Genomic DNA, 57,671 nt, shown 5'->3' on the forward strand with positions numbered 1-57,671 from the left:
CCCGGGCCATGCCGACGGTTCCACGGACGAAATGCGCCTTGTCGGTAAATTCCGCCGGCAGGTTCGGCAGGTCGGAGCCGCCAGCGCCGGTGCCGGTGGGATCGCCCGTTTGGGCCATGAAGCCGTCGATCACCCGGTGAAAGACGATGCCATTATAGAAGCCGCGCTTTGTCAGCGCCTCGATCTGCTCCACATGCTTCGGCGCAAGATCAGCCCGCAGCTTGATGGTGACGCGACCATCCTTGGTATCGAGCAGCACGGTGTGGGCGTCCTTCGCCGCATCCTGGCCGGCGGCTTTGGCAGCATCCTTGCCGCCCTGGGCGAAAGCGGGCGCCGCGAACAGGCCAAGCGAAAGGGAGGCGGCCAGCGCCAGTGCGATTGTGTGCTTCACGCTTTGCTCCTCATGCGACGCGCCGGAGCAGCGGATGCTCCGCTGTGGCTCCCCGCGCCGAAAAATACGTTTGATCCCAAAAGGCAAAACCCGGAAAGACGAAACCCGGACGTCAACCGCGCGCCGCCCGTTTTTCAGCCAGGCGCTTCGCCACGCCTTCCGGCACGAACAGGCCAACATTGCCGCCCATCGCCGCAATCTGGCGAACCAGCGTGGCCGTAATCGGGCGCGCCGCCGGGGACGCGGGCAGGAACACGGTCTGCACCTCAGGCGCCATCGCGCCGTTCATGCCGGCCATCTGCATTTCATAGTCCAGATCGGAACCATCGCGCAGGCCGCGAATGATGATGTTGGCTCCCACTTCCCGGGCGGTGTCCACGGCAAGGCCGCCGAATGTCACCACGTCAAGCCGGGTGTTGAAGCTGGCGGCAATGGCGCCGCACTCTTCCTGCAGCATCAGCTCGCGCTCCGCCACGGTAAACAGCGGCGTCTTGCCCGGATGGACGCCAATGGCGACGACCAGACGGTCGACCATGGCGCAGGCGGCGCGAATGACGTCAATGTGGCCGTTGGTGACCGGATCAAACGATCCCGTGTAAAGCGCTGTGCGGGTCATGCTTCACCGTAGCTGGAAGATGGGCGAACCACCGCCGGAGCCTGAAAAGCTGAATCCGTCGGCGGATGAAATGTGGCGCCCATCTTCTACGCCGCGCGCCGCAAGGCAAGCAGATGGTCGGCGCCAACGGGTATGGATTTCGCGCCTCCCATCGGCGTGGTGGGATTTAGATTATGAAAACAAATTTTATATCAATTGATTAAACTAAAATCCTCATAAGCGAACTTAGCAGAGCCATGCGCCAAAAGAGCCTCGCAAATCAGCCTCAGGCCGGCAAACCCTGTGCTGAAAGCCTGGTGAGCATGCCGCCGCTGACCTGCGGCGCCGCTGGCAAAGGCACACCATCGACTGGTTGCAAGGCGGAAGCGTCGCGAACCGGCTTCCCGGCCGGCGCCCATAGCGGGCCATCCGCTCCCCAGCGTCATGCCCGCATTTTTTTGCGGGCATCCACGTCTTTCCGCCCTCCCAATATACGTTAGGGAAAATCCCGACTATCCCGTGGATGGCCGGAACAAGTCCGGCCACGATGTTGGGCGTGAGTAAAATTCATAAATATACAAATTAAATCAATAAATTACAGGTTATTCCGAACTAATTGCGCCAGCGTCAGCTCATCATTTGCACGTCGACCACGCCCGAGATGGCGCGCAGGGCGCTGGCGACCTGGGGCGAGGCCAGATAGCGGCCCTTCAGCTTCACTTCGACCTCGCGCCCGGTTTCCTCAAGCATCAGGATCAGCGAGACCTCGCTCTCGCCGCGCTCGCGCAAACGCTGGGCGATGCTGGCCACGGGGCGTTCGTCGCGCAGGAAGATGCGCAGGCCCTTCTGGTGTTTGGCTACGGCGGCGTCGAGGGGCTCCACGCTCTGGATGCGGGCGCGAACCTCTTCGCCTTCCAGCGAAGCCTGCAGGATCAGCACTAGCGGCCGGCCCGGCTCCAGCAATTCCCGGAAATGGCTCAGGCCCTCGCTGAAGATGATGGCCTCGAATTGCCCCGACTGGTCGGAGAAATTGATGATGCCCATCTTCGAGCCGCTCTTGGTGCGGCGCTCCTGCCGGTCAAGCACCGTGGCGGCGACGCGGCCGACGCCGCTGCCAGCTTTTACCGACCGCACAAACTGCGTCCAGCGCTGCACGCGCAGCTTCTCCAGCAGGGCGCCATATTCATCCAGTGGATGACCCGTCAGGAAGAAGCCTATGGCGTCATATTCTTTTTGCAGGCGGAAGGCCGGCAGCCACGGTTCGTAATCCGGTATGCGCAGCGGCTCGGGCGTCGATCCAGCGCCGCCGAAAAAATCATTCTGGCCGACCGCCGCCGCCTCCTGGGTGCGGTTGGCCATGGCGATCATCGCCTCGATGGCCGCCGTGGCGCGGGCCCGATCCTTCTCCAGCTCATCAAATGCGCCGGCCGCGATCAGCGCTTCGATGGTGCGCTTGTTGACCAGTCGCGGCTGCAATCGGGAGGCGAAATCGGCCAGATCGCGGAAGGGCCGGTCGCCGCGCGCCGCGACGATGGCCTCCACCGCCTGGACGCCGACGCCCTTCACCGCCGCCAGGGCGTAGCGGATGATGCTGGCGTCTTCGCGGTGGTCCACCGCGAAGGTGACGCCGGAGCGGTTGATCGATGGCGGGTCGACTTTCGCGCCCAGCCGCTCGGCCTCGCGGCGGAATTCCGACAGCTTGTCCGTGTTGTCCATATCGAGCGCCATCAGCGCCGCCAGGAACTCCACCGGGTAATTGGCCTTCAGATAGGCGGTCTGGTAGGCGACGAGCGCATAGGCCGCCGCGTGGCTCTTGTTGAAGCCATAGTCGGCGAAGCGGGCCAGCAGGTCGAAAATCTCGTCGGCCAGCGCCTTGGGGATATCCGCCTCTTCCGCGCCGTCGACGAAGCGGACGCGCTGGGAGTCCATCTCCGCCTTGATCTTCTTGCCCATGGCGCGGCGCAGCAGGTCGGCTTCGCCCAGCGAATAGCCGGACAGCTCTTGCGCCACCTGCATCACCTGTTCCTGGTAGACGATAATGCCAAAGGTCTCGCGCAGGATCGGCGCCAGTTTGGGGTGCAGATACCACTGCGCCTCCGGCTCGCCCTGGCCGTGCTTGCGTTCGCAATACACCGGGATGTTGGCCATGGGGCCCGGGCGGTAGAGGGCGACGAGGGCGATCAGGTCCTCCAGCCGGTCGGCGCGCATGTCCACCAGCGCCTTGCGCATGCCGACTGATTCCACCTGGAACACGCCGACGGTTTCGCCCCGGCCCAGAAGCTCATAGGTCTTGCGGTCGTCCAGCGGGATGGCCGACAGGTCCACTTGGACGCCGCGCTGCGCCAGCAGATTGATGGCGGTGCGGAGCACGGTGAGGGTCTTGAGGCCGAGGAAGTCGAACTTCACCAGGCCAGCCTGCTCCACCCATTTCATATTGAACTGGGTGACCCGCATGCCGGATTTCGGATCCTTGTAGAGCGGAACCAGCTGCTCCAGCGGGCGGTCGCCAATGACGATGCCGGCGGCATGGGTCGAGGCGTGACGGTGCAGGCCTTCCAGCTTCTGCGCCACGGTCAGCATCTGGCCGACGACCGGATCTTCCTGTGCGGCTTCCGACAGGCGCGGCTCGTCGGCGATGGCCTGGGCCAGGGTCACCGGGTTGGCCGGGTTTTGCGGCACCAGCTTGGTCAGGCGGTCAACCTGACCATAGGGCATTTCGAACACCCGGCCGACGTCGCGCATCACGCCGCGCGCCTGCAGGGTGCCGAAGGTGATGATCTGGGCGACGCGTTCCTCACCATAACGGCGCTGCACGTAGGAAATCACCTCGTCGCGCCGGTCCTGGCAGAAGTCGATGTCGAAGTCCGGCATCGAGACGCGCTCGGGATTGAGGAAGCGCTCGAACAGCAGCTGGAAGCGCAGCGGATCAAGGTCGGTGATGGTCAGGGCATAGGCGACCAGCGAACCGGCGCCCGAGCCGCGCCCGGGCCCCACGGGGATATCCTGCGCCTTGGCCCACTGGATGAAGTCCGACACGATGAGGAAGTAGCCGGGAAACTTCATCCGCTCGATGATCGAGAGCTCATACTCCAGCCGCTTGTCATAATCGGCCAACGTCAGGCCCTCCGCCGGGCCATGGCCGTCGAGCCGGGCCTTGAGGCCGTTGACAGCGCGCTGGCGCAGGTCCTCCGCCTCGTCCATCTCCATGCTGAAGCGCGGCAGCATCGGGCTGGCGGTGCGGGCGCGCACCGAGCAGCGCATGGCGATCTCGACGGTGGATGTCAGCGCCTCGGGGATGTCGGCAAACAGCGCCTGCATCTCGGCGCGGGTGGCGAAATGGTGCCGCTCGGTCAGCCGGCGCCGGCGATCGTCCGACACCAGCCGGCCCTCGGCGATGGCCAGCAGGGCGTCGTGGGCTTCGTAGTCGCTGCCGGAGGAGAAATATGGTTCGTTGGCGGCGGCCAGCGGCAGGCCGCGCGCATGGGCGAGCCGGATCAGCTCCCGCTCCACCGACCGCTCCGCATCGACGCCGTGGCGCTGCAACTCCAGATAGAGCCGGCGGTCGAAGATGCCTGCGAGTTGCCCGAGCCGGCGCGCGGCGATGTCAGCCTGGCCATTGGCCAGCGCCATGTCGACAGGACCATTGGGGCCGCCGGTGAGCGCGATAAGCCCGGCGGCGTGGTCGGTGAGGAACGGCAGCCTGACGTGGACCGGTTCGCCCGGCTGGGCGTCCAGCCAGGCGCGGCTGGTGAGCTGCAGCAGGTTGCGATAGCCCTCCTCCGTCGCCGCCAGCAACACGATCGACGGCAGCCGGCGCTCCAGCGACGGCCGCGCATTGGGATCGTCCTCTTCCAGCGCCACGGAGAGTTGCAGGCCGGCGATGGGCTGGATGCCGGAGCCGGAAAACTTTTCGGAGAACTCCAGGGCGCCGAACAGGTTGTTGGTGTCGGTGAGCGCCATGGCCGGCTGGCGATCTTCCTTCGCCAGCTTCTCCAGCGTTGGAATGCGCATCGCTCCTTCCAGCAGGGAGTAGGACGAATGCACGTGCAGGTGCACGAATCCGACCTCGCGAAGGATCGATGACATGGGTCTGTCTCCTGCCGGACAACACGGCCCTGGCGATCAGTATGATCGCGCGTCGCCGTCCGCAAGGAATAGCCGTCCGGGCGATTCCGGCCAAGCCCTGGCGCCGGCGCCGGTGCGCCTGCAGGGCAAATATCGGCGCGCGCTGACTGGCTTATTCCGGCAGGATTCCCGCCCGGCATTCTGGCGCCGCGTTTCCGGATGCGGCTCCCGCCGCCAGCTGGATCGCGGGCGTTTTTCGCCGGAGATCGGCGAGCCATCCCTCGCCATGGCGTCCGCGCGTTCGATCACGCCGGGCTGAGGGATGCGCGGTGCTGGCGTCAGGCAAACGGCTCAGACGCCAGCGGCAATACCGGCCCAGATGCCGATCATGCTGACGAAGACGCAAAGAGCGACGAGTTCGGCGGCGCTGCGGAGAATGAGTGTGAACATGGGAACCTCCTTCTGTGCATAACCAGAGAGTGTTCCATGTTTGTTCTGTAGACAAGTCTGCTGCGTGTTTTTGCTTTGTTCTCATGGCTGCGTAGTAAACAGGGATGGTAAACATGCGCGTATTTCGTTGAACAAACAGAGAAATTTTCAAGGAAAGCCGCCTCTTCCCGGGAAATCGGGATCGGCATCCCGCGGTCCCGTGGCGGGTGTGGGGGAAACCGGCCGCTCGAAACCGGCCGCTCCCCGCATCCATGGCTGCGCCTGTCTTCGATCCAGGGCCGGATTACAGGCCGAAGCGCACGCGCCCTTCGGCGTCGATTGGCCAGGCCGGGTTCCAGGAAATTTCCCACGCATGGCCATCGGGGTCGGCCACATAGCCCCGATAACCGCCGTGGGGCGGCGCGTCTGGGGCGCGCAACATGACGCCGCCGGCGGCGATCAGGCGCTGCATCAAGGGCGCGACGTCTTCCATGTTCAGGACATTGTGGGCAAGCGACATAGCGGCGGCGGCGCCATCATTGGCGCGCCCCATATCCGCATCGAGCGCCGCCCGCTGGAACAGGCCCAGCATCAGGCCGTTCATCTGGAAAAAGATGATCTCATGGTTCTGGAAAACGGGCGTCCAGCCGAAACCGCGCGCGTAGAACCGCAGCGCCCGTTCAGGATCGGCGACGCCAAGGGTGATGACAGATATCTGTTGCATGTCCAGAAGCTCCTGTTCGCGTTCCCGGCGAGGGACGCGTTGAAGCCAGGGGACACGCCGCCGCGCCCTGTTTCTCCAGATGGCAGACGGAGCAGCGATATCAGGACCCACAGCGCCGGTTCTCGGGCGTTGCGAACGCCCCGAACCGGCAGCATGGGGGAGCCGGGCCAACCGTCCCGGCCTCTCCTTTTCAGGCGCGGCCAGCATGAGCCGGAACCGCTACATTCGCAAGTGATGCGGGATGCCGTTCCGGCGCCAGATCAGGGCTGGATGGCGGGCTCGGGCCCGTAGATGGTCCGGGCGCGCTGCTCGAAGGCTTCCGTGAACTTCTGGAACGCCCGCTCGAACATCTTGCCCATGAGGCCGGCCAGCAGGCGGCTGCGGAATTCATAGGTGATGAAGAACTGCACCTCGCAACCCGCGCCGCTGGGAACAAATGTCCAGCGGTTGGTCAGATGGCTGAAGGGGCCATCGACATATTCGACGACGATGCGGTTGCGCGCCGGATCGAGCGCGACGCGGGTGGCGAAGTCCTCGGCGATGTTCTTGTAGCCGACGCTCATGCGGGCGATCAGCACCTCATGGGCTTCATCGTCGGTTTCCCGCCGCAGCACGCGCAGGCCAGTGCACAGGGGCAGGAACTCGGGATAGCGCTCCACGTCGGCGACAAGGGCGAACATCTGTTCCGGCGTGTAGCCTACGGTGCGCGTGGTGGTGAAAGATGGCATCCGGCTGGGGTCCAGGATCGTGAGGAGTTACGTGGCGCAGACATAAGCCATCGGGCCGGAAAGTGGAAACCCGCCCGATGTCGCCGGCGTGAAACGTAAAATGGCGTCGGCAGGCCCCCCCTGATCTGCTCCTGCGCCTCCATGAGACATGTGGCTCCGGGGGGCGCTTACAGGGAGCATGCGCCTCTCAGCGCGTCGCCTGCCCGGCCCGCGCCGCCTTCAGCCGTTCGAAATCCTCGCCGGCGTGATGCGACGAGCGGGTTAGCGGCGTGGATGCGACCATGAGGAACCCCTTGGCGCGGGCGGTGGTCTCATAGGCGCGGAATTCGTCCGGCGTGACGAAACGGATCACCGGATGATGCTTGCGCGTCGGCTGCAGATATTGGCCGATGGTAATGAAATCGACCTCGGCGCTGCGCAGGTCGTCCATGAGTTGCAGGACCTCGTTCCGCTCCTCGCCAAGGCCGACCATGATGCCGGATTTGGTGAAGATCGCCGGGTCGAGTTCCTTCACCTGCTGCAACAGGCGCAGGGAGTGGAAGTAACGCGCGCCGGGCCGCACCTTCAGATATTTCGACGGCACGGTTTCCAGATTGTGGTTGAACACGTCCGGCTTCGCCGCCACCACCACTTCCAGCGCGCCTGGCTTGCGCAGGAAATCGGGGGTGAGAATTTCGATGGTCGTCGCTGGCGCGGCGGCGCGGATGGCGTTGATGACGTTGGCGAAATGCAGCGCGCCGCCGTCCTTCAGGTCGTCGCGGTCCACCGAGGTGATAACCACGTGCGACAGGCCGAGGCTGGCGACCGCGTCGGCGACGCGCGCCGGCTCATCCAGGTCAAGCGGCTGCGGCATGCCGGTTTTGACGTTGCAGAAGGCGCACGCGCGGGTGCAGGTGTCGCCCATGACCATGAAGGTGGCGTGCTTCTTCTCCCAGCATTCGCCGATATTTGGACAGCCCGCCTCCTCGCAGACGGTCACCAGGCGCTTGTCGCGGACGATGCGGTTGGTCGCCGCCCAGGCCGCCGAACCCGGCGCCTTGACGCGCAGCCACTCCGGCTTGCGCTGCTGCACCGGCTGGTCCGGGCGATGCGCTTTTTCCGGGTGGCGCGCCGCCGCTGGCGCATCGCCTTCGGCCTTCGGGCGGCGGTCCCTGTTCAGAAGATCGAGTACAACGGCCATAAACGGGCTCCGCGCCCCCGCATGGGGGCGACTTCCTGCCGATACACGCCCCCCTGCTGGAGGCGCGATGGATCTGGCTGACGCTTCGACCGGTTTAGCATCCCGGACGAAAATCGCCAAAGATTACGGACGTTTCCCCTGCCGCGCGACGTCCCTTTGCGGCGATCCGCTGGCGGCGCAAGCCGCCATCCCGGGCGCCAGCGGTTTCACGACGCGCATGGATTCACGCGTGGACGCTTTCATCTGGTCGTGGCGGCGGGGCTTTTCAACCGCGCGCCGCCAGGCCGGGTTTCTGTCAGGAGCGGGATGCGTTCATACAGAATCGCAGCTCGGCCCTATATACATGGTTTTGCGTGATTTTTGCGGACAAGCGGCCCCCGCCAGTCCGCATCATGCTCTAGGATCGCCCGCGAATGGCGCGGTAGACCCAGATGATGATCACCGCGCCAACGATGGCTGACACAAGGTTGGCCCAGAAGCCGTAGACCATCATGCCGAGCTGGCGCGCAAGGAAATTGCCGACCACGCCGCCGATGATGCCCATCAGGATGTTCGAGAAGAACCCCATGTTGGCGTTGGTGACTTTCTCGGCGATCCAGCCGGCGAGCCCGCCGACGACGATCGCCATGATGAAGCCAACGCCGGGTTGCCCGAGGGCGCCATAGACCTGTGTTTCCATGCTGCTCTCCTGTCCGGCCCCCTGTTGCTCCCAGGCCTGGCCCGGGAAAATCCCAGGCGGAATCGCCTGAATGGCGGACGATTCCAAGCAGACCCCCGACGAGGCCAGCGTTCAAGCCGCAAACCGGGCCTCGCGCGAGATTTGAACAGGCCGCGCCCGCCAGGCCACAGCAGGAGCCATCGGCGCCGCCAGGCGCCTCCGTCAGATATGGATCGCCCGCCCCCAGGCGTCGAGCACGCTTTCGTGGATGGTTTCGGACAGGGTCGGATGCGGGAACACCGAGGCGATCAGGTCCTCTTCCGTCGTCTCAAGGTTCATGGCGACGACAAAGCTGTGAATCAGCTCGGTGACCTCGGCGCCGACCATATGCGCGCCCAGCAGCTTGCCGGTGGATTTCTCGAAGATGGTTTTGACCAGGCCTTCCGGCTCGCCCAGCGCGATGGCCTTGCCATTGCCGATGAACGGGAAGCGGCCGACGCGGATGTCATGGCCCGCTTCCTTTGCCTTCGCCTCGGTGAGGCCGACTGAGGCGACCTGCGGATCGCAATAGGTGCAGCCCGGAATCCGGGTTTTCTCCATGGCGTGCACCGGCAGGCCCTTGATGGCCTCGACGCACAGCACGCCCTCATGCTCGGCCTTGTGCGCCAGCATTGGCGGGCCGGCGACATCGCCGATGGCATAGACGCCAGGCACATTGGTGCGGCCAAGCCCGTCTGTGACAACGCAGCCGCGATCGGTCTTCACGCCCAGTTTTTCAAGGCCAAGGTTCTCGATATTGCCGACGACCCCCACGGCGGTGAGCACGCGCGCCGCCTCGATTTTCTGTCGCGCCTTGCCATCATCAATGGTGGCGATGACGCTGTCCTTTTTGCGCTCAAGACCGGTGACTTTCGCCCCGGTGAGGAACTTCACGCCGCGCTTTTCCAGTCGCTTGCGCGCCAGCGCGGCGATCTCGGCGTCTTCCACCGGCAGGATCTGCGGCAGCACCTCGACGACGGTCACCTCAGTTCCGAAAGCGCGGTAGAACGAGGCGAATTCGATGCCGATGGCGCCGGAGCCAATCACCAGCAGCGATTTCGGCAACTCCTGTGGAACCATGGCCTCGAAATAGGTCCAGACCAGTTTGCCATCGGGTTCCTGGCCGGGCAGCACCCGCGGCCGCGCGCCGGTGGCGATGATGACGTGCTTCGCCTCATAGTCGCCTGCGCCGAGGACGCCTTTCGGCTCCGGCGGCTGCGGCTGCATGGCCTGTTTTTGCGTGGGCCTGACGGCAATCGCCGCCGGCCTGCCACTGGCGGCGCCGCGCGTCACCGTCGCCTCGCCCCAGATGACGTCGACCTTGTTTTTCTTCAGCAGGAAGCCGACGCCGGCGTTGAGCTGGCGCGAGACGCCGCGCGAGCGCGCGACGATCTTGCCCATGTCGAAACCAGGCTTGCCGACGCTCAAACCATAGTCGCCGGCCCGCTCCATGTAGTGGTGAATTTCAGCCGAGCGCAGCAATGCCTTGGTGGGAATGCAGCCCCAGTTCAGGCAGATGCCGCCCAGATGCTCGCGCTCGACAATGGCGGTGCGAAAGCCCAACTGCGCCGCCCGGATCGCCGTGACGTAGCCGCCCGGGCCAGAGCCGATGACGATGATGTCGTAAATGTCTGCCATGGTTTCGCTTTCACGCCACATGCATGCGCCCGCAGGCGGAAAGGCCGGGTAATGCCCCCGGCCCCGGCATCACGCCAGAATGGCCGCCGGCTTTTCGATCAGCGTCCGGAACGCCTGCAACAGTTGCGCGCCCAGCACGCCGTCGACGGCGCGATGATCCACCGACAGCGTCACCGTCATCATGGTGGCCACGGCGGGCTGGCCGTCACGGACAATCACCCGCTGCTGACCCTCGCCCACCGCCAGAATGGTGGCGTGCGGCGGGTTGATGACGGCGGCGAACTCGCGCACGCCATACATGCCAAGGTTCGACACGGCCGCCGCGCCGCCGGTGTATTCCTCCGGCTTCAGACGACGGTTCTGGGCCCGCGCCGCCAGATCGCGCACCTCCTGGGCAATCACGGAAATGCTCTTGGCGTCGGCGTTGCGGATGACCGGCGTCAGCAGCCCGCCCGGGATCGACACCGCCACGCCCACATCCACTGCCTTGTGACGCAGGATGGCGTCGCCGGCGAAGGAGACGTTGGCGTCGGGCGTGCGGCGCAGGGCGGCGGCGAAGGCCTTCACCACCAGATCGTTGACCGACACCTTCCAGGCCGGCTTGCCGTCTTCGCCGTTCGGAGCCGCGCCATTGATATCCGTGCGCAGGGCCAGCAGCGCGTCGATCTCGCAATCCACCGTCAGGTAGAAATGCGGCACCGTCTGCTTCGATTCCACCAGCCGGCGCGCGATGGTCTTGCGCATGCCGTCGAGGGGGATTTCCTCAAAACTGCCGGGGGCGAACATGGCCCGCACCGCCGCGCTGTCGGGGCCGCTGGCCAGGGCGGGAGCTGGAGCCAGCGCCGTGGCGGCGGCCAGGCGCGCCCCGCCCGAGGTCTTCGCCTCCAGCACGTCGCGTTCAATGATCCGGCCGCGCGGGCCAGAGCCCTTCAGGGCGGCAAGGTCGACGCCGGCTTCCTTCGCGATGCGGCGGGCCAGGGGCGAGGCGAACACGCGCCTGCCTCCGGTGGCGCCGGATTGCGCAGTTGGCTGTGAGGCCTGTTTCGCCATGATGGGCGTTCTGGCGGGAGTTGTGGCGGGTTTGCCCTGCGCCTCAGGCGCCGGGGCGGCCGCGGCCGGCTTCTCCTGTGCCGCCGCTTTGGGCTTTGCAGCGCCGGCGGCGGCCACGTCCTCGCCCTCTTCCGCGATAATGGCGATGATTTCGTTCACCGGCACGTCTTCCGTACCTTCAGCGACGAGGATTTTCGCCAGCACGCCTTCATCAACCGCCTCCACCTCCATGGTGGCCTTGTCGGTCTCGATCTCGGCGATGACGTCGCCGGATTTCACGGCGTCGCCTTCCTTCTTAAGCCAGCGGCCCAGCTTGCCTTTTTCCATCGTCGGCGAGAGCGCGGGCATCAGCACATTGATCGGCATGGCTTCCTCGAAACACGCATTCCGGCGGTCGCCAGAATAATTGCTGCCTGGAGCCGGCTGGGTCGACGCGGAATCAACGGGCCATTCCACGCAACGCCAACACGGTCTCCTGTCCAAGAGTCGCGCATGTTTCACCGTTCAAGCGGAACCCGCTCGGGCTCCGGATCAAGGGATAGACATGCCCCAGTCGCCTGGCGGCGAAGCTGGGTAAATTCCAGCCCCCAAGGAGCTGCCGGTGCGCCAGTGAGCGATACACGCCGCTGGCGCCCCTGTTCCGTTCGTGTCCCAGGTCAGCGGGAATAGGCGAAAACGCTGCAACGGATGCGACGCGGCCCAATTGCATCGCACTTCATGACCCGTGCGCCGGTGACCCGCCGCTCTGGCAGCGCGACAACGTAGTCAACGAGCTGAACGCCCCCCTGACACCTGACATTCCAGCTGCTGCTTCCGTTCGGCGAATATCCATCAAGTCGCGAGGCTGCGACCTGACACTCCGAGCGCCAGGTTTTCTGGATGAGCTGGCCCAGAATTTTGAACCGGGCGGTTTCGCCCAGCTCTTTGAACTCGATCGTTGACACGGGCGACGGCGCCACCGTGACCGCCTGGGCGGCTTCAAGAATACGCTCACGCGGCATTTTGCGAATTTCGGAGCCCGGGTGAGACGCGCAACCGGCAGCCAGCAATCCGATGGCGGCGGTTGAAACAAGAGAGCGCTTCATATCCGCCCCTCTCAGCGATAGCAGACGGCGCGGGCCGCTTCGACGACCTCCGCCGCTGACGGCAGGGCGAGCTTTTCCAGATTGGCGGCGTAGGGCATTGGCACGTCCTTGCCCGACACCCGCGCCACAGGGGCGTCAAGGTAATCGAACGCCTCTTCCATGATGCGGGCGGAAATTTCCGCGCCCATGCCGGCCTGGGGCCAGCCCTCTTCCACCACCACGCAGCGGCTGGTCTTGCGCACCGATTCCACGATGGTTTCGGTGTCGAGCGGCCGCAGGGTGCGCAGGTCGATCACTTCCGCCTCGATGCCGTCGGCGGCCAGGGTTTCCGCTGCCTCCAGCGCGTAAATCATGGCGTGCGACCAGGCGATGATGGTGACGTGTTCGCCCTGGCGGGCGATGCGCGCCTTGCCGATCGGCACGATCCAGTCCTCGACGTCTGGCACCGGGAACGACTGGCCGTAGAGAATCTCGTTCTCAAGGAACACAACCGGATTGGGGCTGCGGATCGCCGCCTTGAGCAGGCCCTTGGCGTCCGCGGCCGTGAAGGGCGCGATCACAGTCAGACCAGGCACGTGGCTGTACCAGGAGCTGTAATCCTGGCTGTGCTGGGCGGCGACGCGCGACGCCGCGCCATTGGGGCCGCGGAAAACGATCGGGCAGGAAATCTGGCCGCCGGACATATACAGCGTCTTGGCCGCCGAATTGATGATGTGGTCGATCGCCTGCATGGCGAAGTTGAAGGTCATGAACTCGACGATGGGGCGCAGGCCGGCGAAGGCGGCGCCGACGCCGAGGCCGGCGAAGCCATGCTCGGTGATGGGCGTATCGACCACGCGCCGCGCGCCGAATTCCTGCAGCAGACCCTGGGTCACCTTGTAGGCGCCCTGATACTCCGCCACCTCTTCGCCCATGACGAAGACGTTCCCGTTCCGCCGCATCTCCTCGGCCATGGCGTCGCGCAGGGCCTCGCGCACCGTGATCGTGACGGTTTTCACGCCTTCCGGCAGCGAGATTTCCGCCTGAACTGGCGCGGCCGGGCGTTGGGGCGCCACATCGTCCCGGGCGGGCGGGGCTTCGCCGGCGTCCGGTTTCGTCGCCGTTGCTGTTTCAGCTTTCGCCGCGCCGGCTTGCCGCGTCGCGGCCGATACATCCTCGCCCTCGGCGGCGATGATGGCGATGGGGGTATTGACCTTCACGCCCTCAGCCCCTTCCGGCACCAGGATGCTGGCCAGCACGCCCTCGTCGACCGCCTCCACTTCCATGGTGGCCTTGTCGGTCTCGATTTCAGCGATGACGTCGCCGGATCTGACGACGTCGCCTTCCTTCTTCAGCCAACGGCTCAGCTTGCCTTCTTCCATCGTGGGGGACAGCGCTGGCATCAATACGTCTGTGGGCATGTGTCTGGCTCGATCAAATGGGCTGCCGGGAGCCGCCCGCCGTGCGTCGGGGCGGCCGCTGCTCGTCTCAGGCGCGCGGGCCGTCGTGTGACAGGGTCACGTCGGTCCACAGTTCGGACGGATCCGGCTCCGGATCGTGGGTGGCGAAATCGGCGGCTTCGTTGACGATGCGCCGGATGTCGGCGTCGACTTTCTTCAGTTCGTCCTCGGAGAAGCGATGTTCGCCAAGCAGCCGATGGCGGGCCTGCTCGATGGCGTCATGCTCGGTCCGCATCTTCTCGACCTCGTCGCGCGTGCGGTACTTGGCCGGGTCGGACATGGAGTGGCCGCGATAGCGGTAGGTCTGCATTTCGAGGATGTACGGCCCCTTGCCGTCGCGGGCCCAGGCAATCGCCCGCTCGCCGGCTTCCTTCACGGCGCGGATGTCCATGCCATCGACCTGTTCGCCAGGAATGTTGAACGACACGCCGCGCTTTGAGAAATCGGTTTGGGCCGAGGCGCGGCTCACTGCGGTGCCCATGGCGTAACGGTTGTTCTCGATGATGAACACGACCGGGAGCTTCCATAGCTCCGCCATGTTGAAGGTCTCGTAGACCTGGCCCTGGTTGGCGGCGCCATCGCCGAAATAGGCGAGGCACACCGCGCCGTTGTTCTGGTAGCGGTTGGCGAAGGCGATGCCGGCGCCAATTGGAACCTGGGCGCCGACGATGCCGTGGCCGCCGTAAAACTTCTTTTCCGTTGAGAACATGTGCATGGAGCCGCCCTTCCCCCTGGAATAGCCGCCCCTGCGTCCCGTCAGCTCCGCCATCACCCCCTTGGGGTCCATGCCCATGACCAGCATGTGGCCGTGGTCGCGGTAGCCGGTAATGTTCTGGTCGCCCTCTTTCGTCGCCATGTGCATGCCCACGACGACAGCTTCCTGGCCGATATAGAGATGGCAGAAGCCGCCGATGAGGCCCATGCCGTACATCTGGCCCGCCTTTTCCTCGAAGCGGCGGATCAGCAGCATGACGCGATAGGCCTCAAGCTCCTCCTCACGGCTCAGGGCTGGGGGGCTGGCGGTCTTTGCGTCAGCCGCGACGTCAGATTCGGCGGTCTTGCGGGCTGTGGCGGGAGCCCGTCGTCCACCGCGGGTTCGGGCGGCTGACCGGGCGGCGGTCGCGTTTGCGGAAGAACTGGCGGAAGCGGGTTTCTTCGTCATTACGGCCTCTGGTTAACCGGCGACGCGCGGCCACCGTCCCCTGTCCGCTCCGGCGCGCCCTTTTCGGGGTTTGCGTCGCCGGGCCCAGGCATTGATCGGGGCGGCGTCTGGCTTCGTGAAGCCAAGCCCGGACCTCCATGTTCGCATTATACTAAAGTTCAATACGATGCGAGCGCAAGCCAGGGGACACGCCTCGGAGCCTGACGCAAATCCTCATTTGTGGGCGTGGGAGCAATGATCCACCGGGAAATGCCCGCGTGGATCGCTGACTCGCCGTCACGGCACGGTTCGCAGGTTCGACTGATCCGTAGCGGACGTCAATCCAGCAGCTTGACAGAGAATTCCTGTCCTGGCGGCGGCAACACGTAGCGCAGGGTGATGCTGGCGCCCGCGCCATCGCGGAAGGTCATCTCGCAGCGCGCCTCTCCGGCCGGGGTTATGCGCAGGTGCGCGCGCACGGGCTTGAGCGCGACGGCGCCGCCGCGCTGCTTCAGATACGTGGCCTGGACAGCCTCCAGCATACGGGAATCGGCGCAACGTCTGGCCAGTTCCATGGGCGAACCACCGCCGCCGCTACGCAGGCTGGCGGCGGCAAGCGCGGTCAGGGCGAAGGCGGCGCATGCGCCCAGGGTCCAGAAGATGGCGCCGGGCCAGGACACCCCGCCCGCCGAGGCCCTGTCCGCGTCATTGTCATGACGGTTGGCGATCTGTAGCGCGCGCCGCAGATAAATGGCGTTGGCGAAGAGCGCGAAACCGACCTGGGGCAACAGCCCAATGCCTGATGGCAGGCCAAGAAATGGACCCGCCAGCCCGAGCGCCAGCATGATGAGCACGCAGGCGGCGCCTGCGACGTACAGCTTGCGATAGAAAAACCACATGCTGCCCAGCAGCAGGGCCGGCCAGTTCAGGCTGGGGCGCCAGACGACCTGCCAGTGGGCGCAACCGGCGCGTTCGAGCATGCGGACCCAGCGCCGCATGAAGATATGGGCGTTGGGGCCAACCACGGAGCGGATGCGCCCGCCGTCATGGAGGCTGGCGGCTGGAGTTGTGCTGGCGGGCGATGCAGCCGCAATGGGCCCGGACGTTTCGGTCAAGCTGGATTCCTGATCAAACGGGGGTCTCGTGAAACTGGGGGCTCGGAAAACTGGGGCTTGGGCAGGCTGGAAGTTTCAGGAGGCGCGGCGACTCGCGCCTGGCGCGGGAAACTGACCAGGCCCAGCGGGTCGGCCGGCGCCGGGATCGGACCGTATCTCTCTGAATGGGAATATTTTTGTGGGCCACGCCGTTCGGCTCCGCAAGGACTGCTCCCGGGTGGATGCCCTGCCTCAGTTGTCGGCGTTGCGGCCGGTCATGATGACCAGATCGTCCGGATGGGTCATGCCGAGGCGGTTGCGGGCCAGATCCTCCAGCAGGTCGCGATCAACCGAGCCGTCGCGCATGCGGGAAATCCGGTCTTCCAGATGGGTGCGCTCCGCCTTCAGCGCGTTCAGTTCAGCTGTCAGCGTCAGGATCTGCCCCTTGATCTCGCGCTTGGCCTCGAGGCCGCGCTGACCGCTGTGGGCGTGCATCCAGAAATATCCGACCACTGCGCCGGACACGGCGTAGAGGGCGAGCGGCAGGAGAATGGCGCGGAATCGGCGGCGTATGACCATGACCCATCCTGCGCCAGGATTGGTAAACAGAGACTTGTCGGGCGTGTGTCCCGGCCAGGAAACGGCGCTGGTCATGGCAGGCGTCCGTCAGGCGGCGCGCGGCCCGAACAGGCCCCCCTGGCGAACCCGCCCTTGTAATCCCTTCGCGTCGGCGGCCAGGGGCCTGCCCGGCCCCTGACGCCTCGCGTCGCGGCGCGCGAGCCTCAACCGTCCGGCAGCAGCACGGCGGAGCCGGTGGTGGCGCGGCTTTCCAGCGCCCGGTGGGCGTCCGCGGCGCGCGACAATGGAAACCGGGCGCTGACCGGCGCGCGAATCGCGCCGCTCTCCAGGGCGTTGAACAGATTCTCCGCCATGGCCTCCAGCGTCGGCCGACGCGCGATGTGGCTGAACAGGGTCGGCCGGGTGGCGTAGAGCGAGCCGCGGTTGCCAAGGTCAACCATGGAGACATTCTCCACAGGGCCGGAGGCGTTGCCGAAGTTCACATACATGCCGAACGGCTGGAGGCAGTCGAGCGAGCCTGGAAACGTCGCCTTGCCAACGCCGTCGTAAACCACGGCGCATCTTTTGCCGCCGGTGATTTCCTTGACGCGCGTCACGAAATCCTCGCGCCGGTACTGGATGACCTCGTCGCAGCCATGGGCAAGGGCGAGCGGAATCTTGTCGTCGGAGCCGACCGTGCCAATGACCCGGGCGCCAAGATGACGGGCCCACTGGCAGGCGATCAGGCCAACGCCGCCAGCCGCCGCGTGAAACAGGATGGTCTGGCCGGCCTGGACCGGAAATGTCCGGTGCAGCAGGAACTCTGCGGTCAGCCCCTTCAGCATCACGGCAGCCGCCGTTTCAAAGTCGATGGCGCCGGGCAGCTTCACCACATGGGTGGCCGGCACGTTGCGCTCCTCCGCATAGGCGCCGAGCGGAAACACATACGCCACCCGGTCGCCGGGCGCGAAATCGCCGACCCCCTCGCCGGCAGCGACGATCTCGCCGGCGCCTTCGCCGCCAGGAATGAACGGCGTCTTTGCCGGGTAGAGCCCGCTGCGATAGTAGGTGTCGAGGAAGTTCAGGCCGATTGCCATCTGGCGGATGCGCACCTCGCCAGGGCCGGGAAGACCGGGATCGAAGTCTTCCAACTCCAGGACGTCCGGACCTCCGGTCCGGTGCACCACGATTGCCTTTGGCATGCCTTTTCCTCTCCTGTTTCTCTCTTCGCGTCGCCGCGCCCTGACGGGATGTGGTCCGGCAATGTGGCCGGAGCCGCGGCGCGGCGCCAGCCCTTTCGACAGGCAGCCTGAAGGTGGGCGCCCCCCCAAAAAAACAGCGCGCCAGCAATGGCTGGCGCGCGTCCAAGCGGGAGAACGGGCTGAAGCCGTTTCGCCTCAGTGGGATGGCCCGGACTGCGAGCCGGTTTCATCCGTCTGCGCATCTTCGCGCTTTTTCCCGTTGCGGCGCGACCAGACATTGATCGCCTCGACGATGGCGGCGAAGGCCATGGCCGAATAGATGTAGCCGCGCGGCAGGTGGAAGCCGCCGCCTTCCGCCACCAGCGACACGCCGATCAGCATCAGGAAGGCCAGGGCCAGCACCTTGGTGGTGGGGTTCTCGGCGATGAAGCGGGCCACCACCCCCGAGGCCAGATACATCACCGCCACGGCGATCATCACCGCGATGATCATGATCGACAGGTCGTCAGCCATGCCGATGGCGGTGACGATCGAGTCGATGGAGAACACAAGGTCAATCACCGCGATCTGGGCGACAGCAGTCAGAAAGGCGCGCGGCGCGGCGGCGCGGGCTTCATCATGGGCGTCGCCGCTGACTTCGCCATGAATTTCATGCACCGCCTTGTAGAGCAGGAACAGGCCGCCGACGATCAGGATGATGTCGCGCCACGACAGTTCCTCACCGAGGACAGTCAGCACCGGATAGGTGAGTTTCATGATGGCGGTGAGCGCGAACAGCAGCCCCACCCGGAATACCAGGGCCATGCCGAGGCCGAGGCGCCGCGCCCGCTCCGCCTGTTCGGCTGGCAATTTCGCCACCAGCACCGATATGAAGACAACATTGTCGATGCCAAGGACGATTTCCATCGCACTGAGCGTCAGCAGGGCCGCCCAGCCCTCCGGACTTGCCAACCAATCAAACACAGGGACCTCCGTATAGTTTGCTGCTGACATGGGAGATGAAGCGCGATCAGGAAAGGGGCATCCTGGCTTTTAATTCTTCACGAATGCGCATAGGTCTCGCTCATGTCCCATGCTGATCCGGATATCGCCGTTGTCGGCGCCGGCGCCGCCGGTCTTGCCGCCGCCCTGTGCCTGGCCCGCGAAGGCTTCCATACGCTGCTGGTTGGCGATCCCGCCATCGCCGCGCCCGGGCGCACCGTCGCCCTGTTTGGCGGCTCCGTCGCCTTCCTGCGGGCGCTGGGCGTCTGGGAGGCGGTCAGCGCCCGCGCGGCGCCCATGGACGCCATGCGGATCATAGACGACACCGGCAGCCTGTTCGCCCCGCCGCCGCTGAACTTCCGCTGCGCCGAGCTGGGATTGGACAGTTTTGGCTGCAATATTCCCAATGACGATCTGGTTGGCGTTCTCGCCGCCGCGGCGCGCGACACGCCCGGCCTGGAGCTGGCGCCGGACACCGTGACCGGCGCGTCGTTCAGCCCGGCCGGGCCGCAGCTGACGCTGGCCTCGGGGCGCGCCCTGCGGCCACAGCTGGTGGTCGGCGCCGATGGCGGCCGGTCGCTCGTCCGCGCCCGCGCGGGCGTTGGGGCGAGAACCTGGGACTATCCCCAGACGGCGCTGACCGGCGTGTTCAGCCATGCCCAGCCGCACCGCCATACGTCGACGGAATTTCATACCCGCCATGGCCCGTTCACGCTGGTGCCGCTGCCTGGCAGGCGCTCCAGCCTCGTCTGGGTAACGGAGCCCGGCAATGCCCGCCGGCTGGCGGCCCTGACGCCGGAGGCGCTGGCGCTGGAGGTGGAGCGGCAGGCCCGGTCGATGCTTGGCGCCATGCGCGTTGAAGGCCGCTGTGGCGTCATTCCCATGCGCGGCCTCACGGCGGAGCGTTTCGCCGGCCATGGCATGGCGCTGGTTGGCGAGGCGGCCCACATGTTTCCGCCTATCGGAGCCCAGGGGCTGAACCTCGGGCTGCGCGACGTGGCCGCCCTGCGCGACGCCCTGATTGCCGCCCGGGCGCGCGGCGCATCGTGCAGCGACGCCAGCGCCCTCGCCGCCTATGATCGCGGCCGCCGCCTTGACGTCGCCACCCGCACCCACGCCATTGACGCGCTGAACCGCTCGCTGTTGAGCCGCCTGCCCGGCGCCGACTTCCTGCGCGGCGCCGGCATGCTGGCGCTGGAGCATGTGCGGCCGTTGCGGCGGCTGGCGATGCGCGAGGGGCTGGCGCCGTTGCTGGGCCTGCCGGCGATGATGCGGGCTGATGCAGCGTTCCGGCCTGGCTGAGTGATGGCGGCGCCGGGCCGCGGGCACTGGACTGGAAGCGCCGTCTGACCTATCGCAGAACCTGACGCACGGATGTGCCGCTGCAAAACAATGACACCACACGACGATTGCATGGACAGGTCGCGTCCGTGGCCGCGACCTGGATGCATACGCCTGAGAATGGAGCGCCCCGATGAAGTTGCCCCGCCAGTTTTTCCGTCCCCTCGCCATCGGCGCGCCGACCCCATACCGGGAACTGCCGGTGCGGCTGGAGCGCATGATCCATTTCGTGCCGCCGCAGAACGAGAAGATGCGCTCCAAGGTGCCGGACCTGATTAACCAGGTGGACGTGGTGCTGGGCAACCTTGAGGACGCCATTCCGGCCGACGCAAAGGAAGCGGCGCGCGCCGGTTTCATCAAGATGGCGCAGGAGAACGATTTCGGCTCCACCGGCCTGTGGACCCGCGTCAACTGCCTGAACAGCCCGTGGGTGCTGGATGACATCACCGAGATCGTCGCCAATGTCGGCGACAAGCTTGATGTGATGATGCTGCCGAAGGTGGAGGGCCCGTGGGACATCCATTACCTCGACCAGCTCCTGGCCCAGCTCGAGGCGCGCCACAACGTCAAGAAGCCAATTCTGATTCACGCCATTCTCGAAACCGCCGAGGGCGTCAACAATGTGGAGGCCATCGCCTCGGCCTCGCCGCGCATGCACGGCATGAGCCTCGGCCCGGCCGACCTTGCGGCCTCGCGCGGCATGAAGACCACCCGCGTCGGCGGCGGCCATCCCGACTACAAGGTGTTGTCCGATCCCGACGCCAGCGGCGCGCCGCGCCAGATCGCCCAGCAGGACCCCTGGCACTACACGATCGCCCGCATGGTCGACGCCTGCCAGGCCAATGGCATCAAGGCGTTCTATGGCCCGTTCGGCGACTTCTCCGACGCTGAAGCCTGCGAGGCCCAGTTCCGCAACGCCTTCCTGCTTGGCTGCGCCGGCGCCTGGTCGCTGCACCCCTCGCAGATTGCCATCGCCAAGAACGTGTTCAGCCCCGACAAGGACGAGGTTGCCTTCGCAAAGCGCATCCTTGATGCCATGCCGGACGGCACCGGCGCCGTGCTGCTCGACGGCAAGATGCAGGACGACGCGACCTGGAAGCAGGCCAAGGTGATTGTCGATCTGGCGAAGATCGTCGCCTCGAAGGACAGCGATTACGCAGCGCTCTACGGCCTCTGAGGTCACCGCTGCCCGCAGATTCCGGGGCGCATCCCGCGCCCCGGATGGCGCAATATCGGGTCAGGCCAGGGTTTCGCCCTGGCGTCTTGAAACGATGTATTTCCCGGCCGCGAACCGTTCAGGCTGGCTGGAAAACAGTCTGTAAACGCAGCGCGCCGACGTTATAGTGACATCGGCAGATGCATGCGCGAATCCGGCGGAAACGGTTGTTCCGCCGGTGTCGCTGGCGGAGAGAACTGGATGAAGAGCGGATCGGCGAAATTTGCGATCGGACAGGTGGTGCGGCATCGTATCTACCCGTTCCGCGGCGTGATTTTTGACGTGGATCCCGAATTCGCCAACACCGAGGAATGGTGGCAGTCGATACCGGAGGACGTGCGGCCCTCGCGCGACCAGCCGTTCTACCATTTGTTGGCCGAGAACGATGAATCCCAATACATCGCCTACGTCTCCGAGCAGAATTTGACGCCGGACACCTCCGGTGAACCTGTGAAGCACCCGCGCGTGTCGGAGTTCTTTACCCTCGGCGAAGACGGCGCCTATCGCGTTCGCGCCGGCCAGTCGCACTGAGGTGCGCGTGGCCTGGAGTCTCGGGCCTCGAGACTTGGGCCTTTGGGCCTCGAGTCTTGGAGGAACTGGGACTTGGGGGTCTGGGACCTGGGACTTGGGGTAAATCCGTTCGCGGAGCGGGAATTCTCCCCGCTCGCCGTCGCATTTTCTGTTGTTGCATTTTGCAGACGCGACGGCGGCGTTCGCTTTGCGAGGAGAGCCATCGTGGGTTTTGGGGACGTGGCCTGCGCATGAAACAGATATGGCTGGCGGGCGCCGCCGCGGGGCTGGCGTTTTTGGCAACGATCGCCCCGGCGGCGGCGGAAGAGCCTGAAGGCCTGCTGAAATCAATCCTGAAAACCGCTCCCAAGGCTCCCGACGCCTGGTGCCAGCGCCGCGCCCTGAATCAGGCGACGGTGCGCTGGCGCGCCAGCCGGGGCGAGGCGCCGCCGGCCGATATGGGCGACGACGCGTCGGCTGTTGCCTGCAACCCGGCTTACGCCCAGAAGTTGCAGGGGTGCGCCGCGCCGGCCAGCGCCAGCGGCGACACGCCCGCCGCCCTGAATGCGCGCCTCAAGGCCTGCATGGCGGAACTCGCCGGCGCCGGCGTGCGCCCGGCGCTGTGACCCCCCATACTGGACGCCTCATATTGCTGGTGTCTGGGGGGCCGCCGCACAGAAAAGCCGCGTCGCCTCTACCCGCATTCCCACGTCTGTTCCGGTGAAACCCGCTTTCCTGGTCATGCTCCAGGCCCGCAACGCCGGTCCGTCCACGAAAAAAGGCCCGCCATCTGGCGGGCCTTTCCTGTAGCGACAGCGATGAGCCTTACTGCTTCGGGGCCGGGGCCGCCGGGGCGGAGCCGCCCTGCTGCTGCTGCTGTTGCTTCTGCTGCTCTTCCTGAGCCTTCTTCTGCATGGCTTCCTGCAGCTTGCGCTGCTGCTCTTCCAGCACCTTCGGGTCGATGCCCGGGCCGTCGAAGCCCTTGCCGAAACCGGCCAGCGGCACCTGGAAGGTGACGACGTTGGCGGCCTGGTTCTGCACGCTGATGTTCAGGTGCTGACCCTTCTTCATCGCCGCGATGTCGGTGTCCTTGATCTGCGCCTCGGCGAAGCAGCCGTTCGGGAAGCAGAGCGCGTAGCGACCCTCGATGGCCTGGCCCTGATCGACGACGCTGCGGATGCCGGGCTGCAGCAGCAGGCCGAGCGGCAGCAGGAAGCGCATCATCTTCTGGGGCTCGCCCTTCACGTCGTAGACGGCGACGGCGAGGACAGGCTGACCCTGATCGGAGACGAAGTCACGGGTGGTGTAGCAGATTTCACGGCCGCCGCTCGGGTCCTTGCCGCAAACCTTGGTCCAGTCCGTCTGGGACGGCTCGGGCTTCACGGCGACGACGGTCGGGCCGGCTGGCTGCTGCGGCGCAGCCTGCTGCTGCTGTTGCTGCTGCGGCTGGGCCGGCTTGGCCGCCGGCTTGGCCTGGGCGAAAGCGGCGGCTGGCGCCAGCACCGCGCCCAGCGCCAGCAAGGCGACTGCGCCACGGGTCGCTTTGCTGCTTGCAGACCTGCTGTTCAATGACATGAAGTTTTCCCTTCGATCACAGCTCGGGACCGATGCGTGCCCCCGACGTCAAGTGCGGCCCGCAGCAGTATGTTGTCTTTTACGTCAAACTCGGTGGCCGCGAGCCGGAAAGGTCAAAGCCGTCCCGCTGGCCAGGCATGATTACCGGAAAACGTCTTTGACGCGTCCAGATGGTCCCGCCCGTTTACGAATCGTCTGCGACAGCTGGCAACCGCCCTCGCTGTCGACTGTCACCAGTGCTTTCACGGCGAATGAGGCGGATGCATGACCATCAGCATATCCTGTTCACTTATCGTGAACCTCGCCAACACGCCAGCCCCTTGCCGCCCCCTGGCCCGGGCATTGCCAGCTCTTCACCGGAAATCCGGCGGAACATCACCGGCAGCGCCCCACCCCGGGCGACATCGCGGCGAACATAAAGCCGCCGCCCACGGTTCATAAACTTTGAACCAGCCCGTTTTATGGTGTTTCCATGTTTGCGCGACTGGCCTTTGCGGGCGTTCTTGCCCTGATTCCGGCGACCACGTTTCCGGCTGGCGCCGTTGACGATGGCGCGCGCGAGGGCGCGCCGCTGCCGCAGGCGCTTGTCATGCACGGCGCGCCCGCCCGGCCGCGTGGTCCTGACGGCGGCTTTGCGGCGCCGCAAATCACGCCAGCCCCTGTGCGCGGCGGCCGGCTTGTGATGGGCGTCCAGGGCGCCTTCGACAGCCTCAACCCCTTGACCATCAAGGGCATGACGGCCCCGACAGGCGTCGCCGCCCTCACCTTGCAGCCGTTGATGCGGCGTGCGCTGGATGAGCCGTTCACGCTCTACCCGCTTGTCGCCCGCTCGGTCGAGCTGGCGCCGGACAATACGGCCGTCACCTTCCATCTCGACCCGCGCGCCCGTTTTTCCGACGGCAAGCCGCTGACTGCTGACGACGTGGCGTTTACCTTCACATTGCTGCGCGCCCAGGGACGTCCAAACTACCGCAACGCGCTTGGCAAGGTCACGGGCGTCCACATCGCCGGCCCCCATGTCATCCGCTTCGAGCTTGCCGGGAACAGGGACCGGGAGCTGCCGCTGATTCTGGCGATGTTCCCGGTGCTGCCGAAGCACGCGACTGATCCGGAGGCTTTCGGCCAGGGCGGCTTCACGCCACTGGTCGGCTCGGGGCCCTATACGGTCGGCCAGGTGCGCCCTGGCGAAAGCATCAGCTTTGTCCGCACCCCTTCCTGGTGGGGCGACGCGCTGGCCGGCGAGCGCGCCGCCGCCAATTTCGACGAGATCCGCTACGACTATTTTCGCGACGCCACGGCGATGTTCGAGGCTTTCAAGGCCGGACTGATCGACGTGCGCATCGAAACCGATCCGCGACGGTGGGCCAGCGGCTACAATATTCCGGCGGTGCGGTCCGGGCAGATCATCAGGGAAAATGCCCCGTTCGCGGCGCCGAAGGGCATGTCCGGCTTTGTTTTCAACGAGCGCCGTCCGCTGTTTGGCGATGCGCGGGTGCGTGAGGCGCTGTCCTTCGCTTTCGATTTCGAATGGGTGAACCGCAACCTCTACAGTGGCCTTTACCGGCGCTCCGACAGCTATTTCGCCGATTCGCGCCTTTCCGCCGCCGGGCAGCCAGCGAGCCAGCGGGAGCGCGAATTGTTGCAGCCGTGGCCCGACGCGGTGCGCGCCGACATCATGGCGGGCAAGTGGTCGCCGGCCAGCAGCGACGGCAGCGGCCGCGATCGCGTCAATTTGCAACGGGCGGTGGATCTGCTGGGCGCAGCCGGCTATGCGCTGGACGGCGGGGTGATGCGCGACAGCAAGGGCGCGCCCCTCGCTTTTGAGGTGATGGTGACCGGGCGCGAGCATGAGCGGCTGGCGCTGGCCCTTTCGGCGGCGCTGCGCCGCATCGGCGTCAGGGCGCGGGTTCGCGTGGTTGACTCCGTGCAATACGAGCGGCGTCGCCAGACTTTCGACTACGACATGATTATCGCCACCTGGCTGACCTCGCCGTCGCCGGGCAACGAGCAATATTTCCGCTGGGGCTCGCGGGCGGCCAGCCAGCAGGCGTCATTCAATTTTGCCGGCGCACAATCACCCGCCATCGACGCCATGATCGCCGCCATGCTGTCCGCCAGGAGCGAGGACGATTACGTCAGCGCCGTGCGGGCGCTGGACCGGGTGCTGCTCTCTGGCTTCCACGTCATTCCCCTGCACTACGCGCCGCACATCTGGCTGGCGCGCTGGAAGCATGTGGGGCGTCCAGATCCGCTGCCCCTGCTCGGCGCCGTGCCCGAAACCTGGTGGCGCGCCGACATGCCCACCACCACGGCGCGTGGTCGCCAGAGCATAATCCGACCGGAGTGAAACGGGGATCGACAAGATTATGCGGCAAAATCAAGAATTTGGAGCGTCAATCTGATGCAATCAGATTGAAAAGCGCTTCAGGTCGGGAAATGCGCAAACCGTCTTTCGTGCGGAAAATACGTTAAACTCAAAGAACATGAATTTCCGCAGAGCCAGGATGCAGCGGAATTCGTTCCGGTTTTCCGGGACGAATGTGGATCGGCCAATTACTGCGGCCAATCAATGCGGCCGCGTAGAAAGCGCGCCAGTCCGCGCTGCCTGCCGGGGCCGGATACGTTGCAGTTGCTTTCGATCAGTCTGGTTTTCCGTGTTTTGAGCGAATTCGGAGCGATCAGCCGATTCCGGCTGACCGGAAAGCGCTCTAAGATAGCCTGGCATCGATTCAGGCCGGCTGGTTTTCCCGCCCTATGTTGTCGCGGGACGGCCCGGCCAAGCGCCAGCCGCACATTCCGGAGAGAATGTGCGCCAGGAGGAGCAACGCCATGACCCAGGCAACATCCATTGCAGGCGTCGCCACGTCTGGCCCGCGACAGTCGTTCCACATTGATGTGGTGTCGGACGTGGTCTGCCCGTGGTGTTTCATCGGCAAGAAGCGGCTTGAGAAAGCCATCGCCCAATTGCCCGAACTGCGCATCTCCGTCGGCTGGCATCCCTACCAGCTTGATCCGAACGTACCCGCCGGCGGCGTTGACCGGCGTGAGTACATGGAGCGCAAGTTCGGTTCGCGCGAGAAAATCGCCGGCATCCACGAGCGCATCACGGCGGAAGGGGCCAAAGAGGGCATCGCCTTCCGCTTCGACCTGATCAGGCGCTCGCCCAACACCCTCGACGCACACCGGCTGATCGGCTGGGCCGGCGCGGCTGGGGTGCAGGATGCGGTGGTGGAGGCGCTGTTCCACGCCTTCTTCATGGAAGGTCGCGACGTGGGCGACCAGGCCGTTCTGGCGGAGATCGCCGGGGCCTGCGGCATGGATGCTGGCGCGGTCGCGGCGCAACTGGCCACGGCGGCGGACATGGACGTGGCGCGTGAGTCTGTGGCCCAGGCGCGCGAAATGGGCGTGACCGGGGTGCCGTGCTTCATCCTGGCCGACCGCCTCGCCCTGCCGGGCGCCCAGGACCCGGACGTGATCGTCCGCTACGTGCAGCGGCTGGCGCAGAAGATGCTGGAGGAAGCGACCGGGGCTGGACCCGCGGGCTGAGGCTTCAGCCGGCTTCCACGCCGCCGCCGGCGTTCAGCGCGTCCAGCAGTTTGCGGATGTCGCCATTGAGCGCCGCCAGCGCAACTGGATCAACATTGCAGCGCGCCATGACCATGGGCGCGAGGCAGCCGCTCTGCGCCCAGCGCTCGTGGCCCAGCGCCGTCAGCCGCACGCTCACCTGACGCTCGTCCTGCGGATTGCGGGCGCGCTCCGCCAGCCCCGCCGCTTCCAGCCGTTTGACCAGCGGCGTGATGGTGCTCGATTCCAGCCCGAGGCGGGCCGCAATCTGGCCGATGCTGCGGCCTTCCTGCTCATGCAGCGCCTGCAGCACCAGGAATTGCGGATAGGTAATGCCCAGCCGGTCCAGCATCGGCTTGTAGAGGCGGGTGATCGCCATCGAGGCGGCGTACAGCCCGAAGCACAGCTGCTCGTCCAGGGGCATGGGCGTGGGGGTGTCCCCGGCGGGCGGGAGGGGCGCGCGAATGTTCATCCGAATAATATATCACGCAAATATATATAGCGATACATTTACGCTTGACGGACCGCTCTGAACGGATCAGTTTGTTTATCGCGATAACGAATTGGGCCGGAACCGGCCGGGCTGGCGCGGGGCGATCCCCGTCGTCTGGCGCACGTTCCCGGGACGGAGCAATCGCCGCTCCGGTCGCCGCTCCCTGTCAAAGCGCCCTGTCAAAATACCTTGCCGGGGCCCCTGTCGCAGAAAGGTCCACGCCATGTCCATCGACGTCAAATACACCGCCACCGCCACCGCCACCGGCGGCCGCGAAGGCTCGGCCCGCTCCGATGACGGCCGGCTTGAGGTGAAGCTGTCCTCGCCGAAGGAACTCGGCGGCGCCGGCGGGGACGGCACCAACCCGGAGCAGATGTTCGCCGCCGGTTACTCGGCCTGCTTCATCGGCGCCATGAAGGTCGCCGGCATGCAGTTGAAGATCAAGGTGCCGGATGATGTCTCGGTGACGGCGAAGGTCGGCATCGGGCCGCGCTCGGCCGGCGGCTTCGGCATCACCGCCGCCCTCGCCGTCAGCCTGCCCGGCCTCGACCGCGACCAGGCGCAGAAGGTGGTCGACGCCGCCCACCAGATTTGCCCGTATTCCAACGCCACGCGCGGCAATGTGGATGTGAAACTGTCGGTGGTTTGAGCGCAAGCTGGCAGCCGGCGCCATGCGGGCCGGCTGCCTGGCCCCCCAACACAACCTTGCCAGTGGCCGCGCCCGTCGCGGCCATTGCTGTTTCTGAAATCCCAGCCTTACGCGGCTTTCTTCTCCGCCACCTTCACCAGATCGCGCATCAGGCTGCGGGCGCTCTTCAGGCGGCTGGTCGGGGTCGGCAGGTCGTCGTAGAAGAAAATGCTCATGTCCGGGCGCACCTTGGCCATGGAGCCCTGCTCGCCCAGCCAGGCCACCAGGCCCTGCGGGTTGGCGAACTTGCCGTCGCGGAAGGCAACGACGAGGCCCTTGGGGCCTGCTTCCAGCTTCGCCACATTGGCGCGCAGGCACAGCGCCTTGATCGCCATCAGCCTGAGCAATTGCTCCACTTCCTCCGGCAGCGGGCCGAAGCGGTCGATCATCTCGGCGCCGAAGGCGTCGATCTGCTTGTCGTCCTCCAGCGTTGACAGGCGCTTGTAGAGGCCAAGCCGCAGCTGGATGTCGCCCACATAATGCTCGGGGATCATCACCGCCGCGCCGAGGGTGATGTTTGGCGACCAGGTTTCGTCCGCGTCGTCATCTTCTTCCACGCCAGCCTTGAGCTGGGCCACCGCCTCCTCCAGCATCTGCTGGTAAAGCTCGTAGCCAACCTCGCGGATGTGGCCGGACTGCTCGTCGCCGAGCAGATTGCCGGCGCCGCGAATGTCCAGGTCGTGGCTGGCGAGCTGGAAGCCGGCGCCCAGGGTGTCGAGGCTTTGCAGCACCTTCAGGCGCCGCTCGGCGGTGGCCGTCAGGGTGCGGTTGGCCGGGGTGGTGAACAGCGCCCAGGCGCGGGTCTTGGAGCGGCCGACGCGGCCGCGCAGCTGGTAAAGCTGGGCCAGGCCAAACATGTCGGCGCGATGGACGATCAGCGTGTTGGCGCTGGGGATGTCGAGGCCGGATTCGATGATCGTCGTCGACAGCAGCACGTCGTAGCGCCCCTCGTAGAACGCGGTCATCACGTCCTCGAGCTGGCCGGCGCTCATCTGGCCGTTGGCGACGGCCACCTTCACTTCCGGCACGCTGCGATCGAGAAACGCCTTGATCTCGGCGAGGTCATCAATGCGCGGAACCACGTAGAACGACTGGCCGCCGCGATAACGCTCGCGCAGCAGCGCCTCGCGGATCGACAGTTCGTCGAACGGCGTGACGAAAGTGCGCACCGCCAGGCGATCGACCGGCGGCGTGGCGATGATTGACAGTTCGCGCACGCCGGTCAGCGCCAGTTGCAGGGTGCGCGGGATCGGCGTCGCCGACAGCGTCAGCACGTGCAACTGGGCCCGCAGGGCCTTGAGGCGCTCCTTGTGGGCGACGCCGAAGTGCTGCTCCTCGTCCACCACCACCAGGCCAAGCTCACGGAAGCTGATGGCCTTGCCCAGCACCGCATGGGTGCCGACGACAATATCCACCGTGCCGTCAGCGAGGCCGGCCTTCACCTGCTTCATCTCGGCGGCGGGGGTGAAGCGCGAGGCCTGGGCGATCTTCAGCGGCAGGCCTTTGAAGCGCTCCATGAAGCCATGGTAGTGCTGGCGGGCCAGCAGGGTCGTCGGCGCGATCACCGCCACCTGCTGGCCGCTCATGGCCACGGCGAAGGCGGCGCGCATCGCCACCTCGGTCTTGCCGAAGCCGACGTCGCCGCACACCAGCCGGTCCATCGGCCGGCCTGAAGCCAGGTCGGTCAGCACCGCGTCGATGGCGCCCAGCTGGTCCTCGGTTTCCTCATAGGGGAAGCGCGCGACGAATTCGTCGTACAGCCCCTGCGGCGGCGAAACGGCCGGGGCCGTCTTGAGGGCGCGGGCGGCGGCGACCTTGATCAGCTCGCCCGCCATCATGCGGATGCGCTGTTTCAGCTTGGCCTTGCGCGCCTGCCAGGCCCCGCCGCCCAGCTTGTCGAGGGCGACGCTGGTGTCTTCCGAGCCGTAGCGCGACAGCAGCTCGATATTCTCCACCGGCAGGAACAGCTTGTCGCTGCCGGCGTAGTGCAACTCCAAGCAATCGTGCGGCGCGCCGCCAACGGCGATGGTTTTCAGGCCAACGAAGCGGCCGATGCCGTGATCGACGTGGACGACGATGTCGCCCGTCGTCAGGCTGCCGACCTCGGCGATGAAATCCTGGGCGCGCTTCGATTTGCGCGCCTGGCGCACCAGCCGGTCGCCGAGAATGTCCTGCTCGCCGAGCACGCTGAGTTGCGGCGCATCGAAGCCCGCCTCCAGCCCCCAGACGGCCATGGGTATCTGGCCGGCGGGCGCGGCCAGGGCGCGGGCGAGATCGGGAACCGGCGTCAGGCCGCGTACATCGTGGTCGGCCAGCACATGGGCGAGACGCTCGCGCGAGCCCTCCGACCAGGCGGCCAGCACCACCTTGCGCCCGCCAGCGGCCAGATCGCGGATATGGGTCGCGGCGGCCTCGAACACATTGGCGCTGTCGTCGGCCCGCTCCGGCGCGAAACTGCGGGCCTGGCGCACGCCAAGGTCGATGATATTGCCGGCCGCGGTTTCCGGGCGGGCGAAAGCGGAGACGACGGCGGTGTCCAGATTGGCCAGCCGCTGCTTCCACTCGTCCGTGGTGAGATACAGCGTCTCGGGGCGGACAGGCTTGTAGGGCGCGCCGCCGCCGGCCTTCAGCGCCGCGACGCGGGCGTCGTAATAGTCGGTGACCTGGCTGAGGCGCTCGCCGGCCGCGTCGTCGAGCTGGGCGTCGAGCACGAAGGGCGCGCCCGCCAGATAGTCGAACAGCGTGTCCAGCTTCTTGTGGAACAGCGGCAGCCAGTGCTCCATGCCCGGATGCCGCCGCCCCTCGCTCACCGCCTCATACAGCACGTCATCGCGGGTGGCGGCGCCGAAGGCGGCCACATAGGCCTGGCGGAAGCGGGCCATGGTTTCGGTGGTGATCTGCACCTCGCTCATCGGCACCAGATCAAGCGCCCGCAACTGGCCGGTGGAGCGCTGGGTTTCCGGATCGAACGGCCGGATCGATTCCAGCGTGTCGCCAAAAAAGTCCAGGCGGATCGGCGCGGCCATGCCGGGCGCGTAAAGATCGAGAATGCCGCCGCGCTGGGCGTATTCGCCGGTGTCGCGCACCGTGCCGGTGCGGGTGAAGCCGTTGATCTCCAGCCATTTCACCAGCAGGTTGAGGTCAATGGCGTTGCCGGGCGCGGCCGAGAAGGTTTCCTCGGCGATGCGGGCCAGAGGGGGAACGCGCTGCACGGCGGCGTTCACCGTGGTCAGCACGATGCGCGGTCGTTCCTGCGTCGAGCGGGTGCGGGCAAGGCGGGCCAGCACGGTCATGCGCTTCGCGGTGATGGCGCTGGTCGGCGAGACGCGGTCGTAGGGCTGGCAGTCCCATGACGGGAAGCTCAAGACCTCAATGTCCGGCGCCGCGAAGTTCAGGCCATTCTCAATCAGCGCCAGCCGCTGGCCGTCGCGGGCGATGAACGTGAGCGCCGCCGGCGCATCGCTCTTTTGCGATGCAGCGCGCGCCAGATCCGCCAGAACCAGGGGCATGAAGCTGTCCGGCGCATTGGCGAGGACAGGCTTGCGCCCTTCCAGCAGCTGGGTGACGGCGTTCTTCAGCGGAACAAGGCTCATGGAACTGGGCTCACGGAACAGCACTCATGCAACAGGCCGCATAAGCGAAACATTTCTGGCTGGCGTCGCGTCGCCGGAAGGTCAGCGGCGCGGCAAACGTCGTCGGGCTTGCATGGCCCGCGCCGGGAAAGCGCGGGCGGAAGGAGGTGATGTGGGCGGAAAGCCAGGGCGGCCCTCAGATGAACACCGCGCCGGTGTGGCGATGGAATTCGCGGATCTGGCTGAACACCGGCGTGTCGAACTCCGCCGGCAACGCCAGCTCGCCGGTCAGCCAGCTGAACACGTCGCGATCCTGCGCCTCAAGCAAGGCCTCGATGTCATCAAGGTCCCGGGCGTCGAGCGCATCGATGCGGGCGTCGGCGAACTGGCCAAGCAGCAGGTCCATCTCCCGGGTGCCGCGATGCCACGACCGGTAGAGGATGCGGCGGCGACGCTCATCCAGGCCGGCGCTGCTGCGCATGGTTCCGCTCATGACCGTCTCCCAAAATTTCCGCCGGACCATTCAGGCGGACGCGGCGCATCTCGCCGGGCCACCGCCTGGGCTATATAGTCCCGGCAGCGCGGCGTGTCAGCCACAAGCTGCCGGTGGTCTTGCTGCCGGTGATCTTGTTGCATGTGGTGTTGCGCCGACATTCGCATCCGTCTGATGCGGTCCAGGACCAGAACGCCAACTTCAACAGACCAGGCCCGCGCCAGGGGCCTGGCCGCCCGTCCGTCCAACTTCCAGGACAGCACAAGGATTTCATGCGCCCCTCCGTGCTCGACCCCCTGTTCGCGCCCATCACCACCCTGCCGGGCGTCGGGCCGCGCGTTGGCGCGCTGTTCGACCGGCTGCTCGGCGGCCCAGGCCAGCCGGCGCGCGTCATCGACCTGCTGTTTCACACGCCCGCCGGCGTCATTGACCGGCGCCATCGCCCGCGCATTGTCGACGCGCCGGTGGGAACGGTGGTGACGCTGGACGTGCGCGTCGCCTCCCATGCCGCGCCGCCGGCGCGCAGCGGCTCCCGCGCGCCCGCCCGCGTTGTGGTGGAGGATGACACCGGCGACGTGACCCTGGTGTTTTTCGGCGGCTCCCGGCAACGGCTGGAGGCGCAATTGCCGGTGGGCGAACGGCGCATCATCTCCGGCCGCATCGAGCTGTGGGACGGCCGCCGCCAGATGGCCCACCCGGACCTGATCCTGCGGCCGGAGGAGCTGGAAGGCGCCAGCCTGATCCAGCCGGTGTATCCGCTGACCGAGGGCCTGGGCGCGCGGCTGGTGCAAAAGGCCGCCGCCGCCGCGCTTGAGCGCCTGCCGGCAATGCCGGAGTGGCACGATCCGGACCTGCGGGGGGCGTTGCCGCCGTTCGCGGCGGCGCTGCAACTGGTGCATCAGCCCCAGGAGGTCTTCGCCGAACACGCCGAAGCGGGCGTTTCCGGAGAACCCGATCCGGCCCGCCGCCGGCTTGGCCTTGACGAGGTGCTGGCCACCCAGCTGGCGCTTGGCCTGATGCGCCAGAACCGGCGCAAGGCGCGCGGGCGGGCCCATGCGGGCGATGGCCGCCTGGTGCGGGCGCTATTGGCGCACATTCCCTTCGATCTCACCGGGGCGCAGAAAACCGCGCTGGACGAGATCTGGCGCGATCTGGCGGCGCCGGAGCGGATGCTGCGCCTGCTGCAGGGCGATGTTGGCTCCGGCAAGACCGTCGTTGCCTTGCTGGCCATGGCGCGGGTGGTGGAAAGCGGCCGCCAGGCGGCGCTGATGGCCCCGACGGAAATCCTCGCCCGTCAGCATTATGAGCGCATTGCTCCGCTGGCGGAGGCGGTCGGCATTCGCATTGGCGTCTTCACCGGGCGCGACAAGGCGGCGGCGCGGCGCAAGATCCTGGAACAGATGGCGGCGGGTGATGTCGATATCGTCGTTGGCACCCATGCGCTGTTCCAGGAAGCCATCGCCTTTCACGATCTGGGGCTGGCGGTGGTGGACGAGCAGCATCGTTTCGGCGTGCAACAACGCCTGGCGCTGGGCGAGAAGAGCCCCGACGCCGACATGCTGCTGATGACAGCCACGCCAATCCCGCGCACCCTGGTGCTGACCTTCTACGGCGACATGGAGGTGTCGCTGCTGAATGAGAAGCCGCCAGGCCGCACGCCGGTGACCACCCGCGCCGCGCCGCTGGAGCGGCTGGATGAAATCACCGCCGCCGTCGGCCGCGCCATCGGGAGCGGCGCCCGCGTTTACTGGATTTGCCCGCTGGTGGAGGAATCGGAGGCGCTGGACGTCGCCGCCGCCGAGGAGCGCCACGCCGTCCTGCGTGAGCGGCTGGGGCCGACGGTGGGGCTGCTGCACGGCAAGATGAGCGCCCGCGACAAGGACGCGGCGATGCAGCGCTTCGCCAGCGGGACCGACAATGTGCTGGTGGCGACCACCGTCGTGGAAGTGGGCGTCGACGTGCCTGAAGCGACAATCATGGTGATTGAGCACGCCGAGCGTTTCGGCCTCGCCCAGCTTCACCAGTTGCGCGGCCGCGTCGGCCGTGGCTCCGACGCCTCAAGCTGCGTGCTGCTGTATCGCGGCCCGCTTGGGCAGGTGGCGGAGGCGCGCCTGCGGATCATGCGCGAGACCGAGGACGGCTTCCGCATCGCCGAAGAGGATCTGAAATTGCGCGGCCAGGGCGAAATTCTTGGCACCCGCCAGTCAGGCGCGCCGGATTTCCGGTTTCTGCGTCCGGAGCACGATGTGGATCTGATCGCTTCGGCGCGCGATGAGGCGAAACTCATTCTCGCCCGCGACCCCGGCCTGACGGGCCCGCGCGGCCAAGCGTTGCGCCTGTTGCTGTACCTGTTCGGCCGCGACGAGGCGATCCGGCTGTTGCGCGCCGGCTGATTTACTGGCGGACAGGCGGCCCCGGCGCCTGCTCCTGTGCGCCGGCTGGCTCATCCTGCGCGCCGGCTGGCGCATGGGGATCGTCCACCATCGCCTGCGCGCGCCGCTGGTATTCCTCCGGCTGGATCAAACCTGCGGACATGACCAGCTTGGCCGCCTCATCCACCGAGATAGAAACCTCGACGATATCCTTGCGCGGCAAATAGAAAAAGAAACCTGTCGTCGGGTTTGGCGAGCACGGCAGAAACACGCCCACATAATCCGCCTCAGCGCCGCCGGGCAGCGGTCGCGCCATCTCGGCGGGCGGCGGCGACGACACAAAGACGATCGACCAGGTGCCCGGGGTCGGAAACTGCACCAGCGCCACCTTGCGGAACGATGTGCCGCCTGGCGAAAACGCCGTTTCGAAAATCTGCTTGATGCCGCGATACAGCCCGCTGACCACGGGCATGCGCTCCAGCAGGGTTTCGCTGGAGCTGACCAGGGTGCGTCCGACAAGGTTGGCGGTGAGGAAGCCGAGCAGCGTCAGCGCGATCAGCGCCACCACCAGACCAAACCCGGGCACCGAGACGCTGAAATAGGCGTCCGGCCAGTAACGGTCTGGCACGAATGGCTTCACCCAGCCGTCAATCGCCCCGACAATCCACCAGGTAATGTAAATCGTCAGCGCCAGCGGGCCGGCGACGATCAGCCCGGTGAGGAAGTAGTTCCGCAGCCGCGCCCGGGCCGAAATTAGCCGCCCCCGGGAGGCCGCGGCCGCGACGACCACCGGTGAAGGCGCTGGGGGAGCGCCAGAACGCTCCCCGTTGTCTTCAGGCGTTTCGGGTCCGCGCTGGCCGTGGGTCATTCAGGATATCCATGCCGGTTTCGTACGGCGTTTATCCCGTCATATGATCGGTTTATGGCGATTTGTTCACGCCATGGATCACAATTTCAGGCCGTCACTCCACCGTGACTGATTTGGCCAGGTTGCGTGGCTGGTCCACGTCCTTGCCCATGAAAACCGCCACATGATAGGCCAGCAGTTGGACTGGCGCCGCGTAAACAATCGGGGCCACGACCGGATCGATATCAGGCATGGTCAGCGCCGCCACATTGTCGAGCCCGGTCTGGCGCACGGCGTCGCCATCGCCGATCAGGATAATGCGTCCGCCGCGGGCCGCGACCTCCTGGATATTGGAGACGGTCTTGTCCATCAGTTCGTCGCGCGGCGCGATGACGATGACCGGCATGTCCTCGTCCACCAGAGCGATGGGGCCGTGCTTGAGTTCGCCAGCAGCGTAGCCCTCTGCGTGGATGTAGGAAATTTCCTTGAGCTTGAGCGCGCCTTCAAGGGCCAGCGGAAATGCCGGCCCGCGTCCCAGATAGAGCACGTCGCGGGCGCGGGAGAGATCGCGCGACATCAGCTCGATGTCGTGTTCCAGCTTCAGCGCCTCGGAGAATTGCCCGGGCAGCCCCATCATCAGATCAGCGATGCGCGCCTCGTCGGCCTCCGAGAGCACGCCGCGCTGGCGTCCGGCATAAACGGCCAGGGACAGCAATACGCTGAGCTGGCAGGTAAACGCCTTGGTCGAGGCAACCCCGATTTCCGGCCCGGCGAAGGTTTGCGCCACGGCGTCGCTCTCGCGGGCGATGGTCGAGGTGGGGACATTGACCACCGACAGGATGCTCTGGCCCTGGGATCTGGCGTAGCGCAGCGAGGCCAGGGTGTCAGCCGTTTCGCCCGACTGGGAAATGAACAGCGCCAGACCGCCCGGCGTCATGGGCGCCTCGCGATAGCGGAACTCCGAGGCGACATCGATATCGACCGGCAGCCGGGCCAGCCGCTCGAACCAGTAGCGGGCCACATAGCCCGCAAGATAGGCGGTGCCGCAGGCGCAGATGGTCAGGCGCTGCAGGCTGGCGAAATCAATGGCGCCCAGCTCCGGAAAACGGAAGCGGCTGGCGGAAGCATCAAGATAATGGGCGACGGTGCGGCCCACCACCTCGGGCTGCTCCCAGATCTCTTTCACCATGAAGTGGCGATAATTGCCCTTGTCGGCAACGAACGCGCCGGGAGCGAGACGCTGGCGCGGGCGCTCCACATGGAAACCGGCGGCGTCCCGGACCTCGGCGCCCGCGCGGGTGATGATGGCGTAGTCACCCTCGTCCAGGTAAAGCAGGTCATCGGTAAACGGCGCCAGGGCCAGGGCGTCGGAGCCGAGGAACATCTCGCCGTCGCCAAACCCCAGAGCCAGCGGCGCGCCATGGCGGGCGCCGATCATCAGATCGTCGTGGCCGGCGAACAGGAAGCCCAGCGCGAAAGCGCCGCGCAGGCGCGGAAGCACATTGGCCACGGCGCGCACCGGATCATGGCCGCGCTCAAGCTCGCGGCTGACCAGGCGGACCACCACTTCGGTGTCGGTTTCCGATTCGAAACGGACGCCATCGCCCGCCAGTTCGGCCCGGAGTTCGCGGAAATTCTCGATGATGCCGTTATGCACCAGCGCCACCCGCTCCGTGGCGTGGGGATGGGCATTGTCCTCGGTCGGCTTGCCATGGGTCGCCCAGCGGGTGTGGCCGATGCCGCTGGCGCCCGGCAGCGGCTGCTCGCGCAGGACGTTTTCCAGGTTGCGCAGCTTGCCGGCGGCCCGCCGCCGCTCCAGCGCGCCGTTGTGCAGGGTGGCGACGCCCGCCGAATCGTAGCCGCGGTATTCAAGCCGCTTCAGCGAGTCGACCAGGTCGGCGGCGACGTCATGCTTGCCCAGAATGCCGATGATGCCACACATGTCTCTGTTCACCTGAAAGCTTGAATGGCGATGCGTCTGATCGTCTGTTGCCGACGTTTGCCTCTGGCGCTCTTCGAAGCCGTCGTTCGCGACGACCGGACGAACCGGAATGCAAATGCAGGACGGGCGCCAGACGCGCCGAAGTTGCGATGCCTGGAGGAAACGGCGGCGTCAGACAAATCAAAAAACGTGACGGATTATGACGTTGGGTCAAAAGCCCCCGGCCGATGGCCGGTCGTCTACTTTTTGCGGCCGGCGTTTTTGGCCCGGAACCCGGCGGCCCAGCCAGGCTTTTCGACCTGGCGTCCCCGGGCGATCGCCAGGGCGTCCGGCGGCACATCGGCGGTGATGACCGAGCCCGTGCCGATATAGGCGCCGTCGCCCAGGGTCACCGGGGCCACGAGAGATGAGTTTGAGCCGACGAACGCGCCCTTGCCGACCACGGTTTTTGCTTTCCCGAAGCCGTCATAGTTGCAGAAGATCGTGCCGGCGCCGATGTTGGCGCCCTCGCCGACCACGCCGTCGCCCAGATACGCCAGATGGTTGGCCTTGGCGCCAGCGCCCATCACCGTGTTCTTGAGTTCGACGAAATTGCCGACGCGGGCTTTCGCGCCCACATCGGCGCCAGGGCGGAGCCGGGCGTAGGGGCCGATGTCGGCGCCTTCGCGGACGATGGCGCCTTCCAGATGCGAGAAGGCGTGGATGACAGCGCCCGCCTCCACCGTGACGCCAGGGCCGAACACCACATGCGGCTCCACGGTGACGTCGCGGCCGAGCCGCGTGTCGGCGCTGAAATAGACGCTGTCCGGATCCTGCAAGGTGGCGCCGCCGAGCATGGCGGCGCGCCGGAGCCGTCGCTGGATTTCCGCTTCCGCCACGGCGAGCTGGGCGCGGTCGTTGACGCCCATCACCTCGGATTCCGGCGCAACGGTCACGGCCGCCCGCAGGCCCAGGCCGCGGGCGATATCGACAGCGTCGGTGAGATAGAATTCGCCCTTGGCGTTGTTCGGCTCGATGCGTTCGAGAATGCTGAGGGCGTGGGCGCCGGACAACGCCATCAGGCCGGCGTTGCACAGGGTGATGGCGCGCTCGGCCTCGTCGGCGTCCTTCTCCTCGCGGATGGCCGCCAGATCATCGCCATGGCGAACAAGGCGGCCATAGCCGAAGGGGTTGGCGGCCTCGAAGCCCAGCACCGCCACGGCGACATTGCCGCCGAGCAGGCCATGCAGGCGCGCCAGGGTTTCCGGCTGGATCAGCGGCGTATCGCCAAACGCCACAACGATGTCAGCGTTGTCCGCTGCGATATCCGCGCGCGCCGCCAACACCGCATGGGCCGTGCCGAGCCGGTCGCGCTGTTCGCGCAGCGCGGCGCCCGGCGCAACCTTGCGAACCTCATCCGCCACGTCTGCCCGATCGGGCCCAATCACGGCGACGACATCGCGGGCTCCGGCGGCCTCCAGCGCATGCAGCACGTGGGAAACCATCGAGCGGCCGGCAATGCGATGCAGCACCTTGGGGAGCGATGATTGCATGCGGGTGCCCTCGCCGGCGGCGAGAACAATGGCGCGGAACGGGGCGCCGGCGTGGGACGCGGTCATGTACGGGCGATGCTCCGGTAACAGGCTGTGGCGAGGGGTATACCGTTCGCCAGGAAGAAGCGTCACAACAATTGTCCGCCTGCCTGGGAAGCTCCCGCGGCGGGCGTCCGGCGATGTGCGGGTGGGAATGGCCCATCCCCGACGGCGTCGGCGGCGGCGGCCTTCCTGGGGCCTGACGCCATCCCCACTAATAAATCATGATTCCCGTTACGAAAATCATCAGTTATCCGCCGCGTATCGCCGGAGGTCTCCCGCAGGCGCCAGATTTTATCCTGCGGACGCAAAGGTGAAAGCCGGCGGTGATTGGCGCATGGGGGCGCGGAATGGGGACAAACCAGTTCGCCGTCACGGTATTTCCCGCAGGGGCCTTTTATCGAACATGGGCCTGTGACAGAGCTGCTTCAGGTAAACCATGGGATTCTATCTGGTTTCCCGTCTTGAAACCGCCGCTTTTCGCCGCATGGTCCGCTGTGGTGCGCAGCTTTGCCGCCATGACCTATGTCCATTGCAAGAAGCTGGCGATAAGTCATAATTTTCCTTGTCCGCGCCTCAACCGGGCGGCGCGGCGCTTTAACGCTGGTTCATGATGAGCATGATCAACCGCAGGCAACTGATGTGGTCTGGCGCAATCGCAGCGCTCGCGGCGTCGTCCCGGGGCAGCGACGCCCAGACGGCGGACGCCAGCCGTCCGCGTGCGGGGGGCGGCGATGCTGAGGGAAGCTTCGAGCCAGGTCATGTGGTTGATCTGGCCCGGCAACTGGCCATGCGGCCCTTCACCCCGCCGCCACTCGATCTGCCTGACCAACTCGCAAACCTGACTTATGACCAGTATGTCGGCATTCGCGCCAGGCCCGAAGGCCTGCTGTGGTCGGGCCAGCAGCGTGGTTTTGTCGTCGAGCCCCTGCCGCGCGGCGCCCTGTTCAAGGATCACGTGGTGCTCTACGTGGTCGCGGATGGTCAGGTGCAGCGGGCGCCTTACAAATCAGCGAATTATGATTTCGGCGCGTTGCCGGCGCCTCCCGATGGCAAGGATATCGGGTTTTCTGGTTTCCGGATTTTTGCCGGCAACGACGAGCGCCCGGTCCAGATGGCGATTTTTCAGGGCGCCACCTTCTATCGCGCCATGGCGCGGGGGCAGAATCTCGGGACGGTGGCGCGCACGCTGACCCTGCGGCCTGGCGAGATCAAGGGTGAGGAGATCCCGGTCTTCCGCGCCTTCTGGCTTGAGCAGCCGGCGCTGGCCGCTGAGACGCTGGTGATTCACGCTTTGCTTGAATCCGAAAGCGTCACGGCCGCCGTCAGATATACGGTGCGCCCCGGCGACATGACCATTGTCGACGTCGAGGTCACCATGTTCACCCGCGTCGCCATTGACCACGTGGGCTGGGGCGGCCATGCGGGCACCTTCCTGTTTGGGCCGGCCAGCCAGCGTAATGTGGATGACGTGCGCGCGGCGGTGTTCGAGCTCAACGGCCTGCAGGTCAGCAACGGCCGCGGCGAATGGCTGTGGCGGCCTGTGGTCAACCCGCAGCAGTTGCAGGTGTCGGCGTTTGTCGATTCCAACCCGAAGGGATTTGGGTTGCTGCAGCGCGAGCGCAGCTTCGCCGCTTTCCAGGACGACAGCCAGCGTTTCGACCGGCGTCCCAGCGTCTGGGTGGAGCCCCTGTCGGACTGGGGCGAGGGCTCGGTGCAACTGATCGAAATTCCGACCGAGTCGGACGTCAATGACAACATCATCGCCTACTGGCGGCCAAAGGCGCCGCTGGCGGCTGGCGCTGAAGCGACCTACGCCTACCGGCAATACTGGTGCTGGAGCATTCCGGAGCCGCCGCCGCTGGCGCGCGTCAGCCTGACCCGCACCGGCAAGGGGCGCGGCGGTCGCCGGCGCCGGTTTCTGGTGGAATTCGTCGGCGACGCCCTGGCCGATCCCGGCCGGCTGGCGGAGCTGAAGCCGGCGCTTGGCGCCGGCAAGGGCGCGACAATCACGAACCTGAAGTTGTGGCCCTACCCCGAGCGCAAGGTGATGCGGGTGGCTTTTGAGCTTGATCCGGGTGATGAGCCGCTCGCCGAACTGCGTCTCGTGCTTGAGGCGGCAGGCAAGCCTTTGAGTGAGACATGGCTGTACAGATGGACCGCGTAGAAACTTTTGAAGAAAACGCGGCCTCGCTGGCGCCGGCTGACCAGTTGCGGGATCCAGGCGCGCCCGGCGCGTTGCCGCCGGAAAACCGGCTGGAGATGCCGACGCAATCCCTGCGCCGCTGGCGGCGACGCGATGGGCGCCGCTCCGTGCGCGGGGTTGGCCCTGGCGCTGGGGGGTGGGTTGCCCGCTTCGTGGTGTTCATTGGCGCGCTCGCCCTGACGCTGTATGGCGCGCGCGAGATGTATGAGGTGGTGTCGGTCAGCCGCACGACCTGGCTGCAATGGGCGTTGCTGGCGCTGTTCACCATCAATTTTTCCTGGATCGCCATCGCCTTCACCAGCGCCGTCGTCGGCTTCGTCGCCCTGCTGTTTCGCTCGCGCAAGGCGTTGGCCCCGGTCAGCGGGCTGACCACCCGCACCGCAGTTGTGATGCCGGTCTATAACGAGGAAACATCCCGCACCTTCGCCGCTCTGTTCTCGATGCGCGAGAGCATCGAGGCGACCGGCCGCGGCGACGCCTTCGATTATTTCATCCTGTCGGACACGACCAACCCGGATGTCTGGGTCGCCGAGGAGCGGGCGTTTCTCGCCCTGCGAGAGCAGATGGGCCCCGGCGCGCGGCTCTATTACCGCCGCCGGCAGAAGAATACCCACCGCAAGGCTGGCAATATCGCAGATTTCGTGACCCGCTGGGGCGGCGCCTACGACCACATGCTGGTGCTGGACGCCGACAGCCTGATGACCGGCGATTGCATCGTCCGCCTTGCTGCGGCGATGGAGGCAGATCCGGATTCGGGCATCATCCAGACCCTGCCTCTGATCATCAATCGCAATACCCTGTTCGCGCGGCTGCAGCAGTTCGCCGCCCGGGTCTACGGCCCGGTCATCGCCACCGGCCTGTCGGTGTGGATGGGCAAGGACGGCAATTACTGGGGCCACAACGCCATTATCCGCACCCGGGCCTTCGCCGCCCATTGTGGCCTGCCCGACCTTTCCGGAAAGCCGCCTTTCGGCGGCCATATCCTCAGCCACGACTTTGTCGAGGCGGCGCTGATCCGCCGCGCCGGCTGGACCGTCTACATGCTGCCGCACCTCGGCGGCAGCTATGAGGAAAGCCCGCCGTCGCTGATCGACCTGGCGACCCGCGACCGCCGCTGGTGCCAGGGCAATCTGCAGCACGCCCGCGTCATTGGCTCGGCCGGGCTGAAATGGGCGACGCGGCAACACTTCGCCACCGGCATCTTCTCATATCTGGCCTCGCCGTTGTGGCTGCTGCAGCTGGTCATCGGCATCATCCTGGTGCTGCAGAGCCGCTATGTGCGGCCTGAGTATTTCAGTCAGGAATTCTCGCTGTTTCCCGCCTGGCCGCGCTTCGACCCCGAGCGCGCCCTGGCGCTGTTCGTGCTGACCATGGCGATTCTGCTGGCGCCGAAACTCTTCGGCCTCATCCTGACCCTCATCAATGGCCAGGACCGCCGCGACGGCGGCGGCGCCATCCGCATCATCATCTCGACCCTGTTCGAGACCATCATGTCCGCCCTGCTCGCCCCCATCATGATGGTGATCCAGTCCGGCGCCGTGATGCAGATACTGTTTGGCCGCGACACCGGCTGGAACCCGCAGCGGCGCGACGATGGCTCCATTGCTTTCGGCGACATCGTCAGGCGGCACTGGCAGCATATGGCGCTTGGCGTGATTGCCGGCCTCACCGCCTTCCTGATCGCCACCTCGCTGGCCCTGTGGATGTCGCCGACCATTGTCGGCCTGTTGCTGGCGATCCCGATCTCGTGGATGAGCGGCAAAAAGTCCATCGGCCTGTTCCTGAAGCGCATCGGCCTGTTGCTGACGCCGGAAGAGGTCGCGCCGCCGCCAGTTGTGACCCGCGCCAACGGGCTACAGGAAACCTTCGCGGCGCGCGGCTTTGACGAAGACGACGCCTTTGACGTCATGCGCCGCGCGCCGGAGTTCCGCCAGGCTCATATCGCCATGCTGCCGCCCCGTCCGGTTCGCAAACGCGGCCAGGTTGATCCCGAGCAGGTGCTGGCCGAAGCCAAGCTGGCGGATGCCGAGACCGTGGCCGACGCGCGCAGCTGGCTGTCGCAGCGCGAACGCATCGCCGTGCTCAACGACCCCCTGCTACTGGCCAAACTGGAGCGGCTGAAGCCGGCTGCATGAAGCGGCGCACGGCATTGCGCGCTGCCTGAACAATTGCGCGGGGCGCCATGGAATTGGCGCCGCGCCCCGCCACCCTGGCCATTGCATTTGAGTCGAATGCAACCAGACCCACAGGCTGGGCGGACCTGAGCGCCATGCGCCTGGTCGCGCCAGGCTGCAGCTGGAGCAAAGTATGAAAGCGATATTCGGAGCAATCTTTGGAGCGGCGCTCGCCATGGGCCTTGGCGCCGCCCAGGCCGCGCCCGCGCCGGTTGGTTCTGTTGTGGCGTCCGGCATTGGTCTGCCGGTCGCGCAGGCGCAGTACCACCATCACCACCATCACCGCCGCCATTATCACCGGCCGCCGCCGCATCATCGCCACTACCACCGGCCGCCGCGCCATCATCACCGCCATTATGGCCCGCCGCCGCACGCGCGCGGCCATCACCACGGCCATCATCACCATCACCGCCGCTGGTGATCAGCTTCAGCCCCGCCCCACCGGCGGGGCTTTCGTTTGCGACCGCTCCGGCGGGCGAAAGCCTCTGCTAACCATGGTTGCGGGAAGATCGCCGGGCGTCTTGCGCCTCACGCCCCCGTGACAGGGCGGTTTACGCTTCGTTTGCCGACGCGGCGATAACCAGATGTCATGAGCAATGATCTCCGCGCTTTTCCCCGCCCCGACCGGCGCCCCGCCGTTCCGGCGTTCGACCCGCACTTCGCGCCGTCGAAGTCGTTTGACGACGCGCTGTTTGGCGACATGCGCCAGCGAATGTCGCCCCGTCGCCCCGTCGGGCTGCCCCGGCCAGATGTTAACCAGCATCGCCAGGGCGCGGAAAACCCATTACGGTAAGCGGGCTGCCCGCCAACCGTCTGACTGTCCCCGGCGGCATGGATTTGCCCGTATTGGTTGGGGACTGCGCCGCTGGGCGGTTGACCGCAACGCTATCTGCGCATATCACCGCGATCGTGAGAGCGCGTAGCTCAGCCGGTAGAGCAACTGACTTTTAATCAGTAGGTCCAGGGTTCGAATCCCTGCGCGCTCACCACCAACGCCATGATGTTGCAGGTTTCTCCGGCTGCTGCACATCCTGAAAGTGGCGTCTGGTTTAAAAACCCCTTTTCTCCCATCCGCCGACCAGCCGATTTCAGCCCATCTGTTTTCGCGCTTTTGCATTGCGGCGCTGGTGATCCGGTGGGCGTTCTTGTCGCGCGCGCCGCCATCCGCATCAGGCTTTAACGCCTTTCCCATCCGCTGCCCGTCGCCATCGGCCAGTGCCGCAACCGGACCTTTCGTCCGGCCATCTGGCGCCCATAAAAACGCCCCGGCCTGCCTTCAGCCGGGGCGTGATATATGCCTTCGGAGAGCGCGGCTTCCGGAAAGCCGGAAGCTGCCATTCTCGCAGGGCTTGCCGTTAGCCGGCGCTGGTGGATTGCGGAACGTGCGCCTCGCCGAAAATCTGGCGCGCCTTGCGCGCGACCTGCTCTGCCTCTTCGGCATAGGGCAACGCCAGCCGGTCGTAGACGCTCCGGACGGTGCGGCTTGTCACTTTCCGGCCCTTGCCCTGGTAAAAGATCGAGCGGTTGGCTTTTGCCGCGCGGGGAAACACCCGCGCCGCCGGCGCCTGGGGCTTCGCTGTGGCCAGGGTGGCGAGTTTCGCCGCCTTCTGCACGCCAAGAAAGTGCGCGGCGTACAGGTCCGTGTCGGTTGCCTCGCGCTCCAGGCTGGCTTTCAGGTAGCCGGCGTCCCGCTTCAGCATTTCGGCGGCCATGGCGGCGGCGAAATCAGGATTCTTGCGCAACCCGAGGATACAGGCGCGGCGCGCGCCGTTCCCCACTTCACCCGCCGGGCTGATCATGGCGGCTTCACGCGCCAGGCCATGTCTGGCGCCAAACTCGCGCACGGCGGCAAGCCAGGTGCTGTCGATAAACTGATACAGGCCCGTCGCGCTCGACGTGCGCGCCCTGGCTTCTGGTTTGAACGCTGACTCCCGGTGAGCGACAGCAATCAGCAACTTCAGGTCCACGCCCGTGCCGGCGCTGGCCTTGACGATGCTCATGGCCACGTTGGCCGGAAGGTTCAGGTTGCCAGAACTGATGGTCTCCGGCTTGCAAATTTCGCGCAGAACCGTCAGAGGCGCCATGCGCTCTTCGGCCGGAATCGGGATCAGCGCCGGCGTGACCGCCCGGGTCGACGCGGGGATCATGATCGCTGACAAGGTAAATCCGGCCAGGACGGATGTCATGCCAAAAGGAACCCCGGACATGACGCGCCTGACGGCGTCATATCCGGGAATACGTCGGTTGAGAATTTTCACAATATTTCCTTTCAAGAAATTATTCCTAATATACGACGGTGAATATAGTTATAAAATTATGGCAATTTCTTGATTACATGATTTTACTTCCTGGCTGGAAGAATTTTCGGGCGCAATGGCGACAGGCGCTATCCCCAGGCCGGGCAATTTGCCGGAAGCCGGCCCCTTTTTCGGCCCACTGCTTTAATGTGTGGCCTCGGGAATCAGCCGCCGCTATCCCAGGCGCGGGGAGAGAACGATGCGCATCACCACCTGGAACGTGAATTCTGTCCGGCAGCGCCTGGACCACCTGGAGCAGTTTCTGCAAACGGCGGCTCCTGACGTGCTCTGCCTCCAGGAAATCAAATGCATGGACGAGGCGTTTCCGGCGGCGCGCATCGAGGCCCTGGGCTACAACGTGGCGGTGCATGGCCAGAAGACCTTCAACGGCGTCGCCCTGCTCTCACGGTTTCCGCTGGAGGATGTGCGTCGCGGTCTGCCCGGAGACGAAAGCGACGTTCAGGCGCGCTACATCGAGGCGGTGATTTCCGTGAATGGCGGGGCCGTGCGGGTGGCGTCGATCTATCTGCCCAACGGCAATCCCTTGGGCACGGAGAAATTCCCATACAAGCTGGCGTGGATGGAGCGGCTGCGGCGTCATATGGCGGCCTCTGTCGCCGCCGAGGAGATCGCGGTTTTCGCTGGCGACTACAATGTCATTCCCGAGCCGCGCGACGCCAGGGATCCGGCGGCGTGGACTGGCGACGCCCTGTTCCAGCCGGAAAGCCGCGCGCTCTATCAGGGATTCCAGAACCTCGGCCTGACGGACGCCCTGCGCGCCTGTAACGACAGCGCCGGCCTTTATACATTCTGGGACTATCAGGCGGGAGCTTTCCAGCGCGATTTCGGCATCCGCATTGACCATGCCCTGCTGACGCCCCGGGCCGCCGACCTGCTGCGCGACGCCACCATCCACAAGGAAACCCGGGCCTGGCAAAAGCCATCGGACCATGCGCCATTGTCGGTTGATCTGGAGATCGCGCCCCGCCCGGCGTAGAGCGCTTTCCGGCCGGACGGGGTCGTCTGGTCGATCAGAATCCGCTCAAAACCGGGGAAACTGGAGCAATCCCGGATCAATGCAGGTGGGAAACTGCTCCGGGGGCCGCGCCCGATGGCGGCTTGTGGGAGCGATGGAAGGCCCTGCGCCCGCCTCCGCTGTTCCGACGCCCTGACGGGACGAAAACCATCGTGCGCCGGGATTGCCGCGTCCCACGCCTTCATGTCCGGAGCTGTTTCAGAAAATGGGGCCTGGCAACCGGGCGGTTGTCAGTTCTTGCCGCCGCGCTGTTCGATATAGGCCTGGGCCGTGGCCTGGGCGGCGTCGCGATCCCGCTCGGGGGCAAGGGCGATGGCCTGGTCATACATCTCGATGATCCAGGCGTCTTTTTGCGGGTCGGCGCCATTGCGGGCGATGGTCAGCCACATCAGGCCGCGCGAGGTTTGCCGCGTGACGTTGCCCTGGCCGGTGAGCAGCAGATGGCCCAGCAGCGCCTGCGACGGCGCGTGGTTTTTTTCCGCGGCCAGATGTAGCCAGCGGGCGGCCAGCTGGGCATCGCGGGCGCCGCCCTGGCCGGCGAGGCACAGGCGGGCGAGATTGTACTGGGCGTCGGGGTCGCCATAGTAGCTGGCGGCGTGATGGAACATTTCCCGGGCCCGGCGCTCGTCCTTCTGCACGTAGGAGCCAGCGATTCCGTCCAGATAATAGCCGCCAAGCGCGACATAGGCGCTGGAGACAAAACGCGCCACGGCCCGTCGCGAATTGTCCTCGGAACCCTCAACAACCCTGGAGAAGTACTCGAAGGCCTTCAGATCGTCGTGGGGCACGCCGTCGCCTTCGGCGTACATCCGGCCGAGTTTCCATTGCGCCGGCGAATGCCCGCGCGTCGCCGCGTATTCCAGCGCCTGCACGGCGCTGGCCTTGTCGCCGGAATAATAGTCGCGGATGCCGGTGCGGAAGGCGTCCCGCTCGGAGCGAAACTTCACCACAGGGCCGCCTGGGGCCGCGCCGGAAGCTGCGGCGGCGAACGGCGACGCCAGGGCGCCGCCGGCAAATGGCCTGGCGCCTGGGGCGATGCGATCCGCATCGGGACCGCTGTCGTCACTGGCCTGGCCCAGATTGGCGATGGCGAGCGGCGCGGGAGCGCCAGGGGGCGGGATATCGGCGGCAAGCGCCTGGCCGCCGAGCAAAAGGGCCGTTCCAAGACAAATGATATGACAGTAGTCAGAAACGGCCATGTCTCACACCCCGGCGCATGTGCGCCGCACGAAATGATGCAGGCGCCGTTGCGCCCTGCCCGGGCATGCCGCGTGGTCGCAACATGCCAGATCTTCATCAACAGCGGGTTGCGCCGGCACGCGGACGCAAGGTCCTGTCATTGCGTCCCGACCCAAACCACCCAATCAACACCAGCCACCCTGGCGTCAGCAGCCAATCTGCGCGACCGACCCGGCAGGATCACAATACACAGCGTATGCAGCTTGCCAATTCGGCGACATAACGCGCATCTGTTGGTTCCTGCTGGAATCCATCTGCAAAAAACCAAGCACAATCATGTTCTTGCAGGTGGTGTATTCTTCTGATTCATTTATGGCGGCTTGGGGGCGCCGGTTTGCCGAAGTGCGGGCATGCGCAGGTTCCGGATGCACGTTGTATAAAGGGCACATCGCTACGGCGGCGGATCCGTCATTCGGCGGCTTTGAAGCGCCCGGCGCGCAACAAAACGGAGCGCAACAAAAAAGGCCCCCGGCGAACCGGAGGCCTGAAATATGCTGACGGTGATACTGACCTCAGGTGAGGCGCGCCAGTGCCTCCGCAAGGCGAACCCGACGCTCCGCGGCTTCGGCCAGACGCTCCTTCTGTTCCTCCACCACCTCTTCCGGCGCGCGCGCCAGAAAATCGGCGTTGGAGAGCTTGCCCTCGATCTTGCGGATCTCACCGGCAAGCTTGTCGATTTCCTTGGTCAGGCGCGCCCGTTCGGCGTCGAAGTCGATGACGCCTTCCAGCGGCAGCGCGGCGGTTTCGCCACGCACCAGCAACTGGATGGCGCGACCGGAGACGGCGTCGGCGAAGCTGATCTCTGAAACGCGGGCCAGACGGCGGATGGTGTCGCCCCAGACGCCAACGGCGCCGCGGGTGGCGTCTGACGCGCCGACCAGCACGAGGGGAATCTGCGCGCCTGCCGGAACGTTGGTTTCCGAACGTGCGGAACGGATGCCGGAGATCAGTTCGACAACCCAGCCAAGCTCCGATTCTGCCGCGGTCGCATTCACCGCCGGGTCCACCGGCCACGGGGCCAGCGCCAGCACGCCATCGCGGCCGCCGGCCGCATCCGCCGTCACGCCCCACAGCTCCTCGGTGAGGAACGGCATGAACGGGTGCAGGATCTTGCAGATCTGGTCGAGCACATAGCTGACGACCGCCCGCACTTCCTGCTTCGCCGGGCCGTCTGCGCCCTGGAGCACTGGCTTGGCCAGCTCCAGATACCAGTCACAGAACACGTTCCAGACAAAGCGGTAGGCGGCGTTGGCGGCGTCGTTGAAGCGGAACGCCTCCAGCGCCAGCGTCACCTCGTTGATCGCCTTGCCGGCCTCGCCCAGCACCCAGAGATTCAGTGGCTCGCGCACGCTGTCCGGCCGGAAGGCGGCGTCGCGGACGCAGCCGTTCATCTCGGCGAAGCGGGCGGCGTTCCAGAGCTTGCTGGCGAAGTTGCGATAGCCTTCCACCCGCTGGGTGGAGAGCTTGATGTCGCGGCCCTGGGCCGCCATGGCGGCCAGGGTGAAGCGCAGGGCGTCCGTGCCGAAACGGTCCATCAGTTCGAGCGGATCGATGACGTTGCCCTTGGACTTCGACATCTTCGCGCCCTTCTCGTCGCGGACGAGCGCATGCAGATAGACGTGGCGGAACGGAACCTCGTCGGTGGCGAAAAGACCAAGCATCATCATCCGGGCGACCCAGAAGAAGATGATGTCGAAGCCAGTGACCAGGGTGGTCGTCGGATAGAACCGCTTCAGCTCCGCCGTGTCATCCGGCCAGCCCAACGTCGAGAATGGCCACAGGCCAGACGAGAACCAGGTGTCGAGCACGTCCTCGTCGCGCACCAGGAACCCGGCGGCGGCTGCCGGATCAGCCGCCCACGCCTCGGCCTGGGCCGGATCGAGCACGCCGCGCTCCACCGCCGCCGCCAGGGCCGCCGGCAGCACGTCCTCAAAGCTTTCGCCAACGTAGACTTCGCCGTCAGGCGTGTACCAGGCTGGAATCTGGTGTCCCCACCAGAGCTGGCGGGAGATGCACCACGGCTCGATGTTCTCAAGCCACTGGAAGAAGGTTTTCTCCCAATTCCCTGGAATAAAACGGGTTTCCCCTTCTCGCACCTTGTCCAGTGCGCGCTCGGCCAGCGGCTTGACGTTGACGTACCACTGGTCGGTCAGGAACGGCTCGATCACCACGCCGGAGCGGTCGCCGTGCGGCACCATATGGACGTGCGGCTCGATGGCGGCCAGCAGGCCGCGCGCATCCATCATGGCGACGATGGCCTTGCGGGCCTCGAACCGGTCCTGGCCGTGCAGCGCCAGAGTGGCGTCGAGGTCGTCGCCCTCTGCTTCCTCAAGGAACGCGGCGTTGTGCTTCAGGTCCAGCCGGCCTTCGGAATCGAACACATTGATGAGGCGCAGATCATGGCGGCGGCCGACTTCGAAGTCGTTGAAATCGTGGGCCGGAGTGATCTTGACCGCGCCAGTGCCCTTTTCCGGATCCGAATAGCTGTCGGCGACGATCGGGATCAGACGGCCGACCAGCGGCAGCTCAACCATGCGGCCGATCAGGTCGGCGTAGCGCTCGTCGTCCGGGTTCACGGCGACGGCGACGTCGCCGAGCATGGTTTCGGGGCGCGTGGTGGCGACCGTGATGAAGCGCTCCGGCTCGGCGGCGAGCGGATAGCGGAAATGCCAGAGATTGCCCTTTGTCTCGACCTGCATCACCTCAAGGTCGGAGATGGCGGTCTGGAACCTTGGATCCCAGTTCACCAGGCGCTTGTCGCGATAGATGAAACCCTGGCGGTGCAGTTCAACGAACACCTTCACGACGGCGCGGGACAGGCCCTCGTCCATGGTGAAGCGCTCGCGCGACCAGTCGCAGGAGGCGCCAAGGCGCTTGAGCTGGTTGATGATGGTGGAGCCGGACTGGGCCTTCCACTCCCACACCTTCTTCAGAAACGCCTCGCGGCCGAGGTCGCGGCGTCCAGGCTCGCCGCGCTCGGCCAGCTGGCGCTCCACCACCATCTGGGTGGCGATGCCGGCGTGGTCCATGCCGGGCTGCCACAGCACGTCCTTGCCGCGCATGCGCTCAAAGCGGCAGAGTACGTCTTGCAGGGTATTGTTGAGGGCATGGCCCATGTGCAGCGAGCCGGTGACATTCGGCGGCGGAATGACGATGCAATACGGCTCCGCGTCCGCCCGCTCCGGCCGGCCGGCGCGAAAAGCGCCCGCCTGTTCCCACAGGCCGGCAATACGCGCCTCGACGGCGGCAGGCTCAAATGTCTTGTCCATGTCGCGACTTTACCATCAATGCTCGCGCCATCCGGCTGCAGCCGGATCTGACGCTTTACGGATACCTGATGCGTTTCCCATAAACGCAGGTTTGGGGAAACGCTCCTACTTTTTGATCCGGCGTCGCACCATGGCGACGGCCGTCGCCTTGCTGGAGCCGCCTTGGTGGAGCCGTCTTTGAGGGAGCCGACCTGGGGGGAGCGGCGCCCCGCCGCTGGACGGCGCGAAAAATCAGGGCTCAGTCAAATTCGCTGCGGCTGAGGCGATTGACCTGCTCGGCGACCAGGCGCTCGACGATTTCCGGCAGGTGAGCTTCCAGCCAGCCGGCCAGCATCGGCCGCAGCATGTCCGTCACCGTCTCCTCCATTGTGCGGGCGCGCTCGGCGGCCACACGTTGGGTCAACGCATCGAACGCGCCGGAAATGCGCGCCGCCGTCGCCGGGGTGACGAGCACGCCCACGGCTTCCCGCGCATGAAGCATCGCCGGAGCCTCGACCGGAACCGACGCCAGGGAGGCGGCGCCAGTGGCGACTGGCCCGGTCATATCCATGCGCCGGTCCATGGGGCGCCGGGCTGGCGCGGGCCAGGCGAGGGACGGCTCCGCCTCTTCCTGATGCAGGAATTCCGTGTCCAGATCAGGATCCGGCCAGGCTGTTTCAGACGGCTGCGTCGTCGCGGCCGGCCATTGTCCGCCCAGCGTCGCCCGGGTCACTTCCTCGACCTGCTCAGCGACCGCGCGACGGATGATGTCGGCGAGGCGCTGGTCCACCAGAGGCGACGGACCGGCTTCAGCCTGTTCGCGCGCCTCCGGCGGACGGTAGTCAACCGGCGGAGCGGCGGAAAGCCTGACGGGCGGCCTGGCGCGCGGCGGCAGGCCGGTGTCGATATCGGCCATGCGCGTCGCTCCCGCGCTCATACGGTGCAGGCTGAGGTCGATGTCGTCAGCATCGTCGTGGCCGGAGCCATAAGCGCTTTCCGGCGCCGGCCGCGCGGGCGCTGGCCGGATAACGGCCCGCGGCGCCCGCGCAGGCGGCGGCGCCTCCGCTGGCGCTCGCACTGCTTGTGGGGGACTGGCGCGCCGTGGGGTTCGCCGCACCGGCGCATCATCCATGGGCAACCCCAGGGCTTTCTGGTCGTCGGATATGATCTTGCGGATGGAGGACAGAATCTGCTCCATGTCCGGATCAACGCGCCTTGTCGTCAGACCGTCAGCATGCGCTTCAGTCCCGCCCGACCCCATAAGACCCCTCCACAAATTGATGACCAAGGCCATGACCAGGTTGTATCGACCAGGTTTGTACGGGCCAGGTTGCGCGGACCAGAGTTCACGCGACGCCCGCCCACCAGGTCCGGCAGGAGACAGGCCTGGGTGAAAACGCCAGCCGCCAATGCCCCTTGTCCGGCATGACGGCCAGAAGATCCACCCCGCCAGCGGCGCCCGGCGCCAGGATCCGGCGCCATCCGGTCACCGGCCGCCGAATGACATTCTTAAGAAAATATAAAGGAACGTCCCGGCCCACGGTAGAGGGGCGGCGCCCAGGCATTGCGCCCTTCCACACCGAAACGTGGTCGCATCTACCTGAACAGGCACAGCGATCGCCCTAAGCTCGCCTGTCGCCAGAACCCCGCGTGGACCTGGCGCCCCGGACGCATCCGGGAAAGCGGCCTGCGCCACAAAAGGCCAGCGCTACGAACCGACCCGCCCGCCCGCAGGGGCCTCCGGGGTATTAACGGCCGCTCGGCGTGCTCAGGCCGATCCACTTGTCCTTGACCTGGTCATAGTGAACCTTGGGGTCATAGCCAGTGACGCGCAGCTTGAGGTCACGGGCGGTCAGGCGGCCGATCGAGGCCATCACATTGTAGGATGCGACAACGCGGTCGCGCTGCGCAGTCACCAGCAACACGCGGGACTGCAGCAGGGCCTGCTGGGCGTTCAACACGTCCAGCGTGGTGCGCTGGCCAACCTTGGCCTCTTCGCGCACGCCGGCAAGGGCGATTTCGTTGGCCTTGACCTGGGCGGTGGAGGCTTCGATCTGCGCCCGGGCCGCGTCGAGCATGCTCCAGCTCGACACAACGGCGGCCCGCACCTGATCGCGGAAGATGTCGACGCTGATGTTGGCCTGGCTGGCCAATTCCTTGGCCTGACGGGTCTGGGCGTAATACTGGCCGCCATCATAGAGCGGCACGGTCAGCTGGGCGACGATGCTGGCCGACGATACGGCGTCGCCACGCACGTTGTTGTCGAACGAGCGCGACACATTGGCGGAAACGCCCACCTGCGGCAGCAGCGCGCCCTCAGCCACCTTGATCTGCAACTCAGCTGCGTCGGCGCTATGCAGGGCGGAAGCGATCGCCGGATGCTCGCGCAGGGCGAGGTTGACCGCGGCGACCTGGTTCTTGGGCAGGAACGGCTCAAGCGATTTGCCAGGCGCGAGCTTCGTCGGCTGCTCGCCAATCACCTGACGGTACTGGGCGATGCTCGCCTTCAGATTGGCCTCGGCGGCGGAGAGCTGGGAGCGGCCGCCGGCCAGAGCGGCTTCTGCCTGGGCGACGTCCGTCCGCGTCACCTCGCCGACGTTGAAGCGGTCCTGGGTCTGGCGAAGCTGTTCTTGCAGCACTTCCAGGTTGTTGCGCTGCAGGTTCACCGTCGCGGTGTCGCGCAGCACGTTCATATAGGCCGTGGCGCCGGACAGCAGCGTGCTCTGCTCCTGGTTGCGCAAACCTTCACGTTGGCCAAACACCTGGGACTCGGCGGCGCGCGTGGAGTTCAGCGTCCGCAAGCCGTCGTACAGCGGCTGGGTTACGCCCACCCCGACGGCGCCAGGAAACAGGTCCACATTGCCGCTGCTCGCGCCCATGCCCTGGGAGTTGCGTGCGGTGTAGCCGACGCTGCCACTGGCGTTGACGCGCGGGCGCATGCCGGACTTGGCGATGGCGACGCCTTCGTCAGTCGCCCGCAATGAAGCGCGCTGGGAGTTGAGCGTGGGGTTACCCATATAGGCCTTGGCAAGAGCGCCATTCATGGTTTCCGCCGACGCCGCGGCAGCAAACGCCACCGCAAGGCCCGCCACCGTGCTGAACAGGATGGAACGCTGGAAACCACGCTTCTTCGTCACTTGCTTACCTCACCGGAGCGCAGACAGCGCTCCATAGTATGCCGGCGAACCCGGAGACGCAGCCCCCGGAGGAAGCAACGCCGCGCAAGAACCGACCGCTCCGGCCTGGGGCCGGAAACCTGTTGATGCGGCGCCGTGGCGAACCCCGGCGTCAGGCATGGTCGAATCCATGCAGGCTCTGGAGCGGACAGTCGCCGAAACGCCCCCCTCCTGTCCAGTGCCCGCCCTTGCGGTTTACCATAAATTCATACGCCGATTTGCGGCCGTGATTCGGAAAACGGCGTCGCAGTTCGGCGCCTGTCGACGGCTGCCGGCCGGCAGCGCTTTCCCGCATCCGCCGCCAGTTGCGGTGCGGCATAAGTTTTTCAAGGAACTACAGACAATCCGGCTGCAATTTCCGTACATTGAAAGGAATCACGCGCCTGTTGTGTGCAGAAAGGCCACAGTAACCAACGAAATGACATCAGGGCGTCTCAAACTGTCGCTTAAGCGCGATGGAGACGTAACGGGCGCTGGATTTAACCAATAAAAAAGGCCGGCTTGCGCCGGCCTGTTTCATCTGCGCGTGGGCGTTGGTCAGAATGTAAATTCGGGTTTGCGGGCGAATCCTTCCAGCACCGGCGCCCAGGCGTTGACGATCACGGCCGTGCTGTTCACGCCGGAAGCGCGGCGCAGGACGATGATCCGGCTGGCCGCGCCGTTGACTTCAATCGCCACCAGGGCGCCGCCATCGGCGAGCTGCTGCGGCAGGGCCTCCGGAAGCACCTCGAAGCCGCCGTTCAGCAAAATGGCGTCATAGGGCCCATTGGCGGCATGGCCGCCGGCCAGGGGGCCGGTGACGACGCGGACGCCAGCAACGCCGTCGCGTTCGAGATTGATCTTTGCAGCGGCGGCGAGGCCGTCGTCGGCTTCAAGCGCGGTGACCTGCGCGCCAAGGCGCGCCAGCAGCGCCGAGCCGTAGCCGGTCCCTGCCCCAACCTCGAGCACCTTCAGGCCATCAAGCGGTCCGAACGACTGCAGCATTCGCGCCAGCACCAGCGGCGGCAGCATGACGCGTCCGGGAGCGTCGTCGAGGGGAATGGCGACATCCGCATAGGCCATGGCTTCGCGACCGGCTGGCGCGTAGATTTCGCGCGGCGTCGTGTCGAAAGCGGCGATGACGGAAAGGTCGGTGACGTCAAACGTGCGCACCTGGCAATCAACCATGGTGCGGCGTGCGGCGGCGTAGTCCTGCATGACTCCCTCAGGCGGGGTCTCACGTGGGTGTCCCGCCGCGGGATCCCGGAACCGCCGGACGGGCGACATAAGTAAATGGAGGCCTCGGAGGGAATCGAACCCCCGTGCAAGGATTTGCAGTCCTCTGCGTAACCACTCCGCCACGAGGCCTCGACGGCGCTAATAGCCCAGGGCGCAGTGAAAGGGCAACACTCTTTCATGCAGTTTTCAAAAGCCGGGTTTTCCGGGGAGCGCCCAGGCTCCACTTGTCCACACTTCCACAGCCGCCGCCTGGGCGCGGCCTTTTCGGCGCGGCGGGACTTGCGCGGCCCGAATGCTTGGGCTACATCCCGGCCATCAAGTGATCCCCGGTAGCTCAGTGGTAGAGCAACCGGCTGTTAACCGGTTGGTCGCTGGTTCGAATCCGGCCCGGGGAGCCATCCCTTTCTCAGGATGGACTTGATAGAGTTGCGATGCGCCCGCACGGGCTTTTTTTGTTTCGCAACAGGCTTTCCCCGGTAGCTCAGTGGTAGAGCAACCGGCTGTTAACCGGTTGGTCGCTGGTTCGAATCCGGCCCGGGGAGCCATTTCTTTTTCCAGTATGCCAAGGCTGCGGAAACAGGTTTTCACGTGTGGAAACCGGGTGTTTTATTGCCGGCGCGCGCCGCCGGAGCCTGCCCTTCCAGCGTCCGCCATTCCAGATCAATCCGCCAGATCAATCCGCCGGCTGGTTCACGCCAGGTTGCGGATTCTGGCGCATCCGCGACCTCCAGAATTCGCGCCCCACCCCGCAAGGACACGCCGTCGCTGGGGCGCGACCGGAACCCGGTGAGCCAGGCGCGCCTCTTGCGTTACGCCTGTGGCGTCGACAGGCGGGCGAACATCGCGCCCATCTGCTCAGGCGTGCGTCCACTATCGGCGATCAGCCATTCAAGCATCAGCGCGCCAACGGCGCCCGCGTAGAAGCTTTGGGCGAAGCGGGATTCTTCAGGATCCTCCGGCAGGAGGCCGGGCTGCGCGCTGGCGATATTCATCATCTCGCCGATCTGGGCGGCGAACAGCGTCAGGGCGCCGCTTCCCGCCTGCCCGCTCAGGATCAGCCGGTACAGCCGCCGCTGCTGGCTGGCGCGGGCGAAGGCGAAGGCCGTGACGTCCTCCACCCAGCGGCTGTAGGTCGTGACGCCGGCATGTTTATGGGCAAATGCGAGCTGCCCGGCGAGATCGTCGCTCAACCGGTGCTCCAGCATGGCGTCAATGCTGTCGAAATGGCGATAGAACGTCTGCCGCCCAACGCTTGCCCGCTGCACCAGGTCTGTCACGGTGATGTCGCCGTAGGGCCGCTCCCCAAGCAGGGCGTCAAGCGCTTCATACAGGGCGTGTCGGGTTTTGCGCTGGCGTGCGTCCATACGGGCTTCTGCTTCTTGCGGCATGTTCGTGCGACATGACGCCTTTCTGAATGAGCGGTTTTTTTCCAGTCTCTCTAGGCCGCGTTGCGGAACATTTTGCAACATAAATTTCCATAAAATCGCCGCGCCGGCTGTCGCCGGGGTGGCTGCGCCCTTATTTGCTGGTGCATACTCCCGGGCGCTCGCAACAGAAGCCCCGGAACAGCCGGGGACTGCCCGGGAGGCCCCCATGGAAGACTACTTCCGCCTGCGCCAGATCGCTCTGGCCACGGATGATCTTGAACGCGCGATCACCGATTTTCAGTACATCTTTGGCGTGAGGCTGGCCTACCAGGATCCGCATGTGGCCAAATATGGCCTGCACAACGCCCTGTTTCCGTTCGGGCTGGCGTTCGTGGAGGTCGTGGCGCCGTTCGAGGAGAACACCGCCGCCGGGCGCTTCATGGAGCGCAGCGGCGGCGTGGGCGGCTACATGGCCATCTTCAACTGCAGCGACCCGCTGCGGCGCGGCGCGCACGCCAACGCCAATGGC

General features: G+C 66.0%; 43 protein-coding genes and 4 tRNA genes (2 of these 47 only partly in view). 15 read left to right on the forward strand and 32 right to left on the reverse strand.

Features of this window, described 5'->3' with window-relative positions:
• The 16 genes from ACERNI_RS01565 to ACERNI_RS01640 all read right to left on the reverse strand — a co-directional run.
• Nucleotides 1-391, reverse strand: partial view of a peptidylprolyl isomerase gene (locus ACERNI_RS01565; RefSeq protein WP_448831507.1) — the 5' portion only. It extends 206 nt beyond the left edge of the window; 391 of the gene's 597 nt are visible here — the first part of the coding sequence; its start codon is at nt 389-391; the stop codon falls past the left edge of the window.
• A 112-nt stretch (nt 392-503) separates the two neighbouring features.
• On the reverse strand, nt 504-1,007 hold the full coding sequence (gene coaD, locus ACERNI_RS01570; RefSeq protein ID WP_448831508.1) for a pantetheine-phosphate adenylyltransferase: 504 nt from the start codon (nt 1,005-1,007) through the stop codon (nt 504-506).
• Nucleotides 1,008-1,613: 606 nt separating this feature from the next.
• Entirely contained in the window at nt 1,614-5,072 is a 3,459-nt protein-coding gene (gene dnaE / locus ACERNI_RS01575; RefSeq protein ID WP_448831509.1) for a DNA polymerase III subunit alpha, read from the reverse strand.
• 712 nt (nt 5,073-5,784) lie between these two features.
• Nucleotides 5,785-6,204 carry a VOC family protein gene (locus tag ACERNI_RS01580; RefSeq protein WP_448831510.1) on the reverse strand — a complete coding sequence of 140 codons (420 nt, stop codon included), beginning with the start codon at nt 6,202-6,204 and terminating at the stop codon, nt 5,785-5,787.
• Between the two features lie 260 nt (nt 6,205-6,464).
• A complete protein-coding gene (locus ACERNI_RS01585; protein WP_448831511.1) occupies nt 6,465-6,932 on the reverse strand; it encodes a type II toxin-antitoxin system RatA family toxin in 468 nt (155 codons plus the stop codon).
• Nucleotides 6,933-7,119: 187 nt separating this feature from the next.
• A complete protein-coding gene (gene lipA, locus ACERNI_RS01590) occupies nt 7,120-8,112 on the reverse strand; it encodes a lipoyl synthase (RefSeq protein WP_448831512.1) in 993 nt (330 codons plus the stop codon).
• A 397-nt stretch (nt 8,113-8,509) separates the two neighbouring features.
• Nucleotides 8,510-8,791, reverse strand: coding sequence for a GlsB/YeaQ/YmgE family stress response membrane protein (locus tag ACERNI_RS01595; protein WP_448831513.1), 282 nt, complete (start codon nt 8,789-8,791; stop codon nt 8,510-8,512).
• Nucleotides 8,792-8,992: 201 nt separating this feature from the next.
• Nucleotides 8,993-10,447 (reverse strand): dihydrolipoyl dehydrogenase, encoded by a 1,455-nt coding sequence (lpdA, locus tag ACERNI_RS01600; protein WP_448831514.1) that lies wholly within the window; start codon nt 10,445-10,447, stop codon nt 8,993-8,995.
• A gap of 69 nt (nt 10,448-10,516) precedes the next feature.
• Nucleotides 10,517-11,863: a pyruvate dehydrogenase complex dihydrolipoamide acetyltransferase gene (locus tag ACERNI_RS01605; protein WP_448831515.1), complete on the reverse strand. Its 1,347-nt coding sequence runs from the start codon at nt 11,861-11,863 to the stop codon at nt 10,517-10,519.
• A gap of 290 nt (nt 11,864-12,153) precedes the next feature.
• Entirely contained in the window at nt 12,154-12,582 is a 429-nt protein-coding gene (locus ACERNI_RS01610) for a hypothetical protein (protein WP_448831516.1), read from the reverse strand.
• A gap of 11 nt (nt 12,583-12,593) precedes the next feature.
• On the reverse strand, nt 12,594-13,982 hold the full coding sequence (locus ACERNI_RS01615) for a pyruvate dehydrogenase complex E1 component subunit beta (RefSeq protein WP_448831517.1): 1,389 nt from the start codon (nt 13,980-13,982) through the stop codon (nt 12,594-12,596).
• Nucleotides 13,983-14,049: 67 nt separating this feature from the next.
• Complete coding sequence (gene pdhA, locus ACERNI_RS01620) at nt 14,050-15,183, reverse strand: pyruvate dehydrogenase (acetyl-transferring) E1 component subunit alpha (protein ID WP_448831518.1); 1,134 nt, start codon at nt 15,181-15,183, stop codon at nt 14,050-14,052.
• Between the two features lie 317 nt (nt 15,184-15,500).
• Entirely contained in the window at nt 15,501-16,277 is a 777-nt protein-coding gene (locus ACERNI_RS01625) for a DUF2628 domain-containing protein (protein ID WP_448831519.1), read from the reverse strand.
• 231 nt (nt 16,278-16,508) lie between these two features.
• On the reverse strand, nt 16,509-16,835 hold the full coding sequence (locus ACERNI_RS01630) for an FtsB family cell division protein (protein ID WP_448831520.1): 327 nt from the start codon (nt 16,833-16,835) through the stop codon (nt 16,509-16,511).
• 203 nt (nt 16,836-17,038) lie between these two features.
• Complete coding sequence (locus tag ACERNI_RS01635) at nt 17,039-18,016, reverse strand: quinone oxidoreductase family protein (RefSeq protein WP_448831521.1); 978 nt, start codon at nt 18,014-18,016, stop codon at nt 17,039-17,041.
• 195 nt (nt 18,017-18,211) lie between these two features.
• Nucleotides 18,212-18,979 carry a TerC family protein gene (locus tag ACERNI_RS01640; protein ID WP_448831522.1) on the reverse strand — a complete coding sequence of 256 codons (768 nt, stop codon included), beginning with the start codon at nt 18,977-18,979 and terminating at the stop codon, nt 18,212-18,214.
• A 102-nt stretch (nt 18,980-19,081) separates the two neighbouring features.
• On the opposite strand from ACERNI_RS01640, the gene ACERNI_RS01645 reads away from it, so the two are divergent.
• The 4 genes from ACERNI_RS01645 (at nt 19,082) to ACERNI_RS01660 (ending at nt 22,690) form a co-directional block, all read left to right on the forward strand.
• Complete coding sequence (locus ACERNI_RS01645; RefSeq protein ID WP_448831523.1) at nt 19,082-20,299, forward strand: FAD-dependent monooxygenase; 1,218 nt, start codon at nt 19,082-19,084, stop codon at nt 20,297-20,299.
• A gap of 172 nt (nt 20,300-20,471) precedes the next feature.
• Nucleotides 20,472-21,515 (forward strand): HpcH/HpaI aldolase/citrate lyase family protein, encoded by a 1,044-nt coding sequence (locus ACERNI_RS01650; RefSeq protein WP_448831524.1) that lies wholly within the window; start codon nt 20,472-20,474, stop codon nt 21,513-21,515.
• 240 nt (nt 21,516-21,755) lie between these two features.
• The gene (gene hspQ / locus ACERNI_RS01655) at nt 21,756-22,085 is read left to right on the forward strand and encodes a heat shock protein HspQ (RefSeq protein WP_448831525.1); all 330 of its coding nucleotides are present in this window, start codon (nt 21,756-21,758) and stop codon (nt 22,083-22,085) included.
• A gap of 230 nt (nt 22,086-22,315) precedes the next feature.
• Nucleotides 22,316-22,690: a hypothetical protein gene (locus ACERNI_RS01660; protein WP_448831526.1), complete on the forward strand. Its 375-nt coding sequence runs from the start codon at nt 22,316-22,318 to the stop codon at nt 22,688-22,690.
• Nucleotides 22,691-22,889: 199 nt separating this feature from the next.
• On the opposite strand, the gene ACERNI_RS01665 is transcribed toward ACERNI_RS01660, so the two are convergent.
• A complete protein-coding gene (locus tag ACERNI_RS01665; RefSeq protein WP_448831527.1) occupies nt 22,890-23,639 on the reverse strand; it encodes an invasion associated locus B family protein in 750 nt (249 codons plus the stop codon).
• A 472-nt stretch (nt 23,640-24,111) separates the two neighbouring features.
• On the opposite strand from ACERNI_RS01665, the gene ACERNI_RS01670 reads away from it, so the two are divergent.
• Both ACERNI_RS01670 and ACERNI_RS01675 read left to right on the forward strand, forming a co-directional pair.
• On the forward strand, nt 24,112-25,986 hold the full coding sequence (locus ACERNI_RS01670; RefSeq protein WP_448831528.1) for an extracellular solute-binding protein: 1,875 nt from the start codon (nt 24,112-24,114) through the stop codon (nt 25,984-25,986).
• Between the two features lie 482 nt (nt 25,987-26,468).
• Nucleotides 26,469-27,185, forward strand: coding sequence for a DsbA family oxidoreductase (locus ACERNI_RS01675; protein WP_448831529.1), 717 nt, complete (start codon nt 26,469-26,471; stop codon nt 27,183-27,185).
• A 4-nt stretch (nt 27,186-27,189) separates the two neighbouring features.
• On the opposite strand, the gene ACERNI_RS01680 is transcribed toward ACERNI_RS01675, so the two are convergent.
• Entirely contained in the window at nt 27,190-27,627 is a 438-nt protein-coding gene (locus ACERNI_RS01680) for a MarR family winged helix-turn-helix transcriptional regulator (protein WP_448831530.1), read from the reverse strand.
• 292 nt (nt 27,628-27,919) lie between these two features.
• Here ACERNI_RS01680 and ACERNI_RS01685 point away from each other — a divergent pair, with 292 nt between their 5' ends.
• Nucleotides 27,920-28,345, forward strand: a complete 426-nt coding sequence (locus ACERNI_RS01685) for an organic hydroperoxide resistance protein (protein ID WP_448831531.1) — start codon at nt 27,920-27,922, stop codon at nt 28,343-28,345.
• Nucleotides 28,346-28,452: 107 nt separating this feature from the next.
• Here ACERNI_RS01685 and mfd read toward each other — a convergent pair whose 3' ends face one another.
• Together mfd and ACERNI_RS01695 are read right to left on the reverse strand one after the other, a co-directional pair.
• The gene (gene mfd / locus ACERNI_RS01690; RefSeq protein ID WP_448831532.1) at nt 28,453-31,977 is read right to left on the reverse strand and encodes a transcription-repair coupling factor; all 3,525 of its coding nucleotides are present in this window, start codon (nt 31,975-31,977) and stop codon (nt 28,453-28,455) included.
• Nucleotides 31,978-32,152: 175 nt separating this feature from the next.
• Nucleotides 32,153-32,449: an FAD assembly factor SdhE gene (locus ACERNI_RS01695; RefSeq protein ID WP_132009506.1), complete on the reverse strand. Its 297-nt coding sequence runs from the start codon at nt 32,447-32,449 to the stop codon at nt 32,153-32,155.
• A 272-nt stretch (nt 32,450-32,721) separates the two neighbouring features.
• On the opposite strand from ACERNI_RS01695, the gene recG reads away from it, so the two are divergent.
• Entirely contained in the window at nt 32,722-34,842 is a 2,121-nt protein-coding gene (gene recG, locus ACERNI_RS01700) for an ATP-dependent DNA helicase RecG (protein ID WP_448831533.1), read from the forward strand.
• Nucleotide 34,843: 1 nt separating this feature from the next.
• Here recG and ACERNI_RS01705 read toward each other — a convergent pair whose 3' ends face one another.
• The 3 genes from ACERNI_RS01705 to glmU form a co-directional block, all read right to left on the reverse strand.
• A complete protein-coding gene (locus ACERNI_RS01705; protein WP_448831534.1) occupies nt 34,844-35,689 on the reverse strand; it encodes a DUF502 domain-containing protein in 846 nt (281 codons plus the stop codon).
• Nucleotides 35,690-35,783: 94 nt separating this feature from the next.
• Complete coding sequence (gene glmS / locus ACERNI_RS01710) at nt 35,784-37,610, reverse strand: glutamine--fructose-6-phosphate transaminase (isomerizing) (RefSeq protein WP_448831535.1); 1,827 nt, start codon at nt 37,608-37,610, stop codon at nt 35,784-35,786.
• A 239-nt stretch (nt 37,611-37,849) separates the two neighbouring features.
• On the reverse strand, nt 37,850-39,208 hold the full coding sequence (gene glmU, locus ACERNI_RS01715; RefSeq protein WP_448831536.1) for a bifunctional UDP-N-acetylglucosamine diphosphorylase/glucosamine-1-phosphate N-acetyltransferase GlmU: 1,359 nt from the start codon (nt 39,206-39,208) through the stop codon (nt 37,850-37,852).
• 592 nt (nt 39,209-39,800) lie between these two features.
• On the opposite strand from glmU, the gene ACERNI_RS01720 reads away from it, so the two are divergent.
• Nucleotides 39,801-41,348 (forward strand): glucan biosynthesis protein, encoded by a 1,548-nt coding sequence (locus tag ACERNI_RS01720; RefSeq protein WP_448831537.1) that lies wholly within the window; start codon nt 39,801-39,803, stop codon nt 41,346-41,348.
• The gene (gene mdoH / locus ACERNI_RS01725; RefSeq protein ID WP_448831538.1) at nt 41,324-43,522 is read left to right on the forward strand and encodes a glucans biosynthesis glucosyltransferase MdoH; all 2,199 of its coding nucleotides are present in this window, start codon (nt 41,324-41,326) and stop codon (nt 43,520-43,522) included. The genes ACERNI_RS01720 and mdoH overlap by 25 nt, the downstream gene beginning before the upstream one ends.
• Here the strand turns inward: mdoH and ACERNI_RS01730 are convergent.
• Nucleotides 43,470-43,961 carry a hypothetical protein gene (locus tag ACERNI_RS01730; protein WP_448831539.1) on the reverse strand — a complete coding sequence of 164 codons (492 nt, stop codon included), beginning with the start codon at nt 43,959-43,961 and terminating at the stop codon, nt 43,470-43,472. The genes mdoH and ACERNI_RS01730 overlap by 53 nt on opposite strands.
• 513 nt (nt 43,962-44,474) lie before the next feature.
• Here ACERNI_RS01730 and ACERNI_RS01735 point away from each other — a divergent pair.
• Nucleotides 44,475-44,550 (forward strand) — tRNA-Lys (locus tag ACERNI_RS01735).
• Nucleotides 44,551-44,916: 366 nt separating this feature from the next.
• Here the strand turns inward: ACERNI_RS01735 and ACERNI_RS01740 are convergent.
• Entirely contained in the window at nt 44,917-45,720 is an 804-nt protein-coding gene (locus tag ACERNI_RS01740; protein ID WP_448831540.1) for a transglycosylase SLT domain-containing protein, read from the reverse strand.
• Nucleotides 45,721-46,057: 337 nt separating this feature from the next.
• Here ACERNI_RS01740 and xth point away from each other — a divergent pair, with 337 nt between their 5' ends.
• Nucleotides 46,058-46,855, forward strand: coding sequence for an exodeoxyribonuclease III (gene xth, locus ACERNI_RS01745; RefSeq protein ID WP_448831541.1), 798 nt, complete (start codon nt 46,058-46,060; stop codon nt 46,853-46,855).
• 269 nt (nt 46,856-47,124) lie between these two features.
• Here the strand turns inward: xth and ACERNI_RS01750 are convergent, their stop codons facing one another.
• The 6 genes from ACERNI_RS01750 to ACERNI_RS01775 form a co-directional block, all read right to left on the reverse strand.
• Nucleotides 47,125-47,931 carry a tetratricopeptide repeat protein gene (locus ACERNI_RS01750; protein WP_448831796.1) on the reverse strand — a complete coding sequence of 269 codons (807 nt, stop codon included), beginning with the start codon at nt 47,929-47,931 and terminating at the stop codon, nt 47,125-47,127.
• Between the two features lie 714 nt (nt 47,932-48,645).
• Nucleotides 48,646-51,402, reverse strand: a complete 2,757-nt coding sequence (locus ACERNI_RS01755) for a valine--tRNA ligase (protein WP_448831542.1) — start codon at nt 51,400-51,402, stop codon at nt 48,646-48,648.
• Nucleotides 51,403-51,640: 238 nt separating this feature from the next.
• Nucleotides 51,641-52,579 (reverse strand): PopZ family protein, encoded by a 939-nt coding sequence (locus ACERNI_RS01760; RefSeq protein WP_448831543.1) that lies wholly within the window; start codon nt 52,577-52,579, stop codon nt 51,641-51,643.
• Nucleotides 52,580-53,129: 550 nt separating this feature from the next.
• Nucleotides 53,130-54,518, reverse strand: a complete 1,389-nt coding sequence (locus tag ACERNI_RS01765; RefSeq protein ID WP_448831544.1) for a TolC family outer membrane protein — start codon at nt 54,516-54,518, stop codon at nt 53,130-53,132.
• A 576-nt stretch (nt 54,519-55,094) separates the two neighbouring features.
• Nucleotides 55,095-55,754, reverse strand: coding sequence for a protein-L-isoaspartate O-methyltransferase family protein (locus tag ACERNI_RS01770; RefSeq protein ID WP_448831545.1), 660 nt, complete (start codon nt 55,752-55,754; stop codon nt 55,095-55,097).
• A 76-nt stretch (nt 55,755-55,830) separates the two neighbouring features.
• Nucleotides 55,831-55,904, reverse strand: a tRNA-Cys gene (locus ACERNI_RS01775).
• A gap of 194 nt (nt 55,905-56,098) precedes the next feature.
• On the opposite strand from ACERNI_RS01775, the gene ACERNI_RS01780 reads away from it, so the two are divergent.
• Together ACERNI_RS01780 and ACERNI_RS01785 are read left to right on the forward strand one after the other, a co-directional pair.
• Nucleotides 56,099-56,173, forward strand: a tRNA-Asn gene (locus ACERNI_RS01780).
• A gap of 72 nt (nt 56,174-56,245) precedes the next feature.
• A tRNA-Asn gene (locus tag ACERNI_RS01785) sits at nt 56,246-56,320 on the forward strand.
• Nucleotides 56,321-56,584: 264 nt separating this feature from the next.
• Here ACERNI_RS01785 and ACERNI_RS01790 read toward each other — a convergent pair.
• The gene (locus ACERNI_RS01790) at nt 56,585-57,139 is read right to left on the reverse strand and encodes a TetR/AcrR family transcriptional regulator (RefSeq protein WP_448831546.1); all 555 of its coding nucleotides are present in this window, start codon (nt 57,137-57,139) and stop codon (nt 56,585-56,587) included.
• A gap of 229 nt (nt 57,140-57,368) precedes the next feature.
• Between ACERNI_RS01790 and ACERNI_RS01795 the strand changes: the two genes are divergently transcribed.
• Nucleotides 57,369-57,671: the beginning of a VOC family protein gene (locus ACERNI_RS01795; protein WP_448831547.1), read on the forward strand. 468 nt of this gene lie beyond the right edge of the window; only the first 303 of its 771 coding nucleotides appear in the window; its start codon is at nt 57,369-57,371; its stop codon lies beyond the right edge, outside the window.

Source organism: Camelimonas sp. ID_303_24 (assembly GCF_053543495.1).

Excerpts from the sequence above, each read along its gene's own strand:
- coaD (WP_448831508.1), bottom strand. The coding sequence starts at position 1,007 with ATGACCCGCACAGCGCTTTACACGGGATCGTTTGATCCGGTCACCAAC.
- dnaE (WP_448831509.1), bottom strand. The coding sequence starts at position 5,072 with ATGTCATCGATCCTTCGCGAGGTCGGATTCGTGCACCTGCACGTGCAT.
- ACERNI_RS01580 (WP_448831510.1), bottom strand. The coding sequence starts at position 6,204 with ATGCAACAGATATCTGTCATCACCCTTGGCGTCGCCGATCCTGAACGG.
- ACERNI_RS01585 (WP_448831511.1), bottom strand. The coding sequence starts at position 6,932 with ATGCCATCTTTCACCACCACGCGCACCGTAGGCTACACGCCGGAACAG.
- lipA (WP_448831512.1), bottom strand. The coding sequence starts at position 8,112 with ATGGCCGTTGTACTCGATCTTCTGAACAGGGACCGCCGCCCGAAGGCC.
- ACERNI_RS01595 (WP_448831513.1), bottom strand. The coding sequence starts at position 8,791 with ATGGAAACACAGGTCTATGGCGCCCTCGGGCAACCCGGCGTTGGCTTC.
- lpdA (WP_448831514.1), bottom strand. The coding sequence starts at position 10,447 with ATGGCAGACATTTACGACATCATCGTCATCGGCTCTGGCCCGGGCGGC.
- ACERNI_RS01605 (WP_448831515.1), bottom strand. The coding sequence starts at position 11,863 with ATGCCGATCAATGTGCTGATGCCCGCGCTCTCGCCGACGATGGAAAAA.
- ACERNI_RS01610 (WP_448831516.1), bottom strand. The coding sequence starts at position 12,582 with ATGAAGCGCTCTCTTGTTTCAACCGCCGCCATCGGATTGCTGGCTGCC.
- ACERNI_RS01615 (WP_448831517.1), bottom strand. The coding sequence starts at position 13,982 with ATGCCCACAGACGTATTGATGCCAGCGCTGTCCCCCACGATGGAAGAA.
- pdhA (WP_448831518.1), bottom strand. The coding sequence starts at position 15,183 with ATGACGAAGAAACCCGCTTCCGCCAGTTCTTCCGCAAACGCGACCGCC.
- ACERNI_RS01630 (WP_448831520.1), bottom strand. The coding sequence starts at position 16,835 with ATGGTCATACGCCGCCGATTCCGCGCCATTCTCCTGCCGCTCGCCCTC.
- ACERNI_RS01635 (WP_448831521.1), bottom strand. The coding sequence starts at position 18,016 with ATGCCAAAGGCAATCGTGGTGCACCGGACCGGAGGTCCGGACGTCCTG.
- ACERNI_RS01645 (WP_448831523.1), top strand. The coding sequence starts at position 19,082 with ATGTCCCATGCTGATCCGGATATCGCCGTTGTCGGCGCCGGCGCCGCC.
- ACERNI_RS01650 (WP_448831524.1), top strand. The coding sequence starts at position 20,472 with ATGAAGTTGCCCCGCCAGTTTTTCCGTCCCCTCGCCATCGGCGCGCCG.
- hspQ (WP_448831525.1), top strand. The coding sequence starts at position 21,756 with ATGAAGAGCGGATCGGCGAAATTTGCGATCGGACAGGTGGTGCGGCAT.
- ACERNI_RS01660 (WP_448831526.1), top strand. The coding sequence starts at position 22,316 with ATGAAACAGATATGGCTGGCGGGCGCCGCCGCGGGGCTGGCGTTTTTG.
- ACERNI_RS01665 (WP_448831527.1), bottom strand. The coding sequence starts at position 23,639 with ATGTCATTGAACAGCAGGTCTGCAAGCAGCAAAGCGACCCGTGGCGCA.
- ACERNI_RS01670 (WP_448831528.1), top strand. The coding sequence starts at position 24,112 with ATGTTTGCGCGACTGGCCTTTGCGGGCGTTCTTGCCCTGATTCCGGCG.
- ACERNI_RS01675 (WP_448831529.1), top strand. The coding sequence starts at position 26,469 with ATGACCCAGGCAACATCCATTGCAGGCGTCGCCACGTCTGGCCCGCGA.
- ACERNI_RS01680 (WP_448831530.1), bottom strand. The coding sequence starts at position 27,627 with ATGCCCCTGGACGAGCAGCTGTGCTTCGGGCTGTACGCCGCCTCGATG.
- ACERNI_RS01685 (WP_448831531.1), top strand. The coding sequence starts at position 27,920 with ATGTCCATCGACGTCAAATACACCGCCACCGCCACCGCCACCGGCGGC.
- mfd (WP_448831532.1), bottom strand. The coding sequence starts at position 31,977 with ATGAGCCTTGTTCCGCTGAAGAACGCCGTCACCCAGCTGCTGGAAGGG.
- ACERNI_RS01695 (WP_132009506.1), bottom strand. The coding sequence starts at position 32,449 with ATGAGCGGAACCATGCGCAGCAGCGCCGGCCTGGATGAGCGTCGCCGC.
- recG (WP_448831533.1), top strand. The coding sequence starts at position 32,722 with ATGCGCCCCTCCGTGCTCGACCCCCTGTTCGCGCCCATCACCACCCTG.
- ACERNI_RS01705 (WP_448831534.1), bottom strand. The coding sequence starts at position 35,689 with ATGACCCACGGCCAGCGCGGACCCGAAACGCCTGAAGACAACGGGGAG.
- glmS (WP_448831535.1), bottom strand. The coding sequence starts at position 37,610 with ATGTGTGGCATCATCGGCATTCTGGGCAAGCATGACGTCGCCGCCGAC.
- glmU (WP_448831536.1), bottom strand. The coding sequence starts at position 39,208 with ATGACCGCGTCCCACGCCGGCGCCCCGTTCCGCGCCATTGTTCTCGCC.
- ACERNI_RS01720 (WP_448831537.1), top strand. The coding sequence starts at position 39,801 with ATGATCAACCGCAGGCAACTGATGTGGTCTGGCGCAATCGCAGCGCTC.
- mdoH (WP_448831538.1), top strand. The coding sequence starts at position 41,324 with ATGGCTGTACAGATGGACCGCGTAGAAACTTTTGAAGAAAACGCGGCC.
- ACERNI_RS01730 (WP_448831539.1), bottom strand. The coding sequence starts at position 43,961 with ATGATGGCCGTGGTGATGGCCGCGCGCGTGCGGCGGCGGGCCATAATG.
- xth (WP_448831541.1), top strand. The coding sequence starts at position 46,058 with ATGCGCATCACCACCTGGAACGTGAATTCTGTCCGGCAGCGCCTGGAC.
- ACERNI_RS01755 (WP_448831542.1), bottom strand. The coding sequence starts at position 51,402 with ATGGACAAGACATTTGAGCCTGCCGCCGTCGAGGCGCGTATTGCCGGC.
- ACERNI_RS01760 (WP_448831543.1), bottom strand. The coding sequence starts at position 52,579 with ATGGAGCAGATTCTGTCCTCCATCCGCAAGATCATATCCGACGACCAG.
- ACERNI_RS01770 (WP_448831545.1), bottom strand. The coding sequence starts at position 55,754 with ATGCAGGACTACGCCGCCGCACGCCGCACCATGGTTGATTGCCAGGTG.
- ACERNI_RS01790 (WP_448831546.1), bottom strand. The coding sequence starts at position 57,139 with ATGGACGCACGCCAGCGCAAAACCCGACACGCCCTGTATGAAGCGCTT.